The 55,889-nt window shown below is 74.2% G+C and carries 56 protein-coding genes (1 of these 56 running past the window's edge); 18 read left to right on the top strand and 38 right to left on the bottom strand.

The window, feature by feature from the left end; translation table 11 throughout:
- From LQ51_RS14430 to dnaE, 9 genes are all read right to left on the bottom strand, one after another.
- Positions 1-277: the 5' portion of a TetR/AcrR family transcriptional regulator gene (locus LQ51_RS14430; protein WP_046566060.1), read on the bottom strand. The gene continues 332 nt to the left of window position 1, outside the view; the window shows 277 of its 609 coding nt (coding positions 1-277); the start codon lies at positions 275-277; its stop codon lies off the left edge, out of view.
- A gap of 11 nt (positions 278-288) precedes the next feature.
- Entirely contained in the window at positions 289-1,857 is a 1,569-nt protein-coding gene (locus LQ51_RS14425; protein ID WP_046566058.1) for an MFS transporter, read from the bottom strand.
- A gap of 253 nt (positions 1,858-2,110) precedes the next feature.
- Entirely contained in the window at positions 2,111-3,187 is a 1,077-nt protein-coding gene (locus LQ51_RS14420; RefSeq protein ID WP_231605746.1) for a branched-chain amino acid ABC transporter permease, read from the bottom strand.
- A complete protein-coding gene (locus LQ51_RS14415) occupies positions 3,184-4,065 on the bottom strand; it encodes a branched-chain amino acid ABC transporter permease (protein ID WP_046566056.1) in 882 nt (293 codons plus the stop codon). Before LQ51_RS14415 ends, LQ51_RS14420 begins: the two co-directional genes overlap by 4 nt.
- 66 nt (positions 4,066-4,131) lie before the next feature.
- Complete coding sequence (locus LQ51_RS14410) at positions 4,132-5,388, bottom strand: ABC transporter substrate-binding protein (protein WP_046566054.1); 1,257 nt, start codon at positions 5,386-5,388, stop codon at positions 4,132-4,134.
- Positions 5,389-5,428: 40 nt separating this feature from the next.
- On the bottom strand, positions 5,429-6,121 hold the full coding sequence (locus LQ51_RS14405) for an ABC transporter ATP-binding protein (RefSeq protein WP_046566051.1): 693 nt from the start codon (positions 6,119-6,121) through the stop codon (positions 5,429-5,431).
- Positions 6,108-6,869: an ABC transporter ATP-binding protein gene (locus LQ51_RS14400; RefSeq protein ID WP_046566106.1), complete on the bottom strand. Its 762-nt coding sequence runs from the start codon at positions 6,867-6,869 to the stop codon at positions 6,108-6,110. The genes LQ51_RS14405 and LQ51_RS14400 overlap by 14 nt, the downstream gene beginning before the upstream one ends.
- Before the next feature lie 702 nt (positions 6,870-7,571).
- Entirely contained in the window at positions 7,572-8,609 is a 1,038-nt protein-coding gene (locus LQ51_RS14395; RefSeq protein WP_046566049.1) for an aminotransferase class V-fold PLP-dependent enzyme, read from the bottom strand.
- An 85-nt stretch (positions 8,610-8,694) separates the two neighbouring features.
- A complete protein-coding gene (gene dnaE / locus LQ51_RS14390; RefSeq protein ID WP_046566048.1) occupies positions 8,695-12,228 on the bottom strand; it encodes a DNA polymerase III subunit alpha in 3,534 nt (1,177 codons plus the stop codon).
- A gap of 205 nt (positions 12,229-12,433) precedes the next feature.
- Between dnaE and LQ51_RS14385 the strand changes: the two genes are divergently transcribed.
- From LQ51_RS14385 to LQ51_RS14375, 3 genes are all read left to right on the top strand, one after another.
- Entirely contained in the window at positions 12,434-12,775 is a 342-nt protein-coding gene (locus LQ51_RS14385) for a PadR family transcriptional regulator (protein WP_046566046.1), read from the top strand.
- Positions 12,772-13,719, top strand: a complete 948-nt coding sequence (locus tag LQ51_RS14380; RefSeq protein ID WP_046566045.1) for a permease prefix domain 1-containing protein — start codon at positions 12,772-12,774, stop codon at positions 13,717-13,719. The genes LQ51_RS14385 and LQ51_RS14380 overlap by 4 nt, the downstream gene beginning before the upstream one ends.
- Positions 13,720-13,977: 258 nt before the next feature.
- Positions 13,978-14,517, top strand: a complete 540-nt coding sequence (locus LQ51_RS14375; RefSeq protein WP_046566043.1) for an RNA polymerase sigma factor — start codon at positions 13,978-13,980, stop codon at positions 14,515-14,517.
- A 148-nt stretch (positions 14,518-14,665) separates the two neighbouring features.
- Here the strand turns inward: LQ51_RS14375 and LQ51_RS14370 are convergent, their stop codons facing one another.
- Positions 14,666-16,072, bottom strand: a complete 1,407-nt coding sequence (locus tag LQ51_RS14370) for a serine/threonine-protein kinase (protein WP_046566105.1) — start codon at positions 16,070-16,072, stop codon at positions 14,666-14,668.
- 188 nt (positions 16,073-16,260) lie between these two features.
- Between LQ51_RS14370 and LQ51_RS14365 the strand changes: the two genes are divergently transcribed.
- Together LQ51_RS14365 and LQ51_RS14360 are read left to right on the top strand one after the other, a co-directional pair.
- On the top strand, positions 16,261-16,836 hold the full coding sequence (locus LQ51_RS14365; protein WP_046566041.1) for a hypothetical protein: 576 nt from the start codon (positions 16,261-16,263) through the stop codon (positions 16,834-16,836).
- Between the two features lie 105 nt (positions 16,837-16,941).
- Positions 16,942-17,517 carry a hypothetical protein gene (locus tag LQ51_RS14360; RefSeq protein WP_046566040.1) on the top strand — a complete coding sequence of 192 codons (576 nt, stop codon included), beginning with the start codon at positions 16,942-16,944 and terminating at the stop codon, positions 17,515-17,517.
- 67 nt (positions 17,518-17,584) lie between these two features.
- Here LQ51_RS14360 and LQ51_RS14355 read toward each other — a convergent pair whose 3' ends face one another.
- From LQ51_RS14355 to pgsA, 7 genes are all read right to left on the bottom strand, one after another.
- Positions 17,585-18,334 (bottom strand): YebC/PmpR family DNA-binding transcriptional regulator, encoded by a 750-nt coding sequence (locus LQ51_RS14355; RefSeq protein WP_046566038.1) that lies wholly within the window; start codon positions 18,332-18,334, stop codon positions 17,585-17,587.
- Positions 18,335-18,595: 261 nt separating this feature from the next.
- Complete coding sequence (gene pdxT / locus LQ51_RS14350; protein ID WP_046566036.1) at positions 18,596-19,258, bottom strand: pyridoxal 5'-phosphate synthase glutaminase subunit PdxT; 663 nt, start codon at positions 19,256-19,258, stop codon at positions 18,596-18,598.
- 61 nt (positions 19,259-19,319) lie between these two features.
- Positions 19,320-20,237, bottom strand: a complete 918-nt coding sequence (gene pdxS / locus LQ51_RS14345) for a pyridoxal 5'-phosphate synthase lyase subunit PdxS (protein WP_082159420.1) — start codon at positions 20,235-20,237, stop codon at positions 19,320-19,322.
- Positions 20,238-20,365: 128 nt separating this feature from the next.
- A complete protein-coding gene (locus LQ51_RS14340) occupies positions 20,366-20,869 on the bottom strand; it encodes a hypothetical protein (RefSeq protein ID WP_046566035.1) in 504 nt (167 codons plus the stop codon).
- Between the two features lie 82 nt (positions 20,870-20,951).
- Positions 20,952-22,112, bottom strand: coding sequence for a glycosyltransferase family 4 protein (locus LQ51_RS14335; RefSeq protein ID WP_046566033.1), 1,161 nt, complete (start codon positions 22,110-22,112; stop codon positions 20,952-20,954).
- Positions 22,113-22,123: 11 nt separating this feature from the next.
- A complete protein-coding gene (locus LQ51_RS14330; protein WP_046566032.1) occupies positions 22,124-23,056 on the bottom strand; it encodes a phosphatidylinositol mannoside acyltransferase in 933 nt (310 codons plus the stop codon).
- A complete protein-coding gene (pgsA, locus tag LQ51_RS14325) occupies positions 23,053-23,673 on the bottom strand; it encodes a phosphatidylinositol phosphate synthase (protein WP_046566031.1) in 621 nt (206 codons plus the stop codon). The genes LQ51_RS14330 and pgsA overlap by 4 nt, the downstream gene beginning before the upstream one ends.
- Before the next feature lie 251 nt (positions 23,674-23,924).
- On the opposite strand from pgsA, the gene LQ51_RS14320 reads away from it, so the two are divergent.
- Complete coding sequence (locus LQ51_RS14320) at positions 23,925-26,102, top strand: elongation factor G-like protein EF-G2 (protein ID WP_046566029.1); 2,178 nt, start codon at positions 23,925-23,927, stop codon at positions 26,100-26,102.
- A 43-nt stretch (positions 26,103-26,145) separates the two neighbouring features.
- Here the strand turns inward: LQ51_RS14320 and LQ51_RS14315 are convergent, their stop codons facing one another.
- The 4 genes from LQ51_RS14315 to thrS all read right to left on the bottom strand — a co-directional run bounded on the left by LQ51_RS14315 (position 26,146) and on the right by thrS (position 30,737).
- Complete coding sequence (locus LQ51_RS14315; protein WP_046566028.1) at positions 26,146-27,204, bottom strand: aldo/keto reductase; 1,059 nt, start codon at positions 27,202-27,204, stop codon at positions 26,146-26,148.
- A gap of 75 nt (positions 27,205-27,279) precedes the next feature.
- A complete protein-coding gene (locus LQ51_RS14310) occupies positions 27,280-27,906 on the bottom strand; it encodes a CG0192-related protein (protein ID WP_046566027.1) in 627 nt (208 codons plus the stop codon).
- Positions 27,907-28,105: 199 nt separating this feature from the next.
- Complete coding sequence (locus LQ51_RS14305; RefSeq protein WP_046566026.1) at positions 28,106-28,663, bottom strand: HIT family protein; 558 nt, start codon at positions 28,661-28,663, stop codon at positions 28,106-28,108.
- Between the two features lie 61 nt (positions 28,664-28,724).
- Complete coding sequence (gene thrS, locus LQ51_RS14300) at positions 28,725-30,737, bottom strand: threonine--tRNA ligase (RefSeq protein ID WP_046566024.1); 2,013 nt, start codon at positions 30,735-30,737, stop codon at positions 28,725-28,727.
- A 217-nt stretch (positions 30,738-30,954) separates the two neighbouring features.
- Here thrS and LQ51_RS14295 point away from each other — a divergent pair, with 217 nt between their 5' ends.
- Entirely contained in the window at positions 30,955-31,911 is a 957-nt protein-coding gene (locus LQ51_RS14295; protein ID WP_046566022.1) for a DUF1775 domain-containing protein, read from the top strand.
- 426 nt (positions 31,912-32,337) lie between these two features.
- On the opposite strand, the gene LQ51_RS14290 is transcribed toward LQ51_RS14295, so the two are convergent.
- On the bottom strand, positions 32,338-33,264 hold the full coding sequence (locus LQ51_RS14290) for an ADP-ribosylglycohydrolase family protein (RefSeq protein WP_046566103.1): 927 nt from the start codon (positions 33,262-33,264) through the stop codon (positions 32,338-32,340).
- A 73-nt stretch (positions 33,265-33,337) separates the two neighbouring features.
- Here LQ51_RS14290 and LQ51_RS14285 point away from each other — a divergent pair, with 73 nt between their 5' ends.
- The 3 genes from LQ51_RS14285 (at position 33,338) to LQ51_RS14275 (ending at position 35,963) form a co-directional block, all read left to right on the top strand.
- Entirely contained in the window at positions 33,338-34,027 is a 690-nt protein-coding gene (locus LQ51_RS14285) for a response regulator transcription factor (protein ID WP_046566021.1), read from the top strand.
- Positions 34,028-34,398: 371 nt separating this feature from the next.
- On the top strand, positions 34,399-35,448 hold the full coding sequence (locus LQ51_RS14280; protein ID WP_369799856.1) for a HAMP domain-containing sensor histidine kinase: 1,050 nt from the start codon (positions 34,399-34,401) through the stop codon (positions 35,446-35,448).
- Between the two features lie 227 nt (positions 35,449-35,675).
- The gene (locus LQ51_RS14275) at positions 35,676-35,963 is read left to right on the top strand and encodes a hypothetical protein (protein ID WP_156313079.1); all 288 of its coding nucleotides are present in this window, start codon (positions 35,676-35,678) and stop codon (positions 35,961-35,963) included.
- Here LQ51_RS14275 and LQ51_RS14270 read toward each other — a convergent pair.
- Both LQ51_RS14270 and LQ51_RS14265 read right to left on the bottom strand, forming a co-directional pair.
- Positions 35,920-36,945 carry an adenosine deaminase gene (locus LQ51_RS14270; RefSeq protein ID WP_046566018.1) on the bottom strand — a complete coding sequence of 342 codons (1,026 nt, stop codon included), beginning with the start codon at positions 36,943-36,945 and terminating at the stop codon, positions 35,920-35,922. The genes LQ51_RS14275 and LQ51_RS14270 overlap by 44 nt on opposite strands.
- Positions 36,942-37,769: a trans-aconitate 2-methyltransferase gene (locus LQ51_RS14265; protein WP_046566016.1), complete on the bottom strand. Its 828-nt coding sequence runs from the start codon at positions 37,767-37,769 to the stop codon at positions 36,942-36,944. Before LQ51_RS14265 ends, LQ51_RS14270 begins: the two co-directional genes overlap by 4 nt.
- An 84-nt stretch (positions 37,770-37,853) precedes the next feature.
- Here LQ51_RS14265 and LQ51_RS14260 point away from each other — a divergent pair, with 84 nt between their 5' ends.
- Positions 37,854-38,837, top strand: coding sequence for an aldo/keto reductase (locus tag LQ51_RS14260; RefSeq protein ID WP_046566015.1), 984 nt, complete (start codon positions 37,854-37,856; stop codon positions 38,835-38,837).
- Between the two features lie 160 nt (positions 38,838-38,997).
- Entirely contained in the window at positions 38,998-39,195 is a 198-nt protein-coding gene (locus tag LQ51_RS14255) for a hypothetical protein (RefSeq protein WP_046566014.1), read from the top strand.
- A gap of 191 nt (positions 39,196-39,386) precedes the next feature.
- Here LQ51_RS14255 and LQ51_RS14250 read toward each other — a convergent pair whose 3' ends face one another.
- The 7 genes from LQ51_RS14250 to LQ51_RS14220 form a co-directional block, all read right to left on the bottom strand.
- The gene (locus LQ51_RS14250) at positions 39,387-39,590 is read right to left on the bottom strand and encodes a cold-shock protein (protein ID WP_007075740.1); all 204 of its coding nucleotides are present in this window, start codon (positions 39,588-39,590) and stop codon (positions 39,387-39,389) included.
- 289 nt (positions 39,591-39,879) lie between these two features.
- Complete coding sequence (locus LQ51_RS14245; RefSeq protein ID WP_369799855.1) at positions 39,880-40,140, bottom strand: DUF4235 domain-containing protein; 261 nt, start codon at positions 40,138-40,140, stop codon at positions 39,880-39,882.
- An 8-nt stretch (positions 40,141-40,148) separates the two neighbouring features.
- Positions 40,149-40,490, bottom strand: coding sequence for a DUF3618 domain-containing protein (locus LQ51_RS14240; protein WP_046566009.1), 342 nt, complete (start codon positions 40,488-40,490; stop codon positions 40,149-40,151).
- Positions 40,487-40,921 (bottom strand): phage holin family protein, encoded by a 435-nt coding sequence (locus LQ51_RS14235; protein WP_046566004.1) that lies wholly within the window; start codon positions 40,919-40,921, stop codon positions 40,487-40,489. The genes LQ51_RS14240 and LQ51_RS14235 overlap by 4 nt, the downstream gene beginning before the upstream one ends.
- Positions 40,922-41,117: 196 nt before the next feature.
- Entirely contained in the window at positions 41,118-42,314 is a 1,197-nt protein-coding gene (locus LQ51_RS14230; protein WP_046566001.1) for a mechanosensitive ion channel family protein, read from the bottom strand.
- Positions 42,315-42,392: 78 nt separating this feature from the next.
- Positions 42,393-43,214 (bottom strand): DUF1206 domain-containing protein, encoded by an 822-nt coding sequence (locus tag LQ51_RS14225; protein WP_046565999.1) that lies wholly within the window; start codon positions 43,212-43,214, stop codon positions 42,393-42,395.
- A gap of 59 nt (positions 43,215-43,273) precedes the next feature.
- The gene (locus tag LQ51_RS14220) at positions 43,274-43,639 is read right to left on the bottom strand and encodes a hypothetical protein (RefSeq protein WP_046565997.1); all 366 of its coding nucleotides are present in this window, start codon (positions 43,637-43,639) and stop codon (positions 43,274-43,276) included.
- A 191-nt stretch (positions 43,640-43,830) separates the two neighbouring features.
- On the opposite strand from LQ51_RS14220, the gene LQ51_RS14215 reads away from it, so the two are divergent.
- Positions 43,831-44,118, top strand: a complete 288-nt coding sequence (locus LQ51_RS14215; RefSeq protein WP_046565995.1) for a GNAT family N-acetyltransferase — start codon at positions 43,831-43,833, stop codon at positions 44,116-44,118.
- Positions 44,119-44,139: 21 nt separating this feature from the next.
- Here LQ51_RS14215 and LQ51_RS14210 read toward each other — a convergent pair whose 3' ends face one another.
- Positions 44,140-45,639 (bottom strand): glycoside hydrolase family 3 protein, encoded by a 1,500-nt coding sequence (locus LQ51_RS14210; protein WP_046565993.1) that lies wholly within the window; start codon positions 45,637-45,639, stop codon positions 44,140-44,142.
- A gap of 136 nt (positions 45,640-45,775) precedes the next feature.
- Here LQ51_RS14210 and LQ51_RS34260 point away from each other — a divergent pair, with 136 nt between their 5' ends.
- Together LQ51_RS34260 and LQ51_RS14205 are read left to right on the top strand one after the other, a co-directional pair.
- Positions 45,776-45,898, top strand: coding sequence for a hypothetical protein (locus LQ51_RS34260; RefSeq protein ID WP_255352235.1), 123 nt, complete (start codon positions 45,776-45,778; stop codon positions 45,896-45,898).
- Between the two features lie 80 nt (positions 45,899-45,978).
- Positions 45,979-46,929 (top strand): TIGR03557 family F420-dependent LLM class oxidoreductase, encoded by a 951-nt coding sequence (locus tag LQ51_RS14205; RefSeq protein ID WP_046565991.1) that lies wholly within the window; start codon positions 45,979-45,981, stop codon positions 46,927-46,929.
- Positions 46,930-46,938: 9 nt separating this feature from the next.
- On the opposite strand, the gene LQ51_RS14200 is transcribed toward LQ51_RS14205, so the two are convergent.
- Positions 46,939-47,574, bottom strand: a complete 636-nt coding sequence (locus LQ51_RS14200) for a TetR/AcrR family transcriptional regulator (protein WP_052744874.1) — start codon at positions 47,572-47,574, stop codon at positions 46,939-46,941.
- A 70-nt stretch (positions 47,575-47,644) separates the two neighbouring features.
- Positions 47,645-48,484: a class I SAM-dependent methyltransferase gene (locus LQ51_RS14195; protein ID WP_046565989.1), complete on the bottom strand. Its 840-nt coding sequence runs from the start codon at positions 48,482-48,484 to the stop codon at positions 47,645-47,647.
- Between the two features lie 142 nt (positions 48,485-48,626).
- Between LQ51_RS14195 and LQ51_RS14190 the strand changes: the two genes are divergently transcribed.
- The 3 genes from LQ51_RS14190 to LQ51_RS14180 all read left to right on the top strand — a co-directional run bounded on the left by LQ51_RS14190 (position 48,627) and on the right by LQ51_RS14180 (position 52,012).
- Complete coding sequence (locus LQ51_RS14190; RefSeq protein WP_046565987.1) at positions 48,627-50,258, top strand: RecQ family ATP-dependent DNA helicase; 1,632 nt, start codon at positions 48,627-48,629, stop codon at positions 50,256-50,258.
- A gap of 64 nt (positions 50,259-50,322) precedes the next feature.
- The gene (locus LQ51_RS14185; RefSeq protein WP_046565985.1) at positions 50,323-50,826 is read left to right on the top strand and encodes a hypothetical protein; all 504 of its coding nucleotides are present in this window, start codon (positions 50,323-50,325) and stop codon (positions 50,824-50,826) included.
- A 145-nt stretch (positions 50,827-50,971) separates the two neighbouring features.
- Positions 50,972-52,012, top strand: a complete 1,041-nt coding sequence (locus LQ51_RS14180; protein ID WP_046565984.1) for an AraC-like ligand-binding domain-containing protein — start codon at positions 50,972-50,974, stop codon at positions 52,010-52,012.
- 263 nt (positions 52,013-52,275) lie between these two features.
- Here LQ51_RS14180 and LQ51_RS14175 read toward each other — a convergent pair whose 3' ends face one another.
- The 4 genes from LQ51_RS14175 to LQ51_RS14160 all read right to left on the bottom strand — a co-directional run.
- Positions 52,276-53,262 carry a DNA topoisomerase IB gene (locus LQ51_RS14175; protein WP_046565982.1) on the bottom strand — a complete coding sequence of 329 codons (987 nt, stop codon included), beginning with the start codon at positions 53,260-53,262 and terminating at the stop codon, positions 52,276-52,278.
- Positions 53,246-54,214: a glycosyltransferase family 9 protein gene (locus tag LQ51_RS14170; RefSeq protein ID WP_046565981.1), complete on the bottom strand. Its 969-nt coding sequence runs from the start codon at positions 54,212-54,214 to the stop codon at positions 53,246-53,248. The genes LQ51_RS14175 and LQ51_RS14170 overlap by 17 nt, the downstream gene beginning before the upstream one ends.
- Positions 54,211-54,915, bottom strand: coding sequence for an SDR family oxidoreductase (locus LQ51_RS14165; protein ID WP_046565979.1), 705 nt, complete (start codon positions 54,913-54,915; stop codon positions 54,211-54,213). The genes LQ51_RS14170 and LQ51_RS14165 overlap by 4 nt, the downstream gene beginning before the upstream one ends.
- The coding region (locus LQ51_RS14160; protein WP_046565978.1) for a PfkB family carbohydrate kinase at positions 54,912-55,889 on the bottom strand (978 nt) is incomplete at its 5' end. The genes LQ51_RS14165 and LQ51_RS14160, both read right to left, overlap by 4 nt.

The raw sequence follows: 55,889 nt of genomic DNA, 5'->3' as shown, positions 1-55,889 counted from the left end.
GGTCGTCCCGGACGGACTCCCCGGCGGGCTGCGGTGGGACCCCCTTGAGCCGGCCCAGCGCGTCCATCAGCAGCGCGTCCTTGCCCGGCCAGCGACGGTAGATGGTGGCCTTGCCGACGCCGGCGCGGGCGGCGATCGCCTCGATGGAGAGCGCCTCGAGGGTGCTGCCCTCGGCGAGCAGGTCGAGGGTGGCCTCGATGATCGCCTCGTCCGCGCGGACGCTCCGCGGTCGCCCGGGCGACCGCGGAGCATCTGCGGTGGAGTTCATGTCAGACATTGTCGCCGAACCTACGCGGTCCCGGCCAACTCCGGCTCGGTGGCCGGCCGGGCCGCGGCCGGGTCAGCCGCCGGGCGGGCCGGCATCCAGCGCACCGCGATCACGACGCCGAGCAGGGCCACCACCGCGGAGAACCCGGCCGCCCAGTGCATCGCCGCCACGAACGAGTCGTTGGCCGCCGCGATCAGCCGGGGCGCCACCGGTCCGAGCTGGGCCGCGGCCGCGTACGCGCCGGAGATGGACTCCTCGGCGGCGTCCCGGGCCGGGGCGGGCAGACCGCCCAGCGCGGAGGCGATCTCGGACCGGTAGACCGCGGAGAGCACCGAGCCGAGCACCGCGACGCCCAGCGCGCCGGCCACCTGCCGGACCGTGTTGCTGACCGCCGACCCGACGCCGGCCTTCTCCCGGGGCAGCGCGGACATGATCGATTCGGTCGCCGGCGGCATGATGTTCGCCATGCCGACGCCCTGCACGAAGGTCAGGACCAGCACCATCCAGATCGGGGTGACCGCGTCGACGAGGACGAAGCCGCCCAGCGACACCGCGGTCAGCACGAGGCCGACCACCGCGACCGCCCGGCCGCCGAACCGGCGGACCATCGCCGCGCTGCGCGGGGCGAAGAACAGCTGGGCGGCGGCGAAGGGCAGGAAGAGCAGGCCGGTCTCCAGCGGGCTGTAGCCGCGCACCAGCTGCAGGTAGAACGCGTTGAAGAACAGCACGCCCATGGCCGCGAAGAAGACCAGCCCGACCAGCGCAACCGGGGCGGCGAACCGGGGCACCCGGAACAGGCGGACGTCCAGCGACGGGTGGTCGCTGCGCAGCTCGTGGGTGATGAACCAGCCGAGCACGGCGAGCCCACCGGCGATCGCGGCCCAGACCTGCGGCCGGCCGAAGCCGTGCTCGCCGCCGTCGATGATGCCGTAGGTGAGGGCGACCAGGCCGACCACGGAGAGCAGCACACCGAGCAGGTCGACCCGGCCCGGCTTCGGGTCGCGGGACTCCGGGACCAGGGCGGCGACCAGCACCACCCCGAGCAGGACAACCGGCACGTTGATCAGGAAGACCGAGCCCCACCAGTAGTGCTCGAGCAGGGCGCCGCCGAGGACCGGGCCGATCGCCACGGCGAGGCCGACCGCGCCGGCCCAGACGCCGATGGCCCGGCCCCGCTCGCGGGGGTCGAAGACGTTGGAGATGATCGACAGGGTCACCGGCATGATGGCGGCGCCGCCGATGCCCATCAGCGCGCGGGTGACGATGAGCTGGGCCGGGTCCTGGGCGTACGCGGAGAGCAGCGAGGCGAGCCCGAACAGGACCAGACCGATCATGAGGAAGCGCTTGCGGCCGAGGCGGTCGCCGAGGACGCCGAAGGTGAACAGCAGCCCGGCGAAGACCAGGGTGTAGGAGTTGATCGCCCATTCCAGCTCGCCCTGGCTGGCCCCGAGGCCGTGCACCGGGTCGGCGAGGGTGCGCAGGGCGACGTTGAGGATGGTGTTGTCGAGGACGACCACCAGGAGGCTGATCACCAGCACCCCCAGGATCGCCCACCTCCTCGGGTGTCCGGTGTTCCCGGTCAGTTCCACGCGGTTTCTCCCCCCGGTTCACCCGCATCGAAATACGATACGGGGCAGACTCGTAACGCTGACGAGCCTAGGTGAGAAGGTTTCGATACGGAACCGGTTCGTATCGTTTGTGGTCCAGGTCACCCCCTCCGGCCACCGGACCGTCGACCCATGAGACGAACCCCCGGCGGCACGCGGCCGTCGGGGGTTCGTCGGTGCGGTGGCGTCGGCCCGCCACCCGGGCAGGATCAGCGGCGCCGCGGCCCTTGCTGGATCAGCGGCGCCGCAGCCCCTGCCGGCGCAGCGCCCAGTGGGCGACCGTGCCCCAGATGCCGCGCCGGAACAGCAGCACCACCAGGACGAAGATGCCGCCGGTGACCAGGCCGATCGCCTCGAACCCGGAGAACGACAGCCAGTCCTCCAGGCGCACCACCAGGGCCGCGCCGAGCACCCCGCCCCACAGCGTGCCGATGCCGCCGAGCACCACCACGATGACCGCCTTGCCGGAGGTGGTCCAGTGCAGCACGTCCAGCGAGACGAACCGGTGGCCGACCGCGAAGAGCCCGCCGCCCAGCCCGGCCAGGAACCCGGAGAGCACGAAAGCGGTCAGCTTGTAGCGGTGCACCGGATAGCCGAGCGCGCGGGCCCGGGCCGGGTTGTCCCGGATGCCGACCAGCACCCGACCGAACGGCGAGTGCACGATCCGCCAGGCCGCGGCGAGCCCGAGCAGCACGATCGGCAGGACCGCGTAGTAGAAGTAGTAGTCGTCGGTGAGGTCCAGCCCGAAGAACTCCCGGGGCACGCCCTGCAGGCCGTTCTCGCCCTGGGTGACCGACCGCCACTCGTTGGCCACGTAGTAGACCAGCTGCGCGAAGGCCAGCGTGACCATCGCGAAGTAGATCCCGGTCCGCTTGACCGCCAGGTAGCCGATCGGCACCGCGAGCAGCGCCGCCGCCAGCGCCCCGGCCAGCACCGCCAGCGGGAAGGGCAGGCCGGCGTGGATCGCGACGAGGCCGGTCACGTACGCCGAGGTGCCCCAGAACGCGGCGTGCCCGAAGGACATCAGCCCGGTGAAGCCGAGCAGCAGGTCCACCGAGACGGCGAAGAGCGCCCAGCAGAGGATGTCCACGGCCACCGCCGGATAGAGCCCGTTGGGCAGCCACAGCGCCGCCAGCAGACCGGCCGCGAGCAGGGCGTACCGGACCCAGCCGGGAGCCCGGGCCACGGTGAGCAGCCCGGACGGGGGCGCCGGGCGGGCCGCCTGCCCGGCGGGGGTGTCGACGGCGCTGCCCGGCGCCGGACCGGTCGGCGGCTGCGGGGCTCGCAGGCCCGGCTCACTGCTCGTGCTCATGCCGGGGCCTCCTCACGGCCGAACAGGCCGGCCGGGCGCCAGAGCAGCACCGCGGCCATCACCACGAAGACGACGGTCTGCGACACGATCGGGAAGTCCGACAGGTACGCCTCGCCCCAGGCCTGGACCAGGCCGATGCCGAAGCCGGCCGCCACCGAACCGAAGATGGAGCCGAGGCCGCCGATCACCACCACCGCGAACACCACGATGATCAGGTCGGCGCCCATCAGCGGGTTGACCGCGCGCATCGGGGCCGCGAGGACCCCGGCCAGCCCGGCGAGGGCGATGCCGAAGCCGAACACCGGGGTGACCCACCGGCCCACGTCGATGCCGAAGGCCCGGGTCAGCTCCGGCCGCTCGGTGGCCGCCCGGACCACCGTGCCGATCCGGGTCCGCCCCAGCACCCACCACACGGCGACGCAGAGCAGCACCGTGAAACCGAGGATGAAGACCCGGTACGTGGGGAAGTCGAAGAGCCCGAAGTCGACGGTCCCGCTCAGCTCGGCCGGCGTGGCGTACGGGCTGGACTGCACGCCGTACCGGGACTTGACCAGGTCCTGGAGGATCAGCGTCAGACCGAAGGTGAACAGGAAGTTGTAGAGCGGGTCCAGCCGGGCCAGCCGGTGGATCACCGCCCGTTCCAGCGCCATGCCGAGCAGGCCGAGCGCCAGCGGCATGATCACCAGGGCCGCCCAGAACGGCACGCCCGCCTCGGCGAGCAGCACGTACGCCCCGAACGCGCCGAGCATGTAGAAGGCGCCGTGGGCGAAGTTCACCACCCGCAGCATGCCGAAGATGACCGCGAGCCCGAGGGCGAGCAGGGCGTAGAACGCCCCGCCCACCAACCCGTTGAACGTGTTCTGCAGGAAGCCCGACATCCGCCCGTCACCTCGCCGTCGTCGGTCGCGACCGTGCGGCGCGCAGAGCCGGCTCGCTCCGCGCGCTCACAGCTTGCAGTCGGCCGACGGGGCGCGGAACGCCTCGGCCGCCGGGATGGTCTTGAGGATCTTCACGTAGTCCCACGGCTCGCCGACCTCGGCCTGCGGCTTCACCTGGGCCAGGTAGGCGTCGTGGATGACCCGGTGGTCCTCGGCGCGGATCTTGCCGTTGCGCAGGAAGAGGTCGTTGATCTCCTTGCCCTCCAGCCCCTTGACCACGGCGTCCGCGTCGTCGGTGCCGGCGGCCTGCACGGCCTCCAGGTACTGGGTGGCCGCGGAGTAGTTGGCCGCGTGGGCGAACGACGGCCGGGTGCCGGTCTCGGACTGGAACCGGTCCGCCCACGCCCGGTTCTGCTGGTCGAAGTTCCAGTACCAGGCGTCGGTGTAGGTGGTGCCGGCCAGCGCGGCCGGGGTGAGCGAGTGGATGTCGGTGATGAACATCAGGCCGACGGCCAGCCCGACGCCCTTGTCCCGGAGCTTGAACTCGTTGTACTGCTTGACCACGTTGACCAGCTCGGCGCCGGCCTGCATGGTGCCGAGCACCTGCGGCTTCGGGTTCAACGTGGGCGCCTTGAGCAGGAACGACGAGTAGTCGCCGCTGGTGTTCGGGAACGGCGCGCCGTCCTTGCCGACCACCTGGCCGCCGGCCGCGCTGATGGCCGCGGAGAAGCTCTTCTCCATGTCCTGCCCGAAGGCGTAGTTCGGGTAGAGGATGTACCAGTTCTTGCCGACCTGCTCGGTGGTCACCGTGCCGGTGCCGTGCGCCAGCATGTAGGTGTCGTACGCGTAGTGGAACGTGTACTTGTTGCAGCTCTTGCCGGTCAGGTCGGTGGTCGCCGCGCCGATGTTGAAGTAGAGCTTCTTCTTCTCCTTAACCACGTCGGCGACCTTGAGCGCGGCCGAGGAGGTCGGCACGTCCAGGATGGCGTCGACGCCCTTGCGGTCGTACATCTCCTGGGCCTTGCTGTTGGCCACGTCCGGCTTGTTCTGGTGGTCGGCGGTCTCCACGGTGATGTCCTTGGTCACCGCCTTGTCGCCGTACTTGGCCTTGAAGTCGGCGATGGCCAGCTCCACGGCCTTGACCGAGTTCCGCCCGGACAGCTCCGAGTAGGCCCCGGACTGGTCGTTGAGCACGCCCAGCACGATCTTGTCGCCGGTCAGCTTCGAGTCGCCGCCGGACTGCGGACCACCGCCGCCGCAGCCGGCCACCAGCAAGGCCGCCGCCGACGCCGCGGCCACACCCACGCTCCTACGCATGTCCATCCCCTTCGTACCGCGCGGTCCGCGCGGGTCAGCCGTCGTGTCAGATGCCGAGGTACGCCAGCAGCTCGCGCTCCCGCGAGCGCACCTCGGAGTTGTCCATCGCCGCCGCGACGCGTCCCTCGGCCAGCAGGTAGTGCCGGTCGGCGACGCCGGTGGCGAAGTGCAGGTTCTGCTCGACCAGCAGCACGGTCACGCCGTGCCGTTTGGCCTCCCGCAGCAGGTCGCCGACCTGCCGCACGAGCAGCGGCGACAGGCCCTCGGTGGGCTCGTCGCAGAGCAGCAGCCGGGCGCCCATCCGCAGCACCCGGGCCAGGGCGAGCATCTGCTGCTCGCCGCCGGAGAGCAGGGTGGCCGGCGAGTCGCGCCGGGTGTGCAGGGCCGGGAACGCCGCGTAGATCCGGTCGAGGGACCACGGGTCGGGACCCACCCGGGGCGGCAGGGTCAGGTTCTCGGTGACGGTCAGGGTGGCGTACGCGCCCCGGTCGTCGGGCACCCAGCCGAGCCCGGCCCGCGCCCGCTGGTACGCCGGCAGCCGGGTGATGTCCCGACCGTCGAGGGTGACCGTGCCCCGCTGGCCGGAGTGCAGCCCCATCACGCTGCGCAGCAGGGTGGACTTGCCGGCCCCGTTGCGGCCGACCAGGGTGACCACCTCGCCGGCGGCCACCTCCAGGCTCACCTCCCGCAGCACCTGCGCCTCGCCGTACCAGGCGGAGAGGTTCTCAATGCGCAGCATCCGCGGCTCCCAGGTAGGCGGTGATGACCCGCTCGTCGGCGCGGACCTGCTCGTAGGGCCCCTCGACGAGCACCTTGCCGGCCTGCAGGACGGTGACGGTGTCGGCCAGCCGGCCGACGACGCTCATGTTGTGCTCCACCAGGACCACGGTGCGGCCGGCGCGGACCGTGGCGATCAGGTCGACGGTGCGGTCGACGTCCTCCAGTCCCATGCCGGCGGTGGGCTCGTCGAGCAGCAGCACCTTCGGGTCGAGGGCGAGGGCGAGGGCCAGCTCCAGGGCCCGCTTGCGCCCGTACGCGAGGGCCTCGGCGGGGGCCTCGGCCAGCTCGGCGAGGCCGACCATGGCGAGCAGCTCGTCGGCCCGCTCCCGGTAGCGGCGCATCAGCTTCGTCGAGCGCCAGAACCGCCAGCCCAGCCCGGTGCCGGACTGGAGCGCCAGCTCGACGTGCTCGCGGGCGGCGAGCTGCGGGAAGAGACTGGTGATCTGGAACGAGCGGGCCACCCCGAGCCGGGCGACCCGTTCCGGGGGCAGGCCGGTGACGTCCCGTCCGGCCAGCTCTATCCGCCCGCCGCTGGCCGGCAGGAAGCCGGTGAGCAGGTTGAACAGCGTGGTCTTGCCGGCACCGTTCGGCCCCACCAGGGCGTGCACGGACTCCGGCGCCACGTCGAGGTCGACCCCGTCGACGGCCCGGAAGCCCCGGAAGTCCCGGGTCAGCCCGCGGGCCGACAGGATCGCTTGCCCGGCCATCGCCACACCCTCCGCAGGTCCCACCAGGCGGCGGCCAGGTCGGTGACCGGGGTCACAGCGCCGTCGCGTGCAGGAAACCTACGGCGCGTTCACCGGATCGAACCATGTCGACCGGACACACATTCGCCCCCGGGCGGACGGCCTGGCCCGCCATAGTGGGCGGGCCCGGCGGGCGCGCCCGGGTGGCCCGAGCGGCATCGGTCGGCGTCGACATGTGGTGGCCCCACCGGCACGCGGCGCGCTCCGGCCCCGTGCCACCGGAGCGTCCCGCCCGACGACGGCCGGCGGTCCGCGGCACCGGGCGGCGGTAGGGGTCGAGGCGAGGCACGGTCCGGGGTGGACGGCGGGAAACTTGCGCCGCTAGTTTGGGGGTGGCCGCCGCGTCGAGCGGGACCCCTGGGCGTCGCACGTCCGGCGGGGACCCGTCTGCCGACGGTCGAGCGCCGCTCCGCGCGGGCCGGCGCGCCGGCGGGTGGCGGCCCGTTGGCCTGAGCGGGCGCTCCCGCCCGGTCCCGGGGTGGGATCGCCCGCTCAGCTCGTCGCGGGACAACACGCCGCGACGTCGAACTCGGGCGGGCCGGACCAGGCGGGACGCCGCGTCGCGGGACAGCGCGCCGCGGGAAGCCGCGTCGCGGCACGGCGCGGGACGCCGCGTCGCGGGATGGCGCGGGGCAGCCGGTCGGCGCGGGCAGCCGTCGCGGCTCAGCCGGCCAGCGCGGTCAGGGCCAGGTCGACGTCCGCCTCGGTGGTGTAGAGATGGAACGACGCGCGGACCCGGCCGGCCCGCACGGCGGCGCGCACCCCGGCCCGGGCCAGCTTCTGCTGCGCGTCCGGCACCGCCACCGAGACGATCGCACTGTCGCCCGGCGGCCGGCCCAGCCCGGCGAGGAACCGGTTGGCCAGCGCCACGTCGTGCTCGTGCACCGCCGCCAACCCGACCTCGGCGAGCAGTTCGAGGGCGGGAGCCGCGCCGACATAGCAGAACCAGGCCGGCGAGATGTCGAAGCGCCGGGCGTCGTCGGCCAGCCGCAGCGGCAGGCCGTAGAAGGAGTCCTGCGGGTCCTTGCCCGCGTACCAGTTGGCCGCGTCCGGGCGCATCCGCTCCCGCAGCGCCGGGGCCAGGTAGGCGAAGGAGGCGCCGCGCGGCGACATCAACCACTTGTACGCGCCGACCACCACCGCGTCGGCGAGGCTCGCGTCGAAGGGCAGCCAGCCGCAGGCCTGGGTGGCGTCGACCACCACGAACGCGCCGTGCGCCCGGGCCGCCGCGACGATCTCCCGGTACGGCGCGACGCTGCCGTCGGCGGACTGCACCAGGCTGAACGCGACCACGTCGGTGCCCGCGTCGATGGCCTCGACCAGGCCGGCCAGCGGGACCGTCCGCACCCGTACCCCCCGGTCCTCCTGCACCAGCCAGGGGAAGAGCAGCGAGGTGAACTCCACCTCGGGCACCACCACGGTCGCACCGGGCGGCAGCGCGGCGGCCACCGGGGCGAGCAGCTGCGAGGCGGTGCTGCCGACGGTCACGTCCTCGGCGGGTACGCCGACCAGGCCGGCGAAGGCCGCCCGGGAGCGGCCGACGGCCTGGTCCCAGCCCTCGAAGGAGACCCGCCCGCCCCGCCAGTCGGCGAGCACCTCCTGTACCGCCTCCCAGGCGGGGTCGGGCGGCAGCCCGTAGGTGGCGGTGTTCAGCCACCCGGGCTCCGGTTGCCACAGCTTCTGCGCCTGCGCGAGGTCCATGCCTCGACGCTAGCGATCGCCCCCGGGCCACCGGGACAACCAATCCACGGCCAGCGGCCCTCGCCGCGTTCCGGTGGTGCGGGGCTCAGCTGACGTTGGCGGGGCCGAGCACGCTCTTCAGGTCGCCCATCAGCGCCGTGGTGGCGGCCACCCGGAACGGCCCGAGCCGCAGCGTGGTGACCTTGCCGCCGTTGAGCAGCTTGACGTGCACCTCGGTGTCGCCGGGGTGCAGCACCAGGGTCTCCTTGAGCTTCTCCACCAGCGGCGGCGTGCACCGGTGCACCGGGATGGTCAGGGTGACCGGCTTGTTCGCCGGGTTGCTGCTGACGTCCGGCATGGACATGTCCATCGCCATGATCCGCGGCGTGTCGTCGCGCCGGTCGACCCGCCCCTTGACCACCACGATCGCGTCCTCGGCGATGTACTGGCCGATCACCTCGTAGGTGTTCGGGAAGAACAGCGTCTCCACCCCGCCGGCGAGGTCCTCCAGGGTGGCCGAGGCCCAGGCCCGCCCCTGCTTGGTCACCCGGCGCTGCACGCCGGAGAGGATGCCGGCCAGGGTGACCACCGCGCCGTCGGGCACCGCGCCCTCCTCGTTGAGCGCGGCGATGGTGGTGTCCGCGGCGGCGTTGAGGACGTGCTCCAGGCCGAACAGCGGGTGGTCCGAGACGTACAGGCCGAGCATCTCGCGTTCGAAGGCGAGCTTGTCCCGCTTGTCCCACTCCCCCGCGCCGATGGTCGGCATGACCGTGGTGCTGCCGCCGGTGTCCGCGTCGCCGAAGCCGGCGCCGAAGAGGTCGTACTGGCCGACGGCCTCCTTGCGCTTCACGTCGGCGTACGCGTCGATCGCGTCCGCGTGCACGGCGAGCAGGCCCTTGCGCGGGTGGCCGAGGGAGTCGAACGCGCCGGCCTTGATCAGCGATTCGATGGTCTTCTTGTTGCAGACCACGGCGTCCACCTTGGACAGGAAGTCGTAGAAGTCGGTGTAGCCGCCCTTCTCCTCCCGGCACCGCATGATCGAGGCGACCACGTTCGCGCCGACGTTGCGGATGGCGGCCAGGCCGAAGCGGATGTCCTTTCCGACCGGGGTGAACGGCCCGGCCGAGGTGTTGACGTCCGGCGGCAGCACCTGGATGCCCATCCGGCGGCACTCCGACAGGTAGAGCGCCATCTTGTCCTTGTCGTCGCCGACGGAGGTGAGCAGCCCCGCCATGTACTCGGCCGGGTAGTTGGCCTTGAGGTAGCCGGTCCAGTACGACACCAGCCCGTAGCCGGCGGTGTGCGCCTTGTTGAACGCGTAGTCGGCGAACGGGACCAGGATGTCCCAGAGGGTCTGGATGGCCTCGTCGGAGTAGCCGTTGCCGCGCATGCCGTCGCGGAACGGCACGAACTCCTTGTCGAGGACCTCCTTCTTCTTCTTGCCCATCGCCCGGCGCAACAGGTCGGCCTGGCCGAGGCTGTAGCCGGCGAGTTTCTGCGCGGCGCGCTGCACCTGCTCCTGGTAGACGATCAGGCCGTAGGTGGGGCCGAGGATCTCCTCCAGCGGCTCGGCCAGCTCCGGATGGATCGGGGTGATCTCCTGCAGGCCGTTCTTGCGCAGCGCGTAGTTGGTGTGCGAGTTGGCGCCCATCGGGCCGGGCCGGTAGAGCGCCAGGACGGCGGAGATGTCCTCGAAGTTGTCCGGCTTCATCAGCCGCAGCAGCGAGCGCATCGGGCCGCCGTCGAGCTGGAACACGCCGAGCGTGTCGCCGCGGGCCAGCAGCTCGTACGTCGGCTTGTCGTCGAGCGGGAGCTGGAGCAGGTCGACCTTGCGGCCGTGGTTGCTCTCGATGTTCTTCAGCGCGTCGTCGATGATGGTCAGGTTGCGCAGGCCGAGGAAGTCCATCTTCAACAGCCCGAGCGACTCGCACGTCGGGTAGTCGAACTGGGTGATGATGGCCCCGTCGGCGTCCCGACGCATCAGCGGGATGTGCTCGATGATCGGCTCGGCGGACATGATGACGCCGGCGGCGTGCACGCCGGTCTGCCGGATCAGCCCCTCGATGCCGCGTGCGGTGTCGATGACCTTCTTGACGTCCGGGTCGGACTCGTAGAGGCCGCGGATCTCGCCGGCCTCGGCGTAGCGCGGGTGCTTCGGGTCGAAGATGCCGGTGAGCGGGATGTCCTTGCCCATCACGGCCGGGGGCATGGCCTTGGTGATCCGGTCGCCGACCGCGTACGGGTAGCCGAGCACCCGGGCCGAGTCCTTGATCGCGGCCTTCGCCTTGATCGTGCCGAAGGTGGCGATCTGCGCGACCTTGTCCTCGCCCCACTTCTCGGTGACGTACTTGATCACCTCACCGCGCCGGCGCTCGTCGAAGTCGATGTCGACATCCGGCATCGAGACCCGCTCGGGGTTGAGGAACCGCTCGAAGATCAGCCCGTGCGGCAGCGGGTCCAGGTCGGTGATGCCCAGGGCGTACGCGACGAGCGAGCCGGCGGCCGAACCGCGGCCCGGTCCGACCGCGATGCCCTGGCCCTTGGCCCACTGGATGAAGTCGGCGACCACGAGGAAGTACGACGGGAAGCCCATCTGGATGATGACGCCCAGCTCGTACTCGGCCTGCTTGACGTGGGTCTCGGGAACCCCGCCAGGGAACCGGCGGGCCAGCCCCGCGAACGTCTCCCGGCGGAACCAGGACTCCTCGGTCTCCCCCTCGGGGATCGGGAAGCGCGGCATCAGGTTACGGAACTCGAACATCCCGGCGGGGTCGACCTTCTCGGCGATCAGCAGGGTGTTGCGGCACCCCTCCAGCCAGAGCTCGGAGGTGTTCACCGCGCGCATCTGGTCGGCCGACTTGATGTAGTAGCCGCCGCCCTCGAGGCGGAACCGGTTGGGGTCGTCGATGTTGCTGGCGGTCTGCACGCAGAGCAGGACGTCGTGCGCCTCGGCCTGCGACTCGGTGGTGTAGTGCGAGTCGTTGGTGACCACCGGCGGGATGTTGAGCTTGCGGCCGATCTCGGTCAGCCCTTCCCGGACCCGCTTCTCGATGTCCAGGCCGTGGTCCATCAACTCCAGGAAGTAGTTCTCCTTGCCGAAGATGTCCTGGTACGCCCCGGCGACCTTGACCGCCTCGTCGAACTGCCCGAGCCGCAGCCGGGTCTGCACCGCACCGGACGGACAGCCGGTGGTGGCCATGATCCCTTCCGCGTACTCGGCGATCAGCTCCATGTCCATCCGGGGCCACTTGATGTAGTGGCCCTCCATGGAGGCGCGCGAGTTGAGTTTGAACAGGTTGTGCAGCCCGGTCCGGTTCTGCGCCCACATGGTCATGTGGGTGATCGCGCCGTTGCCGGAGACGTCGTCGCTCTTCTGCTCCGGCCGGCCCCACTTGACCCGTTGCTTGTGGAAGCGCGACTCCGGCGCCACGTACGCCTCGACGCCGAGGATCGGGGTGACCCCGGCCGCCATCGCCTGCTTGTAGAAGTCGTTCGCGCCGTGCATGTTGCCGTGGTCGGTCATCGCCACCGCCGGCATTCCCTGCCGGCCGACCTCGGCGAAGAGGTCCTTGAGGCGGGCCGCCCCGTCGAGCATCGAGTACTCGGTGTGTACGTGCAGATGCGCGAACGAATCGCCCATGCGAGGCGCCCCCCAGCTGTGGATCTTGGCGGTCGGAGCCGACCGGGAACCACCCTACCGAGGTCAACTCGGCGGCTCCACCGTCCGCGCCGAGGGTGGTCGGCGTCTCCTTCCGGCCCCGCCGCGCGGCCTCTTCACAGCATTGTGCGAGGCACGCTGATATCGGGCTAGACATTAGTGTGTGGCACACAGTATGGTGTGACACATGGTCAGCGACGAGGTCCTCCGGACCCACCTCCAGGAGCTACGTCGGGGCACGGTCGTGGTGGCGAGCCTGGTCGCCCTGCGCCTCCCCGACTACGGCTACGCACTGCTGCAACGGCTCACCGGCCACGGCTTCCCGGTGGACGCCAACACCCTCTACCCGCTGCTGCGCCGCCTCGAGGAACAAGGGCTGCTGACCAGCGAGTGGAACACCGAGGAAAGCCGGCCGCGCAAGTTCTACCGGACCAGCGAGGAGGGCGAGCGCGTGCTCCAGCGTCTCCTCGGCGACCTGGCCGCCGTACAGACCTCTCTCACCGACCTGATCGAAGGAGCACAGCGATGAGCTCGCTGACCGACCGTTATCTCGCCGCCACCCTGCGGTCCGTGCCGGCCGGCCGCCGCGCGGAGATCGAGACCGAGCTGCGCGGCTCGATCGAGGACATGATCGACGGCCGCCGCGCCGACGGCCGCGACACCGAGGCCGCCGAGCGCGAGGTGCTCAACGAGCTGGGCGACCCCGCGCAGCTCGCGGCCCGCTACGCCGACCGGCGGCTCCAGCTCATCGGCCCGGCCTACTACCTGGCCTGGGAGCGGCTGATGAAGCTGCTGCTCAGCTTCATCCCGGCGCTCGTCGGGGTCGTCGTCGGCCTGGTGGAGGCCTCCGACGGGAACGGGGGTGGCGCGATCGGCGAGGGGATCAGCGCGGCGATCCAGACCGCGGTCCAGATCGCCTTCTGGGTCACCCTGGTCTTCGCGGTGCTGGAGCGCACCAACACCGCGCTCCACCTGCCCGCCTGGACCGTCGACCAACTCCGGGAGGACCACGTCAACCGGCAGATCACCCCGGTCGACACGGTCGCCGCCATCGGGTTCCTGGTGCTGGTCATCGCGTACCTGCCGATCCAGCAGTTCCGCTCGTTCGTGCCCGGCGACGGCCACGGCAACCTGCCGATCCTCGACCCCGCGCTGTGGAGCTTCTGGCTGCCGTTCCTGATCGCCGTGCTGGTCGCGACCATCGGCCTGGAGGTCGCCAAGTTCCGCGCCGGCCGCTGGACCTGGCCGCTGGTCGGGGTCAACGCCGTGCTGGACCTCGCCTTCGCCGTCCCGGTGATCTGGCTGATCTCGACCGACCGGCTGCTCAACCCGGACTTCGTGCACCGGTGGGAGTGGCTCTCCCAGGCGGACAACCTGCACAACGTCGCCACCTTCGTCGCCGTCGGCACCGCCCTGATCACCGCCTGGGACATCATCGACAGCGCGATCAAGGCGTACCGCAATCGGCACTGACCCGCTCGACCCCGCTACGGCCCGGCACCCCCAGAGGTGCCGGGCCGCGGCGCGTGCCGGGCCGGCCCAGCCCCGGCGGCAGGTCGGGGGCGAGCATCCCAGCAGGGTACGGGCGGCCCGGCCGGGCGCCCGGCCGCGTGTCCGGCGAGCCGGTCAGGCAGGAGTCCGGGTTGCGTCGGCTGCCGGACTCGGCCGACCCAGCCGGGCGGCGGCCGCCCTAGCCTGAAGGTGGCCCACCGGCGAGCATTGGACGAGCGGATGCCCCTCCCGGACGGTACCGAGGAACTGGCCCGCGCGGCCGCGCGCGGCGAGCCGGGCGCGCTCGACGCACTGCTGGTCGCGGTGCGGCCGGAGGTGCTGCGGCTCTGCGGCCGGCTGCTGCCGCACCGCGAGGACGCCGAGGAGGCCTGCCAGGACGCGCTGCTCGCACTGGCCCGCGGGATCGGCCGGTTCGAGCAGCGGTCGTCCTTCCACACCTGGCTGTACCGGCTCACCGCCAACCGGGCGCGCTCCACCTACCGGGCGCTGCGCCGGCGCTGGCGGGTGGAGACGAGCGGCGTACCGCTGCCGGAACCGCCCGACCCCCGGCGGACCAGCGTCGTCGCCGGCACCCGGCTGGACCTGCTCGACGCGCTCGACGCAATCCGCGCCGACCTGGCCGAGGCGGTGACGCTGCGGGACGTGCTCGGGCTGAGCTACCGCGAGATCGCCAACCTGCTCGGCCTGCCGGAAGGGACCGTGAAGTCGCGGATCCACGAGGCCCGCCGGCAGGTCCGCGGACGGTTGTCGGATGGTTGAGCCGAGCCGTCGAGGTGGCCTCGGCGCTGCCCAGCGGGCCGGCCAGGGCCGTCCCGGCTGGACCGCCGGGACAACCGTCCACGCCGTACCGGCCCGGGTCGCGGCGGGCGGCGACCGGCCGGTCCCCCCGTGGTCTGACCCCGCCGGCCTAGCCGACCCGCACCCCGGCGAGCAGCGCGTCGACGAACTCGGGCCCACCGGCCGGCGGCGGGGTGAGCTGCACGTAGAGCAGGCCGGCGGGACCGGCGTCGAGCCCGGCCGCCTCGATGATCACCGGCCGCCCCTGCGGGCAGGCGTATGCGGCGACCAGCCAGTCGACGCCGCCCTGCCGGGTGCGCCGCACCGGCGCCGCGGCGCAGTCCGCGTGCGGGCGCTCGGCGAGGAACCCCTCCGGGGTGGTGCGGCGGGCCGTGCCCGCGGAGAGGCCGACGAAGGCGCCGGGCACCTGCGGGTCCGCCGCCCAACGGCCCGGCTCCGGGGACACCACCAGCGCCGGTTCCAGCTCGCCGTCGTCACCGTACTGCCCGGCCCAGCCGGTGCCGTCCGCCCGCCAGCCGGCCGGCAGGACCACGGTGAGCGGCCCGCGGCGCGCCATGGCGGGGGCCGGGGTGCGGCCGGCGGCATCGCCCGCCGTGGCCCCCAGGGCGACGACCAGCACCGCGAGCGCCGCCGAGGCGATCCGTCGGCGGCGGGGGCGCCGCGGGTCGGCGCCACCGGCAGACCCGGCGCCGGCCGGCAGGGGCGGCCCGGCGGGGGCCGTCGCGGCGTGCCGGAGGGCGGTCCGGAACGCGGCGGCGTCCGGGTAGCGGTCGGCTGGGCGGGCGGCGGTCGCCCTGCCGAGCACCGCGGCCACCCCGGGCGGCACGCCGGCCCGCAGCCGCGGCAGCACGCGGCCGGCCCGCCGGTCCACCCGCACGCCGGCCGACGCCGGGGCGTCGGCGAGCAGCCGGAGACCGAGGCGGCCCAACCCGAACACGTCCGCCCGGGTGTCGACGAGCGCCAGCGGGTCGTCCTGCTCCGGCGCCATGTAGCCGGGCGTCCCCGCCCGGGCGGTCAACCCGGAGGCGGCGGCGAGCGCCTTGGCCAGCCCCAGGTCGGCGATGAGCACCCGCTCCGGGCCCGACCCCGACCGGAAGAGGATGTTGCCGGGCGTCAGGTCCCGGTGCACCACCCCGTGCCGGTGCAGCACCGCGACCCCGGCGGCGATCTCGTCCAGCAGCGTCACGGCCGCGTCCGCCGGCAGCGGGCCCCGGGCCAGCCGGTCCCGCAGGCTGCCGCCGTCCGCCCAGGCCAGCACGGCGTACGGGCGCCCGTCGGGCAGCTCGCCCACGGCGTGCACCCGGATCAGGCGATCGTGGTCCAGCCGGCGCAGCAGCCGTGCCTCGTCCAGGAAGCGTTCCCGCACCCGCAGGTCGTGGCTCCAGTTCTCGGCCAGCACCTTGATCGCCACCCGGCCGTCCAGCACCGGGTCGTACGCGAGCCAGACCGTGGCGAAGGAACCCGCGCCGAGCAGCCGCTCCACCCGGTAGGCCCCGATCCGCGTCGGCGCGGTCACCGCATCACCTCCGCCGGTCGCCACCCCCGGCCGCCGTTCCCCCGACGGTAGCCGCCGCACCCGGCCGGTGGCGGACCCCACGGCGTCGCCTCGCGATGGTGCGGCGGGACGGTCGGCAACCCGACGAACCGAACCGACCCGGCCGGCGACCAACCGGACAGGAGAAGCCCCCGGAAGGAGTCCCCGCCATGACCCGCCCCTCGTCCATCATCCACACCGGACGCCGGTCCGCCGGTGCGCCGCCCCGCCGGGGCCACCGGCGCGCCGCCACCGTGGCCGCGCTGGCCGTCCTGGTCGGGGTGCCGGCCTGCGCCGACCGCCCGGTCACGCCGCTGCCGGTCCGGCCGCCGACCCCACCGGTCAGCACCCCAGCCGCGCCGCCGGCCACCGCCACGACAGCCGCCCCGCAGGCGTCGGCCGCCGGCCCGCCGAGCCGGCGCCCCGTACCGCCCGGGCCGACCCGGAGCCGGACGGCCCGGCCCACCGCGTCGACGCCGCCGAGCGCGTGCCTCGGCGCGGTCCGCTACGACCTGGTCCTCGCCGAGACCGAACTGGCCCTGGTGAAGTCGCTCTGTTTCGCCGCCGGCGCGGTGCTGCAGATCCGCGGCATCGGGCCGGGCCTGGTCACGGTGGACCGGATGGACCTGGTCTCCCGCAGCTACGAGGCCGGCGTGGTGAGCATCCGGTTCGTCCGGACCGGCACCGTCGTGGTGACCATCCCGAAGGACGGCCGGACGTACCCGATCACGGTGGTGGTGGTCTGACCGGGCGGCCAGCGCCGTCCCGACCGGACCGGTCGGAACCGACGAACCGAACCCGCCGGGCCGGAGACCAACAGGGCAGGAGAAGCACACGGAAGGAGACCCACCATGTACCGACTCTGGCCCACCATCCTCACCGGGCTGCTGGCCCTGACCATCGTCGCCCCGGTGAGCACCCCGGCCTCGGCCGCGGCACCGGTCGCCCGGGCGACCGCCGATCACCCGCCGGCGACCGCCCCGGCGGTCGAGGTGCTCAGTGTCCGTGGCGCCGGCCCGTACCGAATCGGTGCCCGGCTGGACCGGCTCTCGGCGGCCGGCCTGATCGACTGGACGGCACCCGGCTGCGCCGGCGTGGTGGCCGCCGGCGCCACCGGGGCCTGGGCCGGGGTGATCATGCTGGCCTTCCGCAACGGCCGGTTGGTGTCGGTGGGCACCGCCACCGTCCCGCCCCGCTCTCCGGCCGGCGCGTCGGTCGGCATGTCCTTCGCGGAGCTGGAGCGCATCTACGGGCGGCGCGGCGCGCTGATCCGCAACGACGCCGGGGACGCCGAGGCGTACCTGGTCCGGTTCGGTTCCCGGGTCGAGCTCTACACCGGGCACCCGATCCGCCCCGGGGTCGGCTGGTACGAGGCCGGGCTGGCCTCCCACGTCGAGCGCGCCTTCCGCCGGGGACCGTCCTGCTGAGCGGGCCGGAGACGACGCCGCGCCGGGCGACCAGGTCGCCCGGCGCGGAGCGCGCTCGCGGTCCAGGTCAGCCGACGGCCGCCATCACCTCGTCGCTGACGTCGAAGTTCGCGTAGACGTTCTGCACGTCGTCGCAGTCCTCCAGCACGTCGATCAGCTTGAAGATCTTGCGAGCGCCGTCCTCGTCGAGCGGGACGTTGACGCTCGGGATCAGCGACGACTCGGCCGATTCGTACTCGATGCCGGCGTCCTGCAGGGCGGTGCGCACCGCGATCAGGTCGGTCGGCTCGGAGACCACCTCGAACGCCTCGTCGAGGTCGTTGACCTCCTCCGCGCCGGCGTCCAGGACCGCCATCATCACGTCGTCCTCGGTGGTGCCCGCCTTCGGGACGATCACCACGCCCTTGCGGGAGAACATGTACGACACCGAGCCGGCGTCGGCGAACGAGCCGCCGTTGCGGGTCAGCGCCGTACGCACCTCGGTGGCCGCCCGGTTGCGGTTGTCGGTCAGGCACTCGATGAGCAGCGCGACGCCGTTCGGGCCGTAGCCCTCGTACATGATCGTCTGGTAGTCGGCGCCACCGGCCTCCAGACCGGAGCCGCGCTTGACCGCGCGATCGATGTTGTCGTTCGGGACGGAGTTCTTCTTCGCCTTCTGGATGGCGTCGTAGAGGGTCGGGTTGCCGGCCGGGTCACCGCCGCCGGTCCGGGCCGCCACCTCGACGTTCTTGATCAGCTTGGCGAACATCTTGCCGCGCTTGGCGTCGATGACGGCCTTCTTGTGCTTGGTGGTCGCCCACTTTGAGTGGCCGGACATCTCATACCTCCGTCTGTTGACTCACGCCTGCGTCGACTGTCCGCGCCCGCGCCGGACCGGGACCGCCGGGCGGTCGGCTGGGGGGCGGCGGCGGGCGGTGAGCCCTGCCGAACCAGCGGCAATCCTACCGAGGTGGGGGCCCCGCATGTCACACCCGGCACCCCTGGCGGGCCCGGCGATACGCCGACGGGCGCCGCCGGCGGAGCCCGGCACCGGGCCCCGGAACCGGCCGGCGGACGCCCCGACCGGGGCCGGCCGGGCTCAGCCGGCGGCCCGGACCAGGTCCACGAAGTAGCGGTGCAGCCGCAGGTCACCGGTGAGTTCCGGGTGGAACGAGGTGGCCAGCAGGTGGCCCTGCCGGACCGCGACGATCCGGTCCGCGGCCGGGCCGGACGACGACTCCAGCTCGGCGCGTCGGACGCCACGCGGCGACGACCTGGAGTCGTCGTCGGTAACCCGGCCGAGCACCTCGACGCCGTCGCCGACCCGTTCCACCCAGGGGGCCCGGATGAAGACGGCGTGGAACGGCCCACCCGCCACCCCGGCGAGCCGCACCGGCGCCTCGAACGAGTCGACCTGCCGGCCGAACGCGTTGCGCCGCACGGTCATCTCGATGCCGGCGAAGCCACGCTGGTCGGCCCGGCCGTCCAGCACCTCGGTGGCCAGCATGATCATCCCGGCGCAGGAGCCGTAGACCGGCATCCCGCCGGCGATCCGCTTGTCGATCGGCTCCCGCAGCTCGAAGATGTCGACGAGCTTGCTCATGGTGGTGGACTCGCCGCCGGGGACGACCAGCCCGTCGACCGCGTCCAGCTCGGCCGGGCGGCGCACCGGGCGGGCGTCCGCACCGGCGCCGGCCAGGGCCGCGAGGTGCTCACGCACGTCGCCCTGCAGGGCGAGCACACCGATCTGGGGCACGGTCACCGGTCGTTCCTCTCCACGGGTCGTCGGGCGGGGGCATGCGTCAGGCGATAGCCCCGCCCGCTCACCAGCCCCGCTCGGCCAGGCGGTGCGGCTGCGGGATCTCGTCGACGTTGATGCCGACCATCGCCTCGCCGAGGCCACGGGAGACCTTGGCCAGCACGTCCGGGTCGTCGTGGAAGGTGGTGGCCTTGACGATCGCGGCGGCGCGCTGGGCCGGGTTACCCGACTTGAAGATGCCCGAGCCGACGAAGACGCCCTCGGCGCCGAGCTGCATCATCATGGCCGCGTCGGCCGGGGTGGCGATGCCGCCCGCGGTGAACAGCACCACCGGCAGCTTGCCCGCCACGGCGACCTCCTTGACCAGCTCGTACGGCGCCTGGAGCTCCTTGGCGGCGACGTACAGCTCGTCGTCGGGCAGCGACTGGAGCCGGCGGATCTCCTGCCGGATCCTGCGCATGTGGGTGGTGGCGTTGGAGACGTCACCGGTGCCGGCCTCGCCCTTGGAGCGGATCATCGCGGCGCCCTCGGTGATCCGGCGCAGCGCCTCGCCCAGGTTGGTCGCGCCGCAGACGAAGGGGACGGTGAACGCCCACTTGTCGATGTGGTTCGCGTAGTCGGCCGGGGTCAGCACCTCGGACTCGTCGACGTAGTCCACGCCGAGCGCCTGCAGGATCCGCGCCTCGACGAAGTGGCCGATCCGGGCCTTGGCCATCACCGGGATCGAAACGGCGTTGATGATGCCGTCGATCATGTCCGGGTCGCTCATCCGGGACACCCCGCCCTGGGCGCGGATGTCGGCGGGCACCCGCTCCAGCGCCATGACGGCGACGGCGCCGGCATCCTCGGCGATCTTGGCCTGCTCGGGGGTGACCACGTCCATGATCACGCCGCCCTTGAGCATCTCGGCCATGCCCCGCTTCACGCGGGCGGTGCCGACCAGGGCGGCGGAGTCGGTGTTCGGGGAGGTGGATTCGGACACGGGTCATCGCTCCTCGGACGTACGCGGGGGGTGGCTGCCGTTGATGCTACGACCGGCCCAACGCCGTTCCGACAGCCAATCAAACCCCCGGTGGCCTGCTCTGTGGCCGGCATCACCGGCCCGCCGCCTCAGCCCGTGGGGACGTCCGCCCGCGGCACCAGGGTGGGATCGTCGATGTCGAAGTAGCGGGGCCAGTCGCGGCCCCGCCCCATCCGGAACAGCCGCACCACCGGACGGCCCCGCGCCGTCCGGGCGTCCCGGACCAGGTCGGTGTGCACCTGCCGGGCCAGGGCGAGGCGCCGGCTCGCGGCGATCACCGCCTCGCAGGCCGGATCGTCCGGATCCAGCTCGATCCCGCGCAGCTGCCGGGTCAGGTCGTTCTCGGCGGCCTCGCGCTCCTCCGGGACGGCGTCCAGGGCGATCCGGGCGGCCGCGTACAGCTCCACCCCGTACCGCCGCTCGGCCAACACAGCCGCGGCCGCCGCGCGGCGCAACAGGTGGGCGTCGAGCGCCCGGGCGGCCGACTCCGCCCGGGTCTGCAGCCGCTGGACCCGGCCGGCCGTCCAGATCAGGTACGCCGCGCCGAGGCCGACGACCAGGATCGTGCCCACCACCCACCACATGCCCGGCATCGTAGTGCTGCTCCTCCTCCCGCCCGGCCCGCACGGTTCCCGGCCCCAGCGCGCTCCACCCGGGCCCCACCGGCCACGGGAGTCAGCCCAGCTCCGCCCACTCCTGGTCGATGACCCGGCCGTCGGTGGCCTCGATCGCCGCTGCGTATACCTCGACAACCCGGCGGGCAACCACGGGCCAGTCGAAATTCGCCACCACCTGGTCGCCGCAGGCGGTCAGCCGGGCCCGCTCGTCCGGGTCGTCGAGCAACTCGCCCAGGGCGGCCCGCAGCGCCACCGCGTCCCCGTTCGGATAGAGCCGCCCGGCCCGACCGCCGTCGAGGACCCGGCGGAAGGCGTCCAGGTCGCTGGCCACCACGGTGGTGCCGGCGGCCAACGCCTCGGTGAGGATCATCCCGAACGACTCCCCGCCGGTGTTCGGCGCCACGTAGAGGTGCGCGCTGCGCAACATGCGAGGTTTGTCCGCCTCGGAGACCATGCCGAGGAAGCTGACCCGGTCCCGCAGCGCGGCCGGGAACTGCCCGTACAGGTCGTCCGCGTCGCCCGGCCCGGCCACCAGCAGGCGCAGCCCCGGACGCTGCGGGGCCAGCGCGACGAAGGCGTCCCGCAGGATCGGGAAGCCCTTGCGCGGCTCGGTGAACCGGCCCAGGAAGCCGAGCGTCCCGCCGCTGCCCGGCCCGCACTCCCCCGGCCAGCCCGGCAGCGGCTCGACGCCGGCGAACTTCGCCACCGCCACCCCGTTGGGGATCTCCACCGCCCCGCCGTCCATGTGCTCGACCTGCACCTTGCGGGCCAGCGCGCTCACCGCGATCCGGGCGGTGATCCGTTCGAGGACGATCTGCAGCACCCCCTGCGCGGCCGACAGCACCCGGGACCGGGTCATCGCGGTGTGGAAGGTGGCCACCACCGGCCCCCGCGCGCAGAGCACCGCCAGCATCGACAGGCTCGGGGTGAGCGGCTCGTGCACGTGCAGCACGTCGAACTCGCCCCGGGTGATCCAGCGCCGCACCCGCGCGGTGGAGACCGGCCCGAACGCGATCCGGGCCACCGAACCGTTGTACGGCAGCGGCACCGCCCGGCCCGCCGACACCACGTACGGCGGCAGCGTCGAGTCCTCGTCCGCCGGCGCCAGCACGCTCACCTCGTGGCCCAGCCCGAGCAGCGCCTCGGCCAGGTCCATGACGTGGTTCTGCACCCCGCCCGGGACGTCGAAGGAGTACGGGCACACGATGCCGATGCGCATTGCGCCCCCTCCTAGACCGTCCCAGTGGTGGCCGGTGGCTGCGCCGGCGAGGACGTCCCGCCCGGACCCTGGTCGAGCCACATCCGTTGCAACATGTGCCAGTCTTGCGGATGCCGGGCGATGCCCGCCGCCAGACCGTCGGCAATCCGCTGCGTCACCGCGCGCACCCGCGCGTCCAGCGGGGCGCTGTCCGGATCCGGCAGCGGCAGCGGGCCCTCGATCGACGCGCAGGCGGCGTCCGGCTCATACCACATCGAGGCCACGTAGAGCGGGGCGCCGGTGCGGATCGCCAGCAGCGCCGGGCCGGCCGGCATGCGGGTGCGGCCGCCGAAGAAGTCGACCTCCACGCCCCGGGCGGAGAGGTCCCGGTCGGCGAGCAGCGGCACCACCGCACCGGCCCGCAGCCGGTCCACCAGCACGTCGAACGGGGGGCGAGGGCCGCCGTGGCTGGGCAGGATCTCCATGCCCAGTGCCTCCCGGAACGCGACGAACCGCTCGAAGACGCCGTCCGGCAGCCGCTCCGCCACCGTGGTGATCGGCCAGCCGGTCGCCGCCACCCAGGCGCCGGCCGCGTCCCAGTTGCCGGCGTGCGGCAGCGCCACCACGGCGCCCCGCCCGGCGGCCACGTCCGCGGCGAGGATCTCCGCGCCGTCCAGGCGGAACCCGGCGAGGATCTCCCGGCGGCTCAGGCCCGGCAGCCGGAACGCCTCCAGCCAGTACCGGGCGTAGGAGCGCATGCCGTCGCGGACCAGCGCCTCCAGCTCCGCCTCGGGCAGCTCCGGACCGACCACGCGGCGCAGGTTGGCGCGCAGCCGGCGGGTACCCCCGCCGTCCTTGCGGTGGGCGCGGTCGGCGCCCGCCCGGAAGGCCGCGGCCGCGACGGGCCGGGGCAGCGCCCGGACCAGGCGCCAGCCCGCGACGAAGCCCGCCTCGGTGAGGTTCACTCCGCGCCGACCCGCTGGGCCTGCCGGTACACGTGGGCCATCCGCTGCCCGACGGTGAAGATCGAGACCGCGGCGAGCAGCCAGAGCGCGATCTCCAGGGCCGGATCGAGGCCGAGACCGGTGAGCAGGCCGCCCACCCCGACGATCAGCAGCCGCTCGGTGCGCTCGGCGATGCCCACGTTGCAGGTCATGCCCAGGCCCTCGGCGCGGGCCTTGACGTAGGAGACCAGCCCGCCGGCGGCGAGACAGAGCAGCGCCGCCGCCACCCCGGAGTAAGCGTGCTCGGTGGCCAGCCAGTACGCCACCGCGCCGAAGACGGCGCTGTCGGCGATCCGGTCCATGCTCGAGTCGAGGAAGGCACCGAACCGGGTCGAGCCGCCGCTCATCCGGGCCATCGTGCCGTCGAGCAGGTCGGTCAGCGCGAAGACCGTGACGATCAGCGCGCCGGCGACCAGGTGGCCGCGGGCACCGAAGCCGAGCGCGCCGACGAGCACGCCGACGGTCCCGGTCACGGTGACCGCGTTGGGGGACACACCGGCGCGGAGCAGTCCGCGCGCGATCGGCTCCACGACGCGGGTCATGCCCGCGCGGGCCGTCACTTGGAAGATCTTCGCCATGGCGGTCCCACGATAACGGCCGGCGGCGGCCGGGGACACAGCCGGTCGTCCCGACCCGCCTGACGTACTTGTGCCGGCCCGGTCACGGGTGTGAGATCGAGCGTGGGAGGTGAGCCAGTTCACCGGGACACCGGTCCGCGTTGCCGTCCCGGAGGAGATCACCGGAAGATATCGCCGCGGAACCCGCCCGGGGCCGCTTCCCCGTCGCGCGCGGCGGTCGCCACCACACCGGCTGAGGGAGGTGCGCCGCGATGGCGCAGAGGAATGCCGCATCGGCGAAGAACGAGAAGGGTGTCACCGGCGGCGCGCCGGTGGTGACCGAACCCGGCAGGGTTCGCAACGTGGTGCTCGTCGGGCACTCCGGGGCGGGCAAGACCACCCTGGTCGAGGCGCTGCTCGCGGCCAGCGGCACGATCGGCCGGGCCGGCAGCGTCACCGACGGCACCACGGTCTGCGACCACGATCCGGCCGCCGTGCGCCAGCAGCGCTCGGTGAGCCTGTCCTGCGCCCCGCTGCTGCACCGCGACGTCAAGGTCAACCTCCTGGACACCCCCGGGTACGGCGACTTCGTCGGCGAGCTGCGCGCCGGGCTGCGGGCCGCCGACGCCGCGCTGTTCGTGGTCTCCGCCGTCGACGGGATGGACGCCGCCACCGCCGCCCTCTGGGAGGAGTGCGCCGCGGTGGACATGCCGCGGGCCGTGGCGGTCTCCCGGCTGGACCACCCGCGCGCCGACTTCGACGAGGCGGTCGCGCTCTGCCAGCGGGTCTTCGGCGACAACGTGCTCCCGCTCTACCTGCCGATGCTGGGCGACGACGGGGAGAGCGTGGCCGGGCTGATGGGGCTGATCACCCGGCGGGTCTTCGACTACTCCGGCGGGCTGCCGGCCGCGGTCCGCGAACCCGACCCGGAGCACCTGCCCGCCATCCAGGAGGCGCGCAACGAACTCATCGAGGGAGTCATCGCCGAGAGCGAGGACGAGACCCTGATGGACCGCTACCTGGGCGGCGAGGAGATCGACACCGAGGTGCTCATCACCGATCTGGAGAAGGCGGTCGCCCGGGGCCACTTCTACCCGGTGGTGCCGGTCTGCGCGGAGACCGGCGTCGGCCTGGACGCGCTGCTCGACGGCCTGGTGGCGGCGTTCCCGTCCCCGTTGGAGCACGAGCTGCCGGCGGTCACCGGGGTGGACGGCTCGCCCCGGCCGCCGCTGGCCTGCGACCCGGACGGGCCGCTGGTCGCCGAGGTGGTCAAGACCACCGTCGACCGGCACGTCGGGCGGGTCTCCCTGGTCCGGGTCTTCTCCGGCACGCTCCGCCCCGACCAGGTGATCCACGTGTCCGGGCACGGCATGGCCGAGCGCGGCCACCCGGACCACGACGCCGACGAGCGGGTCGGCCACGTCTACAGCCCGCTCGGCGCGACGCTGCGCGAGGTGGCCACCGCGGTGGCCGGCGACATCTGCGCCATCACCAAGTCGGGCAGCGCGGAGACCGGCGACACCATCTCGGCCAAGGACGACCCGCTGCTCATCGCCCCGTGGGAGATGCCCGAGCCGCTGCTGCCGGTGGCCATCGTGGCGAAGAGCCGGGCCGACGAGGACGCGCTGGCCCGCAACCTGGGCCGGCTGGTGGCCGGTGACCCGACGCTGCGGCTGGAGCGCAACCCGGAGACCCACCAGCTGGTGCTCTGGTGCATGGGCGAGGCGCACGCCGACGTGGTGCTCGACCGGCTCCGCGCCGGTGGCGTCGAGCTGGAGACCGAGCCGGTCCGGGTGGCGCTGCGGGAGACCCTGACCAGCGGCGCCCGCGGGCACGGCCGGCACGTCAAGCAGTCCGGCGGCCACGGCCAGTACGCGGTCTGCGACATCGAGGTGTCGCCGTTGCCGCGCGGCGCCGGCTTCGAGTTCGTGGACAAGGTCGTCGGCGGCGCGGTGCCGCACAACTACATCCCGTCCGTGGAGAAGGGCGTGCGGGCGCAGATGGAGCGCGGCCTGGTCGCCGGGTACCCGGTGGTGGACCTGCGGGTGACCCTCTTCGACGGCAAGGCGCACAGTGTGGACTCCTCCGACGCGGCGTTCCAGACCGCGGGCGCCCTGGCGCTGCGCGACGCCGCCGAGCAGGGGCAGCCGGCCCTGCTGGAGCCGGTGGACGAGGTGACCATCCGGGTGCCCGACTCCTCGGTCGGCGCGGTGATGGGTGACCTCTCCGGCCGGCGCGGCCGGGTGCTCGGCACCGAGCCGGATCCGGACGCCGAGGGCCGCACCCTGGTACGCGCCGAGGTCCCGGCCACCGAGCTGCTCCGGTACGCGGTCGAGCTGCGCTCGATGACGGCCGGCACCGGCACCTTCCGCCGCGAGTTCGCCCGCTACGAGCCGATGCCCGCCCACCTCGCCGACCAGGTCCGCAAGGAAGCCGCCGCCCACCCCTGACCCGCCCCGCCCCTGCCTCTCCCCTGCCTGCCCGTCGGTGCGGTCAGGGGCGGGCGGCGGGGACGGGGGGCATCGGCCAGTGGGGGCGGTCGGCGTCGCGCAGGGCGGCCGCGCGCAGCGCGGCGAGCCGGCGTTCCACCTCGGCGAACTGGTCGGCGGCGAGCGGGCCCCGGGCCAGCGCGGCGGCGTTCTCCTCGACCTGTGCCACCGTCCGCGCCCCCGGGATCGGCACGGTGCGGTCGCTGCGCGCCCAGATCCAGCCGAGGGCCCCCTGGGCCAGGGTCCGGCCGTCGGCGGTCAGCGCGTCCCGCACCGCGGCGACCCGGCGCAGCCACTCCGGGGCGGGCCGGCCGCCGCGGAACCACTCCAGCCAGGTCGGCGCGCTGCCCCGCACGTCGTCGCGGGGCAGCGTGGACTCCGGGGTGTACTTGCCGGTCAGCAGGCCCATCCCGAGCGGCCCCCGGGCGATGCTGGCCAGGTCGTGCTTGTCGCAGACCGCGAGCATGGCGGGGGCGTCGCGGAGCACCGACAGGCCGTGCTGCACGGCGGTGGCGGCCCGGGCCACCTGGGCGAAGCCGCCGGCCCGGTCGGCCCGGTCGGTGCTCCAGCCGTACGCCCGGACCAGACCGTCGGCCACCAACTCCTCCAGGGTGCCGACCAGCGCCTCGGCGCGCGGCGCCGGCAGGTCACCGAGGTGCAACTGGTACAGGTCGATCCGGTCGGTGCCCAGCCGGCGCAGCGAGTCGACCACCGCCCGGCGCAGGTAGTCGGGGGACGCGTCCTCCCCGGTGGCCTGCCGGCTCCGCTCGTCGAAGGTGTACCCCCACTTGGTGGCGATCACCGCCTCGTCGCGGCGGCCGGCGAGGGCCCGGCCGAGGATCCGCTCGCCGTGCCCCGCCCCGTACGTGTCGGCGGTGTCGAAGAGGGTGACGCCCAGGTCGAGCGCGCGCCGCACGGCCCGGACCGACTCCGCGTCGTCGACGACGCCCCAGCCCAGCGGCCGGGTCCCCTCGGCCCACGGTCCGGCGATCGCCCAGCACCCCATGCCGAGGGCGCTGACCTCGATGCCGCTGCGGCCCAGCGGCCGCGTGCTGACTGCCATCGCCGCATCCTGTCACCTCGAGCACGGTCGAGGGGAAGAACGTCACCCGGGGTGGCCGGACGGCGACGGGCTAGCTCAGCGCGGCGTCGAGTACGCCAGCACGACCGGCTCGGTCAGCTCCGGCCAGGCGCCGGTCAGGCCGCCCTCGGCCGGGCCGGTGCCGGGGCGGCGGACCAGGGCCAGCTCCACCCGCTCGGTCACCAGGCGGGTGGGTTCGCCGTCGACCACCTCGCGGACCGCGCCGATCCCGGCGGCGTCGACGCCGGCCAGCCGGCCGCCCCGCACCGTCATGCTCGCCGCGCGCACCTCCCGCCGGCCGTCCACCTCGAAGTACTCCTCGGCCTGTCCCGCCCCGTCCAGGACGGCGGCGGCCAGCGCGGCCTGGTAGACCGGGTCGCCGGCCGCGTCGTACACCCAGCGGCGGCCCAGCACGGAGTGCTCGATGGTGCCGACCAGCCAGCGGTCGGCGCCGGCCAGCGGCGCGCCCCGGTAGGTCAGCGGAACCTGGAGGACCGGCCCGTCCCCGGCCCGGACCAGGATGGTCTCGATGCCGACCTCACCGGCCGGGTCGTCGAAGCGGTACGCGGCGACCCGGGTGACGTCCGCGCCGGCGGTGCCGGCGAACCAGGGGCGGCCGGGCAGCCAGGCGGTGAGCAGGTCGAGCTTCGAGGGGCGCAGTTCGGCGTGATGCAGCAGGGCCATGGGCAAGATCATACTGTCGGGCGAGGCCGTCGTTGATCCCCGCCCCCGGCGCCGCGAAGCGGCCAGGCCGGGCCGGTCAGGCCGGGGTCAGGCCGGGCCGACCAGGCCGGTCATGCCAGTCAGGCCGGGGTCAGGCCAGGCCGATCAGGCCAGGCCGATCAGGCCAGGCCGATCAGGCCAGGCCCGGGGTCAGGCGGGGTCAGGCCGGCCAGGCCTTGGCGAACAGGTCCCGGGTGTCGGCGAGCAGTTGCGGCAGCACCTTCGTCCGCCCGATCACCGGCATGAAGTTGGCGTCCCCGCCCCAGCGCGGCACCACGTGCTGGTGCAGGTGGGCGGCGATGCCGGCGCCGGCCACCCCGCCCTGGTTCATGCCCAGGTTGAACCCGTGCGCGCTGGAGACCCGGCGGACCACCCGCATGGCGTCCTTGGTGAAGGCGGCCAGCTCAGCGGTCTCCGGGGCGTCCAGGTCGGTGTAGTCGGCCACGTGCCGGTACGGGCAGACCAGCAGGTGCCCCGGGTTGTACGGGTAGAGGTTGAGCACCGCGAAGACGTGCTCGCCGCGGGCCACGATCAGGCTCTCCTCCGGCGGCAGGCCGGGGGCGCGGCAGAACGGGCAGCCGGCGGGCTTCTCGTAGCCGCCCTCGGGCCGGTCCTCGCCGGAGATGTAGGTCATCCGGTGCGGCGTCCAGAGTCGTTCCAGCCCGTCCGCCAGCGCGCCGTCGGTGCCGTGCTCCGTGTGCCGTTCCGCCCCTGTCACAGCAGCGATCCTACGGGCGGCAGGGGCCCGTCCGCCGCGCGGCAGGGCCCCTGCGTACGCCTCAGCCCTCGGCGGACGGGCCGGAGTTGGTCCGGGAGGTGACCACGTCGACCACGTGGGCGACCGCCTCGGCGATCGGCACGCCGTTGCGCTGCGAGCCGTCCCGGTAGCGGAACGACACGGTGCCGGCGGCCACGTCGTCGTCCCCGGCGATCACCATGAACGGGATCTTCTGCTGCTGGGCGTTGCGGATCTTCTTCTGCATCCGGTCGTCACCGGCGTCCACGTCGGCGCGGATGCCCTGCTTGCGCAGCGTGGTGACGAAGTCCTGGAGGTAGTCGGTGTGGTCCTCGCGGATCGGGATGCCGACCACCTGCACCGGGGCGAGCCAGGCCGGGAACGCGCCGGCGTAGTGCTCGGTGAGCACGCCGATGAACCGCTCGATCGAGCCGAACTTCGCGCAGTGGATCATGACCGGCTGCTGCCGGGTGCCGTCGGCCGCCTGGTACTCCAGCCCGAAGCCCTTCGGCTGGTTGAAGTCGTACTGGATGGTCGACAGCTGCCAGGTGCGGCCGATGGCGTCCTTGGCCTGCACGGAGATCTTCGGCCCGTAGAAGGCCGCGCCACCCGGGTCCGGCACCAGGTCGAGCCCGGTCTCCATCGCGCACTGCTCCAGCACCGCGGTGGCCGTCGCCCAGTCCTCGTCGGACCCGACGAACTTGTCCAGCCGGGCCTCGTCGCGGGTCGACAGCTCCAGGTAGAAGTCGTCGATGCCGAAGTCCTTCAGCAGGCTCAGCACGAAGTTGAGCAGGTGCTTGATCTCGGCCGGCGCCTGCTCCCGGGTGCAGTAGGAGTGCGAGTCGTCCTGGGTCAGGCCGCGTACCCGGGTCAGCCCGTGCACCACGCCGGACTTCTCGTACCGGTAGACCGAGCCGAACTCGAACAGCCGCATCGGCAGCTCACGGTAGGACCGCCCGCGCGACCGGTAGATCAGGTTGTGCATCGGGCAGTTCATCGCCTTGAGGTAGTAGTCCGCGCCCTCGAGCTCCATCGGCGGGTACATGCCGTCGGCGTAGTACGGCAGGTGGCCCGAGGTGTGGAAGAGGCCCTCCTTGGAGATGTGCGGGGTGCCGACGTACTGGAAGCCCTCCTCGATGTGGCGGGTCCGGACGTAGTCCTCCATCACCCGCTTGAGCACCCCGCCCTTGGGGTGGAAGACCGCCAGGCCGGAGCCGATCTCGTCGGGGAAGCTGAACAGGTCCAGGTCCGCACCGAGCTTGCGGTGGTCGCGCCGGGCCGCCTCCTCCAACAGCCGCAGGTACGCCTTCAGCTCGTCCCGGGTCGGCCACGCGGTGCCGTAGACCCGCTGCAGCTGCGGGTTCTTCTCCGAGCCCCGCCAGTACGCGGCGGCGGAGCGCATCAGCTTGAACGCGCCGATCAGCCGGGTGTTCGGCAGGTGCGGGCCCCGGCACAGGTCCGACCAGCAGACCTTGTCCTCGTTCGCGGCGAGGTTGTCGTAGATGGTCAGCTCGCCGCCGCCCACCTCCATCACCTCGGAGGAGTCCAGCCCTTCCCCCTTGACCTCGATGAGTTCCATCTTGAACGGCTCGGCGGCCAGCTCGCCCCGCGCCTCGTCCAGGTTGGTGAAGCGGCGCCGGCGGAACCGCTGGCCGGACTTGATGATCTCCTGCATCCGCTTCTCGAGCTTCGCCAGGTCGTCCGGCTGGAACGGCTTGTCGACCTGGAAGTCGTAGTAGAAGCCGTTCTCGATCGGCGGGCCGATGCCGAGCTTCGCCTCGGGGAAGACGTCCTGCACGGCCTGGGCGAGCACGTGCGCGGTGGAGTGGCGCAGCACGTTCAGCCCGTCCGGCGAGTCCAGCGCGACCGGCTCGACGGTGGTCTCCTCGGCCGGCTTCCAGTCCAGGTCGCGCAGCACGCCCTGCGGGTCGCGGACCACCACGACGGCCTTCGGGCCGGTCGTCGGCAGTCCGGCCGCGGCCACCGCGTCGGCCGCCGTCGTCCCGGCGGCGACGACGACGGGGTCGGCCACGGCGGGGGTACGGGGTGCGGACACGGTGACTCCTGTCGTAGACGGTTCGATGGGTGGCGCCGCCCGGCGGCGCCCCTGCGATGCTATCGGTCGCCCGTCGCGGCCCGTCGGTCGCGGCGCAACGTCCCGGCCGGTGGCGTCGCCGAATTCGCCCCGGCGTTGAACCTTTCCGTCCCCGGGGCCGAACTACCGGGTGTGGCCGGAGCCGGAGCCGGCCGCGCCGAGACGGATGGGGACGAGCATGACGATGACCCGTCGGGTCCGCCTGCGGGCGGCCACGCTGCTGGCCGCCGTGGCGGCGGGAACGCTGGGCTGGCCGGGTGCGGCGAGCGCCGCCGAGGTGGCCGTCACGACCTCGCCCGCCCAGGTGCACCAGGGCGACGCGATCGAGCTGGCGGTGGTGCTGCCCGAGGAGCGCAGCGGCAGCCGGACCACCCGCATCGAGCTGAAGATGCCGGCGGACGCCCCGATCGGCGAGGTCTACCCGCTGTCCGTGCCGGACTGGGCGCCGACCATCACCACCCGCCGCCTCGACCAGCCGGTCGCCGGCATCCACGCCGCCGAGCTGGACCAGGTGACCGACGCGGTGACCTGGATCCGGATGCCCGGCACCCGGGGCGCGGCGGCGCGCCTGTCACTCGGCATGGGCCCGATGCCGGCCACCGACCGGCTCACCTTCGAGGTGATCCAGACGTACGCCGACGGGACCGTGGTCCGCTGGGTCGACCCGCCGGGCGGGGCGCACCCGGCCCCCACGGTGACCCTGCTGCCGCCACCACCCGGCACCACCACGCACGGCGGCGACGCCGCCCCGGCCGGCGCGGCCCACGGCGGGCACGGCGCCGCCGGTGGCGACCCGGCCGGCGCGGCGCCGGGCGGGTCCGGCGTCGGGCTCCCGGCGGCCGGGGCGACCGGCGACGGGCCGAGCGCCGACCTGCTGCTCGGCGGCGGTCTGCTCGCCGGCTTGGCCGGCGGGGCCGCGATCGGCTGGCTGTTCAGCCGCCGCCGGCGCGACACCATGACGCTGCCGTCCGACACCGCCGACTCCCCCACCCCGCCCACCGACCCCAGCGCCGTCCCGGACTCCGACGCCGCCGCTGACCCTGACACCGCCCCGGACCCCGACGCCACCGCTGACCCTGACACCGCCCCGCACCCCGACGCCAACACGCCCGCCATCGCCAGTACCCGCCGCTAAACCGCACAACCTCCATACCAAGGCGCAAGATCGCCCATTGAACGGAATCCGCCTCTCAACAAGTAGGAACGTCGGAGATCTTGGAAGGAAAGTGCCCCCAGAGGGGCCGTTCCGTACCAAGATCTCGGATTCCTGCGCTGGCGAGACGAGGCGCGGCGCGACATCGGGAAGCGGGGTGAAGGTTCAGGTCGGTGGGTGTGTTTCGGGGGCCGCGGTCGCTTCTCCGGCTGCGGGTGGTGGGCGCGGCCAGGGGACGGCGCCGCAGGCCAGGGGACGGCGCCGCAGGCCAGGGGGCGGCGCCGCAGGCCAGGGACGGCGCCGCAGGCCAGGCGGAGGCGGTGAGCCGGGGTAGGCGCTCGCAGGCTGCGCCAGCCCTCCGGTCTGCGCTACGGCTGCTGGACGCTGGCTCGAGGGACGGCGCGGTGGTCAGGCGGCGGTGGTGAGCCAGGCGGGTAGGGGCTCGCGGGCGGCCAGCCAGCCCTCCGGCACGCCGCCCGGGGTGCCCACCCCGGTGTACGCGGCGACCACGCCGCCGGCGATCGCCGCGGTGGTGTCGACGTCGCCGCCGGCCTCGACGCAGGCGCGGATCGCGGCCGGGTAGTCGTGCAGCAGGGTGGCCGCGACCCAGAGGGTGAACGGGACGGTGTCCTGCGCGGTGATCCGCGAGCCGTTGCCCACCGCCGCGGCCACCTCGACCGCCGGGCGGCCGAGCAGCGCGGTGGCCCGCCGGATGCCCCGGTGCACCTCGCCGGCCGGATCCAGCGCGCCGGCCACCGCGGCGAGCAGCCGGGCCGGCTCGGGCCGGTCGCCGTCGAGCCGGGCTCGGGCGGCCAGCGAGGCGGCCGCCGCCACGGCCACCGCCCCGGCGATCCCCTCCGGGTGGGCGTGGGTGACCTCGGCCGAGGCGCGGGCCTGGTCGGCGGCGCGCCGGACGGAGTCGGCGTGCCAGGCGCCGAGCGGGGCCACGCGCATGGCCGCGCCGTTGCCGTAGGAGCCCTGCCCGTCGAATGCCGCCGCGGCGGCGACCGGCCAGGGCGTGCCGGCGCGGATGAGTTCCAGCAGCTCGACCGCGCCGGCACCGTAGCGGCGGGCCGGGTCGTAGTGCGCGGCGAGGGCGAGCGCGAGCGCGTCGGGTTCCATCCGACCGTGCGCGGCGAGCACCCCGAGCACGGAACACGCCATCTCCGTGTCGTCGCTCCACGGCCACGGGCCCGGCGGCAACGCGTCGGGCCAGGGGGCGACCGCCCCGCCGGGGACGAAGAACCGGGAGCCGAGCGCGTCCCCCACCGACAGGCCGGTCAGCGCCTCGCGGGCGAGCGTGAGGCGGGCGTCCGGGAACAGGGTGAACGTCATCGCCATCCCAGCTTGCCCGCTTCCCGGGAACGCCGCAACGCGATCAACTTGCCACGACGAGTACGGTGCTGACGTGGCCACCGTGCTCCTGGTCGAAGACGATCACGTCGTACGCGGCGCGATGCTGCGGTCCCTCGCCGACCGGGGGCATGCCGTGCACGCCGTCGGCACGGCGCTGGACGCGCTGCGCCGGGTGGCCGCCGAGACCCCGGACCTGGTGGTGCTCGACCTCGGCCTGCCCGACCTGGACGGCTCGGACGCGCTGCGGATGCTGCGGGGCATCACCGACGTACCGATCATCATCGCCACCGCCCGCGACGACGAGCAGTCGGTGGTCCGGCTGCTGCGGGCGGGCGCCGACGACTACATGGTCAAGCCGTTCACCGGCGCCCACCTGGACGCCCGGATCACCACGGTGCTACGCCGGGCGGGCCGGGCCAGCCGGTCCGTGCAGCCGGCCGTCCACACCGTGGGTGGCCTGCGGGTGGACGTCGGCGAGCGCAGCGCGGTGCTGGACGGGGAGCCGCTGGCGCTGACCCGCAAGGAATTCGACCTGCTGGCCTATCTCGCGGCACGTCCCGGCCGGGTAGTGTCCCGGCGGGAACTCTTGGAGGAGGTATGGCGGCAGCCGTCGGTCGGCGAGGACCAGACCATCGACGTTCACCTGTACTGGCTGCGCCGCAAAATGGGCGAGTCCGCGGCGAAGCCGCGCTACCTGCGCACCGTGCGGGGGGTCGGCTTCCGGCTGGTGGCGCCGGACTGAGACTGACGCTGGCCTGGCTCACGGCCGGCATGTGCAGCCTCGTCGCGCTCGCCTTCCTCGTCCCGCTCGGCATCACCCTGCGCGAGCAGGCCCGGGACGAACAGCTCGCCGACGCGGCCCGCCGTGGTGCCCTGGTCACCGGCGCGCTGGCCACCAGCACCGACCCGGCGGTGGTGGCACGGGCGGTCGCGGCCAGCGGTGACGATCCGGCGTCCCGCCCGGTCGTGCACGGCATCGGCGCCGACGAGTCGGGCGGCCGGGCCGACCAGGCCGCGCTCGCCCGGGCCGCCGCCCAGCGGCAGTCGGTGGTCACCGACGTGCCCGGCGGGGTGCTCCGGCTGGACCCGGTGGTGCTCGGCGACCGGGTCGCCGTGGTGGAGGTCTTCGTCCCCGACAAGGCGCTCGACGCGGGCGGCGGCGGGCGGTGGCTGCTGCTGCTCGCGGTGGCGTTGGCGCTGATCGGGGCCGCGGTGATCGTGGTCGACCGGGTCGCCGCCCGGGTCGTGGACGCCACCGGCGACCTGGTCACGGCGGCCACCGCGATCGGCGACGGCGACCTCGGGGTACGGGTCGAGCCGACCGGGCCGCGGGAGCTGACCGCGGCCGGGCACGCCTTCAACCGGATGGCGGAGCGACTGGTGGCGCTGCGCGCCGACGAGCGGGAGCTGGTGGCCGACCTCTCGCACCGGCTGCGTACCCCACTGACCGCGCTGCGGCTGGACGCGGAGGCGCTGGAGTCCGACGACACCAGCATCGGCACGTTCAGCGAGGCGGAGCTGGACCGCCGCCGTGGCATCCGGCGGATCCGCCAGGCCATCGTCACGCTGGAGGGCGAGGTCGACCAGCTGATCAAGACCACCCGCAAGGCCGTCGGTCAGGAGCCCGCCCCGGCCCGGTGCGACGTCAGCGAGGTGGTCCGGGACCGGATGGTGTTCTGGTCGGCCCTGGCCGGCGACCAGAACCGCCCGCACCGGGTGGTCGGCGCGCAGCTGCGCATCCCCGCCCCGGTGCCCCGGGCGGAGCTGGCCGCCGCGCTCGACGCCGTGATCGGCAACGTGTTCCGCTACACCCCGCAGGGCACCGCGTTCGAGGTGGCGGTGAGCCGGCGCGACGGCTGGGTGGCGATCCGGATCGACGACGCCGGGCCGGGCATCCCCGACCCGGACCGGGCGTTGCGCCGGGGCGCCAGCGACCAGGGCTCCACCGGGCTGGGGCTGGACATCGCCAAGCGGGTCGCCCTGCAGGCCAACGGGTCGGTGAGCATCGACCGGGCGCGGCTGGGCGGGGCAAGTGTGGTGATGCTGCTGGCCGATCCGGAGGCCACGCCCCGGCAGGTCAACCGGTTCGGGCTGGTCGGCCGGATGGCCCGGGACGCCCGGGAGCCGCGCGATCGCGCGCGGCGCTGGCCGCGGCCGCGCTGACCGCCGGCTGTGGGCCGCCGCAAGTCTTCCTTAGATGTGGGTTAACGGCGGCCCTGCCGGCCCGCGGAGCTGTCAGCATCAAGGACGAACCCATCAGTTCCGTCGGCCGGGACGCCCCGCAATACTCCGGCCGGCGGAGCCGAGCGCGCGGCGGGAGTTCGGTCCCCCCACACCTCGCTCCCGCCGCGCGCCACTCCCCCGTCGAGCCCGGGCGTGAGGTGACCGTGATGACGCCGACCGTCAGCCGGCTGCTCCGCTGGGCCGCCGTGATCGGGCTGGGTATCGCCCTCACCCTCGCCGTCTGGCAGGACCCGGTGCTCGCGTACGGCCCGGGTCGCGCCGGCGTCGGGCCGCGACCGGGTCTGGTCGCGCTGGCGGCGTCGGCCGGGGTGCTGGCCGGGTTCGGACTGGTCCTCGCCGGACGGTACCGGCCGGCGCAGGTGCGGCGCCGGCCGGTGCCGTCGGGTCCGGTCAGCGCGGCGCGGCCGCCAGGTAGGCGTCGATCTCGCCGCTGAGCCGGGCCTGCTCGGCCGGCTCCAGGAACGACGCGGTCACCGCGTTGCGGGCCAGCGCGGCGATCCCTTCCGGGCCGGCGTCGAGCAGCCGGGCCGCGACCGCGTACTCGTTGTCGAGGGTGGTGCCGAACATCGGCGGGTCGTCGGAGTTGATGGTGACCAGCACGCCGGCCTGGACGAGCTGCGGCAGCGGGTGCTCCTCGATGCGCGACACGGCCCGGGTACGGACGTTGGAGGTGGGGCAGACCTCCAGCGGGATCTGCCGTTCGGCCAGGTGGGCCAGGAGCTCGGGGTCGAGCGCGGCGGAGATGCCGTGCCCGATCCGTTCGGCGCCCAGCTCGCGCAGCGCGTCCCAGATGGTTTCCGGGCCGGTGGTCTCGCCGGCGTGCGGCACCGAGCGCAGCCCGGCCGCGCGGGCCTGGTCGAAGTACGGCTTGAACTGGGGCCGGGGCACGCCGATCTCGGGGCCGCCGAGCCCGAAGCTGATCAGCCCGTCGGGCCGCTGCTCCAGGGCGATCCGCAGGGTCTGCTCGGCGGCCGGCAGCCCGGCCTCGCCGGGGATGTCGAAGCACCACCGCAGGGCGATGCCGAAGTCGGCCTCGGCGCGCTTACGGGCGTCCTCGATGGCCTCGCAGAACGCCGGCGCGGGAATCCCCCGGTGCACGTGGGAGTACGGGGTGACGGTCAGCTCGGCGTAGCGCACCTGCTGCCGGGCCAGTTCCCGGGCCACCTCGTGGGTGAGCAGCCAGACGTCGTCGGCGTCCCGGATCAGGTCGACCACGCTGAGGTAGACCTCGACGAAGTGGGCGAAGTCGCGGAACGCGAAGTAGTCGGTGAGCGCCTCCGGGTCGGCCGGCACCGGGCTGCGTCCCTCGTGCCGGGCGGCCAGCTCGGCGACGATCCGGGGCGAGGCGGAGCCGACGTGGTGCACGTGCAGCTCCGCCTTGGGCAGGCCGGCGATGAAGGTGGACAGGTCGGTCACGGGTTCTCCTCTGCGTGCGCGCCGGTGCGGGCCACCACGAAGATCCGGCGGAACGGGAAGTACACCTGACCCTGCCGGACCGGGTACGCCTCGGCGAGCCGTACCCCCAGTTCGGCCCGGAAGTCGGCCCAGCCGGCGGCGTCCAGCGCGGCCCGGACCGGGCGCAGCGCGGTGCCCTCCATCCAGGTCAGCACGGGGTGGTCCGCGGCGGCGGCCGGGAGCAGGTGCACGTAGGTAGTTTCCCAGGCGTCGACCGCGCAGCCGGCACCGGCCAGCAGCGTGGCGTAGCCGACCGGGTCGTCGACGGGGGCCTCGCGCAGCAGCGGGGTGAGGGTGTCGCGCCACCGGTCCCGCCCGGCGACCTCGCGCAGCGCCCGGTGCGACGGCGCGTCGAAGTTGCCCGGCACCTGCACGGCGAGCCAGGCGCCGGTGGGCAGCTCGGCGACCCAGCGGGTGAGCAGCTCCCGGTGGCCGGGCACCCACTGGAGCACGGCGTTGCAGACCACCACGTCGACGTCCGGCTCCGGGTGCCAGGACCGGACGTCACCGACGGCGAAGCTGACCGGCTCGGCCCCGACGCGGCCCGACGCCATATCGCGCACGCGTGCCTTGGCGCTGGCCTGCGCGATCATCTCGGCGGAGGAGTCCAGGCCGGCGACGCGGCTGCCCGGCCAGCGCCCGGGGAGGGTGGCGGTCAGGTTGCCCGGGCCGCAGCCGAGGTCGACGACCGCCCGGGGCCGCTCCGCGCCGACCCGGGCGAGCAGGTCGTGAAAGGGTCGGGAGCGCTCGTCGCCGTAGCGCAGATAGGTGCTCGGGTCCCACATGGCGGCCTCCAAACCGTACGTACGTCTTGTTGGACGGTACGGGTCGGCGCGCGGCCGGGCAAGGGGATCACTAGGCTCGCAGTCGTGGAACAGCGCAGCTTCGACCGGCTCGGCCGGCACGTCGGCATCGTCGGACTCGGCGCCTGGCAGCTCGGCGCCGACTGGGGTGAGGTCAGCGAGGGCGCGGCCCTGGACGTACTGGCCGCCGCCGTGGCCGCCGGGGTCACCTTCCTGGACACCGCCGACGTGTACGGCGACGGCCGCAGCGAGCAGCTGATCGGCCGGTTCCTGCGCGAGCACCCGGGGCACGGGCTGACCGTGGCCACCAAGATGGGCCGGCGGGTGCCGCAGACGCCCGAGGCGTACACGCTGGACAACTTCCGGTCCTGGACCGACCGGTCCCGGGCCAACCTCGGGGTGGACACCCTCGACCTGGTGCAGATGCACTGCCCGCCCAGCGCCGTCTTCGCCGACGACCGGGTCTTCGACGCCCTGGACACCCTGGTCGCCGAGGAACGCGTCGCCGGGTACGGGGTCAGCGTGGAGACCTGCGACCAGGCGCTCACCGCGATCGCCCGGCCGGGCGTGGCCAGCGTGCAGATCATCCTCAACGCGGTCCGGCTCAAGCCGCTGGAGCGGGTGCTGCCCGCCGCCGCGGCGGCCGGGGTCGGCATCATCGCCCGGGTGCCGCTCGCCAGCGGCCTGCTCTCCGGCCGGTACGACGAGCACACCACCTTCCCGGCCGACGACCACCGGACCTTCAACCGGCACGGCGAGTCGTTCGACGTCGGGGAGACCTTCTCCGGGGTCGACTACGACCTGGGCCTGGCCGCCGTGCGCCGGCTCGCCCCGCTGGTCGGCGCGGACCGCACGATGGCGCAGTTCGCGCTCCGCTGGATCCTCGACCAGCCCGGCGTCACCGTGGTCATCCCCGGCGCCCGCAACGCCGAGCAGGCCCGGCGCAACGCGGCCGCCGCCGACCTGCCGCCGCTGACCGAGGTGGAGCTGACCGCCGTCCGCGCCACCTACGACGAGCTGATCCGCCCGCAGGTGCACGACCGGTGGTGACCGGCCCGCCCGACGCGGCGCCCGCCAGGACCGGTTCCGTCCGGCCGCACGAGGCGGCGCCCGCCAGGACCCGTGCCGCCCGGCCGGACGGCGCGGCGCCCGCGCTGAGCGGCGCCGCCCGGCATGCTGGGGCGGGGCGGGCGTCGAGCGAGGGGGAACGATGAGGGGCTGGTTCCGGCTCACCGTGGGGCTGCTGGCCGTGGTGCTCGGCGCCCTCTGGACCGTGCAGGGGCTGGGCTACGTGGGCGACAGCGTGCTGACCGACCAGCGGCCCGCCGCGGCCGTCGGCCCGGTGGTCGTCCTGATCGGACTCGTCGCGCTCTGGTGGGGCATGCGGGCCCGCCGCTCCCGCGGCTGAGCCGGCCGCCCGGATACGCCGCCCCCGCAGCTGGGCCCCGGGGCCGTCGCAAAGCCACCCCGCGGCCGGGCCCCGGTCCGTCGCGAAGCCGCCCCGCGGCCGGGCCCCGGGTCCGTCGCAAATGGAAAGCCCCGCCTCCCGGAACGGGACGCGGGGCTTTCGCCGCCGGCGGACGCGCCGGGCGGCGTAGCTCAGATGGGGCGGACCTGCTCGGCCTGCGGACCCTTCTGACCCTGGGCGATCTCGAACTCCACCCGCTGGTTCTCCTCCAGCGTGCGGTAGCCGCTGGTCTGGATTGCCGAGAAGTGGACGAACACGTCAGCACCCCCGCCGTCGACGGTGATGAAGCCGAAGCCCTTGTCAGCGTTGAACCACTTCACGGTTCCCTGCGCCATGTGTATCTCCTTCTAAAACTGGCGGCCGAGCACGCCGTGCGGCCGATTGGCCGTTTTCGAGCAGCGGCGCCTGAGGCGGCCCCCGGTGAAGGAGACTTCTCTCAACCCACGCGTCTCTCAACAGCGTGAGACAGCAAACCACGTACGCAAAAACTCTGCACAGCCTAACCGACGAAATTCTCCGACATGTGACCTGACGGCTGCGGCAGATCCACTGGGCGGCCCGTCCGGACCATGCGAAAGGCCCCTGTCCAACCCAGTGGCAGGGGCCTTTCGGGACAGCTGCGGATCAGTCGGGCCAGCGGCCGGTGAGCCGGCGTACGCCGACCGCTCCGCCCCGGTCCACGGCGGCGCGGACGACCGCGAAGATCGCCCCCTGCAACGCCGCGGCGGCGAGGATCTCGCCCCAGCGGCGGTCCTCGTCGGTGGCGCTGGGCGCCTCGCCGTCGCCGGCGGTGAGCTTCCAGACCTGCCGGAAGATGACGCCGGCGACGGTGCCGGCGGCGAGGCCCATCAGCACCCCGACCGGCTTGTAGACGACCCTGCCCATGCCCTTGCTCACCTGCGCCTCCCCCGGACGATCAGCAGCAGCACCGCGGTGGCCACGGCGCCGGCCGCGACCGCCGCCCACGGCACCGGGCTACGCCCGACCGAGCCGCCCTTCTCGTACGCCTGCGCCCGGACCACCCGGACCTTCTCCGCAGCCTGCCCGCGGACCCGCGCCACGGTCAACGCCGCCTGCTCCCGCATCCGCACCTTTGCCTGCTCGGCGGAGTGCCGTACCAGCGCCTTGACGTCGGCCCTGGCCGCCAGCAACTCCATCGTCTCGCCCAGTTCCACCCGGGTACGGCGGATCTCCTGGCGGAGCGCCTCCACGTCCCCGGTCCCGTTGCCGGTCATGCCCGCCTCCCGTCCTTCACCGCGGCGGTGACGGTGTCCACGTCCGCCCGGACGCTGCGGACCGTCGCCTCCGGCACCGGCGGGACAGCACGGCTGACCTGCTTCTTGCCGACGAGCGCCAGGATCCCGGCGAGCAGGAAGAGCGCCACCGCCACGATCAGGGCGGCCAGCCAGGCCGGCATCACCAGGTCCAGCAGCAGGATGACGGTGACGATCAGGGCACCCGCGCCCCAGAAGGCCATCACCCCGCCGCCGCCGAACAGACCGATCCCGATCCCGGCGTGCTTGCCCTTCTGGGTCAGCTCCGCCCGGGCCAGCGCCAGTTCGTCCCGGACGAGGCGGGAGACCTGCTCGGTGGCCCGCTGCACCAGTTCGGCGGTGGACGGCTCGTTCCCGGTCCGGGACGCGCTGCGACTCGCGACGTCAGCCATGCTGTCCTCCTTTCGTCATCACCGCGCTGTATGCCCGGAGTCGCCGCCCGTCAATCCTGCGCGGCACGGCCGGTCGGCCCGACCGCGCGCCACCGGACGCCGGCCGCCGGGCGGCGACCGGTGTCGGGGCGTGGCCAGCAGGTCCCCCTAATCCGCCGGAACAAACCCGACCGGCCCGATATGGCGCGATGTCGGGTCAGCGGCGGCTGTCGGCGTGCTCGTCGCGGCCGACGAAGACCTCGCTGCGGGCCTCGCCGTCGTCGCTGCCGCCGAAGACCCGGGCGTCGTCGGGGACCTCGGTGTCGGGCAGCCGCCGGGCCGGGTGGCGCGGCCGCACGGCCGGCCAGGGCGGCGTGCCGCCGGTCCCGCCGACCTCGGCGCGCAGCCGGGGCAGCGCGCCCGGCCGGTGGTCGCGGACCCAGCCGGCCAGGTGCTCGCGGACCAGGCAGCGCAGGTCCCACAGGCTGCCCGCGTCCGCGGCGCTGACCAACGCGCGCACCTTGATCATGCCGCCGGTGGCGTCGGTGACCTGGAGTACGCAGACCCGCCCGTCCCACAGCTCGGTGCTCTCGCAGAGCCGGCGCAGCTCCTCCCGCATGGCCTGCACGGGTACCGCCCAGTCCAGGTCGAACTCGGCGGTGCCGAGCACCGCGGCCTCGGTCCGCGTCCAGTTCTGGAACGGGGTGCTGGTGAAGTAGGAGGTGGGCAGGATCAGCCGCCGGTCGTCCCAGATCTGCACCACCACGTAGCTGAGGGTCAGCTCCTCGATCCGGCCCCACTCCCCCTCCACCACGACCACGTCGTCGAGGCGTACCGCGTCGCTGAAGGCGAGCTGGAGTCCGGCGAGGACGTTGCCCAGCAGGCTCTGCGCGGCGAGCGCGGCGACCACACCGACCACACCGGCGCTGGTGAGCACGCCGGCGCCGATGCCCCGGACGGCGGGGAAGGTCATCAGCGTCACGCCGACGGTGAGCACCACGATCACCGCGATGGTCAGCCGGCGCAGCAGCACCACCTGGGTGCGTACCCGCCGGGCGTGCCGGTTGTTCGGCACGTCCACCCGGAACCGGGCCAGCGCGGTGTCCTCCGCCACCACCAGCAGCGAGGCGACCAGCCAGGCGGTCGTGGCGATCATGGCGAGCACCAGGGCGTGCAGCACGAGCTTGCGCCACGGGCTGCCCACCGCGTAGCCGGTGCTGAACCGGACCGCGAGCTGCACGGCGAGCACGGTGGCGGCCACCTGGAACGCGCGGTGCGAGTGCTCGGCCAGCTCGGTCATCAGCAGCGCGCGCCGGCCCAGCCGTCGGGCCAGCCGGTGCACCACCTCGACCAGCACCAACGCGACCGCCGCCGCACTGAGCGCGGCGGCGGTCGTGACGAGGTAACTCTGCACGAAATCTCTCTCCCTCTCGCCGGCCGGGAACCGGGCAAAGGCCCAATGGTGCCCGGCCCCGCCCGGTATCGACCAGGCTCAGACCCGGCGGTAGCGGGACTGGAAGAAGCAGTAGACGCCGAACGCGGCGATGCCGAGCGCCATCAGCGCCAGCAGCACCGGCCCGTACGACTGGTCGCGCAGGGTACGCAGGGCGGCGTCCAGGCCGCGTGCCTTCTCCGGGTCGTAGTTGACGGCGGCGACCACGATCAGCCCGCCGGCGATGGCGAAGACGGCGCCCCGGGCGGCGTACCCGGCCATGCCGAGCCGGCGGGTCAGCCGGTGCGTCTTGGGGCTCATCTCGCCGGTCTTCAGGTTGCGTTCGAACTTCTTCTTCAGGCCGTAGATGACCATGCCGATGCCGACCGCGGCGAGCACCAGGCCGGCGAGCCCGACCAGCCACCGGCCACCGTCGGAGGCCATCAGCTTCTCGGTGAACTGCTGCTGCTGGTCAGCGGCGTTGCTGCTGGCGTCCTGGACCACCTTGATCGCGGTCCAACCCAGCCAGACGAAGACGATCACGCGGACGACGGAGGCGATCCGCTCGAAGAGCTTCTCCCGGCCGCGCCGGGACTGGTGGCCGATGACCGCCTCGAACGCCTGCCAGATGGCCATGGCGAAGAGGCCGACCGCGATGGCGACCAGGAGGAACTTCCCGAGCGGCTGGGCACCGAGGGTACGCAGCGCGCCGTTCTGGTTGCCCTCCTCGCCGGACTTGCCGAACGCGATCTGCACGGCGAGCCAGGCGAAGAGGAGGTGCACGATCCCGTAGCCGATGAAACCGGCCCGGGTCAACAGTTCCAGCCACCTGCTGTTCGCCGTCCGGGCGGCGGTGGCTTCGGCGTTCCGGGTGAGTGACATGGCGGCACAATCACCGAAAGCGAAGATTTCCAAACGTGGACCGCCCCGCCGGGCGGTGGTCAGCCGTTCGGGTTGCGCGCCACCCGGAGCACCGCCTGCTGGTCGGTGAGGCTGTCCAGGCTGACCTGGAAGCCACCGACCTCGGTGGCCTGCTGGCCGACGGTGAGCGTGAGCTGCTCGCCGGCGACCTCGACGGTCACCTGGTCGCCCTGGGCGCTGACCAGCTTCGCCTCCACCCCGAGGATGCGGGCGTTGGCCTCGACGCCCCGGTCGAAGGTGACGGTGCAGGCGTCCAGACCGCAGTCGGTGGAGGCACCCTCCGCGCTGCACCCGACGAGCAGCGCGGCGCCCAGGGTCAGCCCGGCCAGCAGGCCGGCGATGCGACGGACGGGGGTCGGCGAGGGGGAAACGCGTCGGTTCGTCACCCGGACAAGGGTACGGGGCGGCAACCACCCCCGACCGGGCGCGCGCCGCCCGCCGGGGCGGCCGGCCGGCGCACCCGCCGCGGACCGGACGCGTTGAGCAGGGCGCTTCCCGGCCGTCCTGCCGTCGACGAGGTGGACCGGTTGCTGGCCGAACTGGACCACCACGCCGGTGCCGGGGAGAGAATGGTCCGGTGAGCTTCCTGGTCGTGGAGAACCCCGCCGAGCGCCGCTTCGAGATCCTGGTCGACGACGCGCTGGCCGGGTTCGCCGCCTACGAGCCCCGTGGTGAGGTGCTGGTCTTCACGCACACCGAGGTGGACGAACGGTTCCAGAACATGGGCGTGGGCGCGGCGCTGGTGCGCGGTGCCCTGGACCAGGTCCGCGAGCGGGGCGGCCGGCTGGTGCCCCGATGTTCGTTCCTGGCCGCGTTCATCGAACGCCACCCCGAGTACGCCGACCTGGTCGTTCCGGACGCCTGAGGCCGGGCGCGGGCCGGCGGTTCAGCGACCGCCGGCCAGCAGCTCGGCGGCGGCGTACGCGGTGGCCCGGGTGGCGCCGTGGGTGGCCAGGTGCACCGCGCCGGCGACCAGGGCGGGTACGCCCAGCTCCACCACCACGGCGTCCGGCCGGGCGGCCAGGGCGCGGTCCACCGCCGACCGCATCCAGTCGTGCCGGTGCAGGTCCCGCACGACCAGCACCAGGGGGCGGCCGGCCGATCCGGCCGCCGGGTCGGCCGGGACCTCGCCCTCGGCGTACCGGGCGGTGGTGGTGCCGGGGACGAGTTCGGTCAGCGGCCCGGCGATCCCCCACGGCGTCTCCGCGCCGATGGCGATGTTGTGCGGCGGGGCGAACTCCACCACGTGCGCCGGGCCGGCCAGCGGCAGCGACCCGGCCGGACCGCTGGTCACCCGCAGTGCCCGGCGGGCGGCGGCCAGCCCGATCGGCGGCCCGTCGCCGCGCGGCGCGGCCGGCCGGTCGGCCCGGGCCGCGACGGTCCAGGCGGCGAGCTGGCCGACCCGCTTGGCCGCCTCGGCCAGCCGCTCCTCGGGCAGTTCCCCGGCCAGCACGGCGGCGACGATGGCGTCGCGCAGCTCGACCGCGTCGGCCTCGGTGGCCCGCCCTCCGCCCACGCAGATCGCGTCGGCCCCGGCGGCGAGCGCGCGTACCGCGGCGCCGGTGAAGCCGTACCGGTCGGCGACGGCGCGCATCTCCACGGCGTCCGTGACCACCACGCCCTGGAAGCCCAGCTCGTCGCGGAGCAGCCCGCCGAGGATGCGCGGGCTGAGGGTGGCCGGCAGCTCCGGGTCGAGGGCGGGCACCAGCAGGTGCCCGGTCATCACGGCCTGCGCCCCGGCGGTCACCGCGGCCCGGAACGGGGCCAGCTCGACGGCGTCCAACCGGGCCCGGTCGGCACCGATGCGGGGCAGGTCGTGGTGGGAGTCGACCCGGGTGTCCCCGTGGCCCGGGAAGTGCTTGGCGCAGGCGGCGACCCCGCCGGACTGGAGCCCCCGGATCCAGGCTGCGGTGTGCCGGGCCACCAGGGCCGGGTCCGCGCCGAAGGAGCGCACGCCGATCACCGGGTTGGCCGGGTTGGAGTTGACGTCGGCGTCCGGCGCGTAGTTGAGGGTCACGCCCACCGCGGCCAGCTCGACGCCGAGGTCCCGGGCCACCTCCTCGGTCAGCGCCTCGTCGTCGACCGCGCCGAGGGCGAAGTTGCCGGGCCGGGTGCTGCCCCGGACCGACTCGATCCGGGTGACGTCGCCGGCCTCCTCGTCGATCGCCACGATCACGTCGGGACGCTCGGCGCGCAGGGTGGCGGTGAGGGCGGCCACCTGGTCGTGGTCGACGACGTTGCGGGCGAACAGGACGACCGCGCCGAGCCCTTCGCCGAGCCACCGGCACACCCACGGCGGCGGGGTGGTGCCGACGAAGCCGGGTTGCAGGACGGTCGCGGCGAGCGCCGCCAGGTCCCCGGTCGATCCCGCGATCCGCTCGCTCATGCGCTGTCGTACCCCCGTCTCCCCACGGTCCGCCGCCCCGGCGGTGCTGACATGGTCACACCTGGCTCCCTAAATAGTCAACAATCCTTACTGTTAGCGCCTGGCGCACCGGCACCGCCCGTGCGAGAGTGCGACCATGCACCCCGCGCTGCTCGCCGACGCCACCACCGCCGCGGACATCCCCGGCGTACGCCTGCTCGGCCTGGTCGTGGGCGGGCTGTTCCTGCTGATCGCCATCCGGGCGATGTTCCGGCGCTGAGCGTTCGGGCCGCCGCCTCCCCGGGTACCGCTCTCCTCGTCCGGACACGCACCCGGCACCGGACGCGGCGAGGGGGAACCATGAAGATCGGCTACTTTCTGTCCAGCGAGGAGTACACCCCGGCGGAGCTGCTCGCGCAGGCGCGCGGCGCCGAACAGGCCGGCTTCCAGGCACTGTGGATCTCCGACCACTACCACCCGTGGGTCGACGCCCAGGGCCAGAGCCCGTTCGTCTGGTCCACCATCGGGGCGCTCAGTCAGGTCTGCCGACTGCCGGTGACCACCGCGGTCACCTGCCCCACCGTCCGGATCCACCCGGCGGTGATCGCCCAGGCCGCGGCGACCAGCGCGGTGCTGCACGACGGCCGGTTCGTGCTCGGGGTGGGCACCGGCGAGGCGTTGAACGAGCACATCTTCGGTGACCCGTGGCCGCAGGCCGACGTCCGGCTGGAGATGCTGGAGGAGTCCATCGAGGTGATCCGCAAGCTGTGGACCGGTGAGTTCGTCAACCACCACGGCCGGCACTACACGGTCGAGCACGCCCGGATCTACACGCTGCCCGACACGCCCCCGCCGATCTACGTCTCCGGCTTCGGCGCGAAGTCGATCGACCTGGCCGCCCGGATCGGCGACGGCTACGTCAGCACCATGCCCGACGCCGACATGGTGCGCCGGTTCCGCGACAACGGCGGCGGCGACAAGCCCTGCCAGGCCGGCTTCAAGGCGGCGTACGCCGACAGCGAGGACGAGGGCGTGCGGATCGCGTACGAGCGCTGGCCGAACGCCGGCGTGCCGGGCGAGCTGTCCCAGGTGCTCCCCTCCCCGCGCCACTTCGAGCAGGCCGCGCAGCTGGTCAAGCCGGAGACGATGAAGGAGTCGTTCGTCTGCGGCAACAGCGTCGACGCGCACCTGGAGATGATCGACAAGTACGCCAAGGCCGGCTTCGACGAGATCTACGTGGCCAACACCGGCCCGAACTGGTCGGGTCTGTTCGATCTCTACCAGCGGGAGGTGCTGCCCCGGCTGAGCTGACCGGCCGGGTCAGCCCGCCCCGGATGGCAGCACCCCGTGCAGGAGCGTCCCCACCAGGGCGTCGATCAGGGCCGGGGCGGGCTGCGGCGGAGGGCTGGACGGGTCGAGCAGCCGGCCCAGCACCAGGTCGTGGCAGACCCCGACGAGCAGGGTGGCGACCGCCTCCGGGGAGGCGTCCGGGGCCACCCGGCCGAGCCGCTGCTCCGCCCGGACGTACCCGGCGAGTTCCGTCCGCAGGTCGGGCCCGCCGGCCGGGCCGGCCAGCGCGCCCAGGCGGGCCAGCAGCTTCGGCTGGGTGGCGAGCCCGGCGAGGGCGGGCAGGATCGCCGCGTGGAGCGCCAGCCCCCGGTCCAGGTACGCCCGCAGGTTGGCCTCGACGGTCCCGTCCCCCGGTCGCGGGGCCGTCCCGTGTTGCGCCGCCTCGACCGTCCGCGCGTGCGCGTGCACGGCGTGCGCGAGCAACTCCTCCTTGTCGGCGAAGTGGTTGTAGAGCACCCCGTCGGCCACCCCCGCCTCGCGGGCGATGTCGCGGACCGTCAGCCCCACGGTGCCCCGGCGGGCCACCAGCCGCTCGGCGGCGGCGATCAGGTGCTCCCGCAGGCTCTGCTCGCCACCGCGCAGTGCGGCGGCTCTTCTGGGTGCCATCACCGGGATCCTAGGCGTTTGCGGGCCCGGCTCCCCCGTGCGAGCCGGGCCCGGCTCCCGCTCGTCGGGCTCAGTTCGGTCGCCGCGCGGTGACCAGCCAGGCCGCGATGCGCAGCCGGACCCCGCCCGGTCCCTCGTACGGCCGCATCGCCTCGACCAGCGCGGAGCGGACGCGGTCACCGACGGCCGGGTCGAGCGGGGCGAGCCGGTGCCGCACCGGCCCCCAACCGGCCAGGAACCCGCCGGCGTCGGCGGCGTCGCGCCCCCAGATCCCGGGCTCCTGCCGGGGCGCGCAGCTGACGTCGGTGAAGCCGGCCTCGTCGAGCACGGCGCGGATCACGGCCGGGTCGGCGAGGGAGAGCGGCTCGCCGGTGGCGGTGCCGTCGGTGTCGGCCGGCGGCAGGTGCGTGGCCAGCGGCGCGAAGACCGCGCCGAGGTCACCCTGGCGGGCGTCGTCGAGGCAGACGAAGGCGAGCCGGCCACCGGGGCGCAACGCCCGGCGCACGTTGGCGAACGCGGCGACCGGGTCGGCGAAGAACATCACCCCGAACCGGCTCAGCGCCGCGTCGAACCCGCCGGGCGGGAAGGGGTGGACCTGGGCGTCGGCGCGGATGAACTCGGCGTTGCGCACGCCCTCGTCGGTCGCGGCGGTACGGGCCCGGTCCAGCATCGGGGCGGACAGATCGACGCCGACCGCCTGGCCGGTCCCGGCGCGCCGGGCGGCGAGCCGGGTGAGCTGGCCGTTGCCGCAGCCGAGGTCGAGCACCCGGTCGCCAGGGCGGACGGCGGCCAGCAGGGCCTCGTTGAAGCCGCTGTTGATGGCGTCGTAGCGGGCCTGGTGGGTGGCCCAGTGCCGTCCCTCGTAGCCGTTCCAGGCCTGTTCCTGGTGCTCGTTCCGGATGATTTCCATGCCGCCTCCGTCTGAACATGCGTTCATGAACGCTTGTTCATAATGATGGTCGTCGGCCGTGACGTCAATCCCGCCCGGCGCTTCCCGAGCGGTGCACCGCGGCGGTTTCACCGGTGATCGCCGGGGGTACCAGCGGCCCTTGATGAAACTGTCCAGGCACTCGACGACGTTGCGTCGCGCCGCCCGTAGCCTCTTCGGCTGGACCGCGCTGCGACCCAATCAACTGGCCGCCATGCGCGCGGTGATGAAGCGACGCGACGCCCTGGTGGTGCTGCCCACCGGCGCCGGCAAGTCGGCGATCTACCAGATCCCGGCCAGCCTGATCCCCGGGCCCACCGTGGTCGTCTCCCCGCTGCTCGCCCTCCAGCAGGACCAGATCGCGGCGCTCAACGAGCGGCAGCGACCCGAGCTGCGGGCGGTGCGGATCAGCTCGGACGAGAACGCGGCCCAGCAGGCCGCCGCGATCGAGGACGTGCGCGAAGGGCGGGCCGAGTTCCTCTTCATCACCCCGGAGGCGCTGAGCAACCCGGACCGGCTGGCCGAGGTACGCGGGCTGCGGCCCGCGCTGGTGGCGATCGACGAGGCGCACTGCATCTCGGCCTGGGGGCACGACTTCCGGCCGGACTACCTGGCGCTCGGGCACCTGATCGAGGGCATCGGCCGGCCGCCGGTGGTGGCGTTGACCGCCACCGCCTCCCCGCCGGTCCGCGACGACATCATCGCCCGGCTGCGGTTGCGCGACCCGGAGGTGGTGATCTCCGGGCTGGACCGGCCGAACCTCTTCCTCGAGGTGGCGCACTGCCCGACCGAGGACTACCGGTGGCGACGGCTGCTCACCCTGCTCCGCGACGACACCCGACCCGGCATCATCTACGTGCCGACCCGGCGCTCGGCCGAGGAACTGGCCCAGCGGCTCACCGACGCCGACTTCCCGGCCCAGTACTACCACGGCGGCATGCCCACGGCCGCCCGCCACGAGCTGCACGAGGCGTTCCTCGCCGACCAGGTGCCGATCATGGTGGCCACCTCCGCCTTCGGCATGGGCATCGACAAGCCGAACATCGCCTGGGTGGTGCACATGGCGCTGCCCGACTCCCCGGACAGCTACTTCCAGGAGATCGGCCGGGCCGGCCGCGACGGCGAACCCGCGCGGGTGCTGCTGCTCTGGCGCGCCGAGGACGTCGGCCTGCAGCGCTACTTCAGCGGCGGCCTGCCCGACCTCGATGAGCTGCGGGACCTTGCCGCGCTGCTGCGCAAGGAGCCGCGCGGCAAGAAGGAACTGCGCGAGCTGACCGGGCTCGGCCCGCGCAAGCTCGGCCAGTACCTCTCCCTGCTGGAGCAGGTCGGCGCCGCCGAGCCCCGGCCCCGGCAACGGATCGGCGCCCCCCGGTACGCGCCGGCCGCCGCCGAGTCCGCCCAGGCGGCGCTCGCCGAGGCCGAACGGCAGCAGACCGTGACCCGGTCCCGGACCGACATGATGCGCGCCTTCGCGGAGACCACCGGCTGCCGGGGGCAGGCGCTGCTGGCGTACTTCGGCGAGCAGATGCGTGAGGTCTGCGGGCACTGCGACAACTGCCACGCCGGCACCAGCGTCGCCGACGACCGGGCGGTCGGGCCGTTTCCGGTGCACAGCCAGGTGCGCCACCCGGAGTGGGGCGCCGGCCTGGTGCTGAGCTACGAGGAGGACCGGATGACGGTGCTCTTCGACGAGGTGGGCTACAAGACGCTGTCCGTGCGCGTGGTGTCCGAACAGGGCCTGCTGACGCTGGACTAGCCTGACCCGGGCACCGTGGTGGTGCCCGTCGAACGACGACGACCACGGCGAAAGGGGCCTGATCGTGATCGAGCAGCCGGCGTACACCGGGTTCGGTTTCTCCGACGAGGAGTGGGGGCTGCTGGTCGGTCTGCCGCAGGCGGTCCTCACCGCCGCGAGCGCCGCCGAGTCCGACGGCACGAAGCGCACCATGGCCGAGAACGCCGCCGGGCTGGACACCATCTCGGCCGGGCGGGAGTCGGCCAGCCCGCTGGTGGCGGCCGTCGCCGGTGAGATCGTGGCCCGGGTGGGCGACCCGGAGGCGGGCGCCGAGTTGCCGGCGATCGAGCCGGCCGACCCGGCGGCGATGATCGACGACGTGCTGGCCCGGGCCGGCCAGGCGACCACCCTGCTGGCCGCCAAGGTGGACGAGGGGCAGGCCGGGGCGTACCGGCACTGGCTGGTGGAGATCGCCGAGCAGGTGGTCGGCGCCGCATCCAGCGGCGGCATCCTGGGCCTCGGCGGCGACGTGGTGAGCGACTCGGAGCGGCGCTTCCGGGACCGCCTCGCCCACGTGCTCAACGACTGACCGGCCACCCCGGCGCCGCCGCCCGCGGCGCCGGCGGGATGATGGCCGTCGAAGACGGATGCCGGACGCCCCGGGAGGTCGTCGCGCGGACCGCCCGGGGTGTCCGCCACGTGTGCTGCCGGCCGACCCGGGGGGAGGGCCGTTGATGGACGCCAGGTTGCAGCCGCACATCCTCGACACCGAGCAGGTGCCCGCGCCGGACCGCTTCGGCCTCTGGCTGGACATGGTCTCGGACTCGCCCACCCCGCTGCGGGTGCGCAGCGACCACGCCGAGGACTTCGTGGCGCGGGCGGAGTTCCTCGAGCTGGGGCCGGTGCGCCTGGCCCGCTACCGCTACCCGTCGCTGGAGTGCTTCCGCACCCACCGGTTCATCCAGCGCTCCGACCCCGACTACTACCTGCTCGCGCTGACCCTGACCGGGGGCAGCGCCGCCGCCCAGGAGGGCCGGCAGAGCACCCTGGGGCCCGGCGACTTCACCTTCTACGACTGCTCGCGCCCGCACGAGGTACGCCACCACGGCGACCAGGGCCGCGCGGACGCCAGTTCGGTGGTCGCCTTCATCCCGTACGAGGCGCTGCCGCTGCCGTACGCCCGGCTGGCCCCGCTGTTCGCCGGCCGGATCTCCGGCAGCGAGGGCATCGGCGCCCTGCTCGCCGACTACCTGGTCCGGCTCAGCAGCCACCCGGAGCAGTACCAGGCGGCGGACGCCGAGCGGCTGGCCGGCGTCGGACTGGACCTGGTCGCCACGATGCTCGGCCGGCACCTGGTCACCGAGGACGCGATCCCGACCGACGTGCGCCGGCGCGCCCTGCTCGCCCAGATCCAGGCGCACATCCGCCGGCATCTCGGCGAGCCCGGGCTCGGCCCACGGCTCATCGCCGACGCGCACCACATCTCGCTCCGTTCGCTGCACCGGCTCTTCGAGGACGAGCAGACCACGGTGGCCGCGTACATCCGGGACCAGCGGCTGGCGCGGTGCCGGCGGGACCTCGCCGAGCCGGCGCTGCGGGACCTGCCGATCCAGGCCATCGCCGCGCGCTGGGGCTTCCGCGACAAGGCCCACTTCAGCCGGGTGTTCCGGTCGGCCCACCAGGAGTCCCCGCAGGTGTACCGGGCCCGCCACGTCGACCCGGCACGCAACGTCAACGCTCCGGCGTTCCCGGTCAACTCCCGGCCGACATACTGATCCCCGGGCCGGTCGGGCAACCGGGTGGCCCACTGGTAACGGGGGGCCGCGGCGAGGCGCCCGCGACGGACCGTCGCGGGCGGCCGCCCGGTGCCGTCCGGCCGTCACCCGGCCGGAGCGCTGCGGCGCGGCCCCAGGACCGATCGGCCGTCACCCGGCCCGGCGCGTCGCCACCCAGCGGCGGTGGCCGACCGACCGGCGTAGACGCCGCCCCCGACTCCGGCCCCGTCGCAACTTCCCCCCAGGACACCCGACGGGGCCGGTCAGGTCTCCTCCTCCAGCAGCACCAGGACGGCCTTCTCCACCGCCTCGCGGGGCATCTCCGGGTCCACCGGCGCCAGCACGCCGTCGTGGTAGAGGTCCACCACCCGGGGGTCCACGTAGGACGTCCGGGCCACCGTGGGGGTGTTGCCGAGCAGCTCCGCGACCGACCGCATGACCGCCGCGACCGCCCGCCTGCGCGCGGTCACCGAGCGCTGGGGGCCGGCCGTGGCCAGCTCGGTGGCGGCCAGCACGGTGGCGTGCCAGGTCCGGAAGTCCTTGGCCGTCATCTCCCCGCCGCTGGCGTCGCGCAGGTAGTCGTTCACCTCGTCGCTGCGCACGTCCCGCCAGGCCTGGCCGTCCCAGTAGCCGAAGAGGCGCTCCTGGGTCCGCCGTCGGCGGCGCAGGTTGGTCAGCACCTGGCACAGCTGCGGATCCTCGATCCGGCGTACCTGCTCGATGCCGCCCTTGGCGGGGAACTCGAAGACCACGCAGCCGCGCCGGGAGCGGGCGTGCTCGGGGCGGAGGGTGGCCACGCCGAAGGTGGGATCCTCGCCGGTGGCGTACTGGTCGCTGCCGACCCGGAACGCGCCCATGTCCAGCAGCCGGGTGACGGTGGCCAGGACCCGCTCCCGGCGCAGCCCGCGCAGGGTCAGGTCGTGCTCGACCCGGTCGCGCAGCACCGGCAGCCGGTGGGCCACCTCCAGCACGTGGTCGAACTTGGCCTCGTCCCGCTTCTGCCGCCACGCCGGGTGGTAGAGGTACTGCTTGCGGCCGGCCGCGTCCACCCCGGTCGCCTGGATGTGACCGTTGGGGTAGGTCGAGATCCACACGTCCTGCCAGGCCGGCGGGATGACCAGGTCACGCAGCCGGGCCAGCTCGCCGGGGTCGCGCACCGGCTCGCCCTTCGGGTCGACGAAGAGCCACCCCTTGCCGCGCCGCCGGCGTCCGTAGCCCGGCCGGCCCGGATCGCTACGCCGCAGTCGCACCGGAGACCCGCACCGCCTGTTCCGCCTCGTCCACGGCGGCCAGCACCTCGTCGACGCCGACGGCCGCCAATGTCGGGTGGATTCCTACCCCACCGGCCGCGGCCCAATCCCGGTCGGCCCCGGGGTGGCGCGTGACGCCGAGCACCCGGTGCCGGGGCCGGTCCGGCGGCGGGCCCCAGTGCGCCGGCGGCACCGGGCCGAAGAGCACCACCGAGGCGGTGCCGTAGCCGGTGGCCAGGTGGGCGATGCCGGTGTCGCCGCTGACCACCAGGCGGGCGTCGGCGACCAGCGCGGCCAGCTCGGCCAGCCCGGTGCGGCCGGCGAGCACCGCGTCGGCGGGCAGCCCGGCGTCCCGGGCCACCCGTCCGGCCAGGTCCCGTTCCTCGGCGGAGCCGGTGAGCACCACCCGGTGTCCCCGGCCGGTCAGCTCGCCGGCCAGCGCGGCGAAGCGCTCCGCCGGCCAGCGCTTGGCGGGGATCTTGCTGCCGGGGTGCACCAGGGTGGCGCCGGCCGGATGCCCGGATCCGGCCGGGCGGCGCAGCGCCAGGTCCGCCGGGTCGGCCGGCAGGCCGTGGGCATGCAGCAGCCGGCACCAGCGCCGCACCTCGTGCTCGTCGCCGTCCCAGACCGGTCCCCCGGGATGCCCGGCCGCGACGTTGCGGTAGGCGAGCAGCCGGTGCGGCCGGGTGGCGGCCAGCGCCCGGTGCGACTGCGGGCCCCGGCCGTGCAGGTTGACCGCCACCTCCGGCGGCGGCCCCGCCCAGGCCAGGCGGTGCGGGCCGGCGGTGGGGAGCACCCGGTCGACCGCGCCGGTCAGCTCGGCCAGCGGGGCCAGCCAGGCCGGCGCGGCCAGCACCAGCTCCCGGCCGGGCAGGCCGGCCCGCAGGCCGCGCAGCGCCGGCACCGCCGTGGCGAGGTCACCGACCCCGAGCGCCCGGAGCACCAGGATCACGGGTACGACGACTCCTGCGCGGCGCATACCACCAGCTCCCGCACCGCGCAGCCGGGCGGCTGGGAGAGGGCGAACATGACGGCGGCGGCGGTGTCGGCGGGCTCGTTGAGCACGGCGTCCGGCCCGGGCCGGTACTGCGCGTCCCGCTCGTCGAAGAACGCGGTCCGCATGCCACCGGGGATGAGCAGGGTGACCCCGACCGCGCCGGCCAGCTCGGCGGCGAGCGCCCGGGTGAAGCCGACCACCCCGAACTTCGCCGCGCAGTAGGCGGTGGCGTCGCTGACCGCCTTGACGCCGAGGGTCGAGGCGACGGTGACGATGGTGCCCCGGGACTCCTGCAGGAACGGCAGCGCCGCCCGGATCACCGCCGCCGTGGCGAGCAGGTCCACCGTGACGATCCGCTCCCAGGTCTCGGCCGGGACGTCGGCCAGCTTGCCGGGCACGTCCATGCCGGCGGCGGTGACCACCGCGTCCAGGCCGCCGGAGCGTTCCGCCAGCGTGCGGGTGGCCGCCTCGGCGGCCCGGGTGTCGGCCAGGTCGCACTCGACCCACGGCACGCCGTCGGCCGGTGCCCGCCGGTCGAGCACGAGGGGACGGCCACCGGCCCGGGCCACCGCGGTCACCACCGCGGCGCCCAGCCCGCTCGACCCCCCGGTGACCAGGACGCTGGGGCCGGCCCCGGGGGACGGACTGCTGCTCATCGTGCTCCCTCCGCCGTGGACCGGGCGACCGCCGTCCGGCGTGCCCCGCCCTCGGGAATCGGTGCCGTGGGCCAGCCCCGGCCGGCGCGGGCCGCGGCGATCATGTCGGTGGTGGAGCGGCCGTCCAGGTACGGCACGACCACCGACTGCCCGCCCCAGCGGGCCAGGATCTCCGCCTCGGGCAGGGTCTGCTCGCCGCCGCCGGAGGCGTAGTCGCCGCCCTTGACCCAGATGTCCGGGCGCAGCCAGGACAGCGCCGCGTGCGGGGTCGGCTCGTCGAAGATCATCACAGCGTCCACGCAGCTCAGCGCGGCCAGCAGCCGGCTGCGGTCGCCCTGCGGCACGACCGGGCGTTCCGGGCCCTTCAGCCCGGCCACGCTGGCGTCGGAGTTCAGGCAGACCACCAGGCAGTCGCCGAGCTGCCGGGCGGCCTGCAGGGTCGCCACGTGCCCGGCGTGCAGCAGGTCGAAGCAGCCGCCGGTGGCGACGACCGTGCCACCGGCCGCGCGGACCTGGGCGATGACCGCGCCGGCCGCGGCCGCGCCGATCCGGTCCCCGCCGCTGACCACCAGCGGGGCGGCGGTCCGCACCGGCGCCGGCAGCGCGGTGGCCACGCCCCCGCCCGCGACGTACGCCGAAGCCTCGGCGACCGCCGCCTGCACGGCCTCGGAGACCAGCGCGCCCCGGGCCAGCGCCAGGGTCGCGGCGGTGGCGAACCGGTCCCCCGCGCCGCAGGTGTCCCCCTCGGCCGGCGCGGCGGGCACCACCAGCGGGGTGGAGCCGGCGTGGCAGAGCAGCGCGCCGTCTCCGCCGAGGGTCACCGCGACCGCGCCGGCCCGCCAGCGCCGGCGCAGCTCCTGCGCCCCCCGGGACGCGGTGACCAGGCGGGACGCGCCCGGAGCGGCCTTGGCCAGCTCGCGGGCCTCGGACTCGTTCGGGGTGACCAGGTGCACGCCGGGCACCGCCGCCGGGCC

It is taken from the genome of Micromonospora sp. HK10 (assembly GCF_000982955.1).
GTDB lineage: Bacteria > Actinomycetota > Actinomycetes > Mycobacteriales > Micromonosporaceae > Micromonospora.
This window is presented reverse-complemented; position numbering and strand designations above follow the sequence as displayed.

Coding starts and splice junctions, on each gene's coding strand:
- LQ51_RS14420 (WP_231605746.1), bottom strand. CDS start 3,187: ATGAGCACGAGCAGTGAGCCGGGCCTGCGAGCCCCGCAGCCGCCGACC.
- LQ51_RS14415 (WP_046566056.1), bottom strand. CDS start 4,065: ATGTCGGGCTTCCTGCAGAACACGTTCAACGGGTTGGTGGGCGGGGCG.
- LQ51_RS14410 (WP_046566054.1), bottom strand. CDS start 5,388: ATGGACATGCGTAGGAGCGTGGGTGTGGCCGCGGCGTCGGCGGCGGCC.
- LQ51_RS14405 (WP_046566051.1), bottom strand. CDS start 6,121: ATGCTGCGCATTGAGAACCTCTCCGCCTGGTACGGCGAGGCGCAGGTG.
- LQ51_RS14400 (WP_046566106.1), bottom strand. CDS start 6,869: ATGGCCGGGCAAGCGATCCTGTCGGCCCGCGGGCTGACCCGGGACTTC.
- LQ51_RS14395 (WP_046566049.1), bottom strand. CDS start 8,609: ATGGACCTCGCGCAGGCGCAGAAGCTGTGGCAACCGGAGCCCGGGTGG.
- dnaE (WP_046566048.1), bottom strand. CDS start 12,228: ATGGGCGATTCGTTCGCGCATCTGCACGTACACACCGAGTACTCGATG.
- LQ51_RS14385 (WP_046566046.1), top strand. CDS start 12,434: ATGGTCAGCGACGAGGTCCTCCGGACCCACCTCCAGGAGCTACGTCGG.
- LQ51_RS14380 (WP_046566045.1), top strand. CDS start 12,772: ATGAGCTCGCTGACCGACCGTTATCTCGCCGCCACCCTGCGGTCCGTG.
- LQ51_RS14375 (WP_046566043.1), top strand. CDS start 13,978: ATGCCCCTCCCGGACGGTACCGAGGAACTGGCCCGCGCGGCCGCGCGC.
- LQ51_RS14365 (WP_046566041.1), top strand. CDS start 16,261: ATGACCCGCCCCTCGTCCATCATCCACACCGGACGCCGGTCCGCCGGT.
- LQ51_RS14360 (WP_046566040.1), top strand. CDS start 16,942: ATGTACCGACTCTGGCCCACCATCCTCACCGGGCTGCTGGCCCTGACC.
- LQ51_RS14355 (WP_046566038.1), bottom strand. CDS start 18,334: ATGTCCGGCCACTCAAAGTGGGCGACCACCAAGCACAAGAAGGCCGTC.
- LQ51_RS14340 (WP_046566035.1), bottom strand. CDS start 20,869: ATGCCGGGCATGTGGTGGGTGGTGGGCACGATCCTGGTCGTCGGCCTC.
- LQ51_RS14335 (WP_046566033.1), bottom strand. CDS start 22,112: ATGCGCATCGGCATCGTGTGCCCGTACTCCTTCGACGTCCCGGGCGGG.
- pgsA (WP_046566031.1), bottom strand. CDS start 23,673: ATGGCGAAGATCTTCCAAGTGACGGCCCGCGCGGGCATGACCCGCGTC.
- LQ51_RS14320 (WP_046566029.1), top strand. CDS start 23,925: ATGGCGCAGAGGAATGCCGCATCGGCGAAGAACGAGAAGGGTGTCACC.
- LQ51_RS14315 (WP_046566028.1), bottom strand. CDS start 27,204: ATGGCAGTCAGCACGCGGCCGCTGGGCCGCAGCGGCATCGAGGTCAGC.
- LQ51_RS14310 (WP_046566027.1), bottom strand. CDS start 27,906: ATGGCCCTGCTGCATCACGCCGAACTGCGCCCCTCGAAGCTCGACCTG.
- LQ51_RS14295 (WP_046566022.1), top strand. CDS start 30,955: ATGACGATGACCCGTCGGGTCCGCCTGCGGGCGGCCACGCTGCTGGCC.
- LQ51_RS14290 (WP_046566103.1), bottom strand. CDS start 33,264: ATGACGTTCACCCTGTTCCCGGACGCCCGCCTCACGCTCGCCCGCGAG.
- LQ51_RS14275 (WP_156313079.1), top strand. CDS start 35,676: ATGACGCCGACCGTCAGCCGGCTGCTCCGCTGGGCCGCCGTGATCGGG.
- LQ51_RS14265 (WP_046566016.1), bottom strand. CDS start 37,769: ATGTGGGACCCGAGCACCTATCTGCGCTACGGCGACGAGCGCTCCCGA.
- LQ51_RS14255 (WP_046566014.1), top strand. CDS start 38,998: ATGAGGGGCTGGTTCCGGCTCACCGTGGGGCTGCTGGCCGTGGTGCTC.
- LQ51_RS14250 (WP_007075740.1), bottom strand. CDS start 39,590: ATGGCGCAGGGAACCGTGAAGTGGTTCAACGCTGACAAGGGCTTCGGC.
- LQ51_RS14245 (WP_369799855.1), bottom strand. CDS start 40,140: ATGGGCAGGGTCGTCTACAAGCCGGTCGGGGTGCTGATGGGCCTCGCC.
- LQ51_RS14240 (WP_046566009.1), bottom strand. CDS start 40,490: ATGACCGGCAACGGGACCGGGGACGTGGAGGCGCTCCGCCAGGAGATC.
- LQ51_RS14235 (WP_046566004.1), bottom strand. CDS start 40,921: ATGGCTGACGTCGCGAGTCGCAGCGCGTCCCGGACCGGGAACGAGCCG.
- LQ51_RS14225 (WP_046565999.1), bottom strand. CDS start 43,214: ATGTCACTCACCCGGAACGCCGAAGCCACCGCCGCCCGGACGGCGAAC.
- LQ51_RS14210 (WP_046565993.1), bottom strand. CDS start 45,639: ATGAGCGAGCGGATCGCGGGATCGACCGGGGACCTGGCGGCGCTCGCC.
- LQ51_RS34260 (WP_255352235.1), top strand. CDS start 45,776: ATGCACCCCGCGCTGCTCGCCGACGCCACCACCGCCGCGGACATCCCC.
- LQ51_RS14205 (WP_046565991.1), top strand. CDS start 45,979: ATGAAGATCGGCTACTTTCTGTCCAGCGAGGAGTACACCCCGGCGGAG.
- LQ51_RS14200 (WP_052744874.1), bottom strand. CDS start 47,574: ATGGCACCCAGAAGAGCCGCCGCACTGCGCGGTGGCGAGCAGAGCCTG.
- LQ51_RS14195 (WP_046565989.1), bottom strand. CDS start 48,484: ATGGAAATCATCCGGAACGAGCACCAGGAACAGGCCTGGAACGGCTAC.
- LQ51_RS14190 (WP_046565987.1), top strand. CDS start 48,627: ATGAAACTGTCCAGGCACTCGACGACGTTGCGTCGCGCCGCCCGTAGC.
- LQ51_RS14180 (WP_046565984.1), top strand. CDS start 50,972: ATGGACGCCAGGTTGCAGCCGCACATCCTCGACACCGAGCAGGTGCCC.
- LQ51_RS14165 (WP_046565979.1), bottom strand. CDS start 54,915: ATGAGCAGCAGTCCGTCCCCCGGGGCCGGCCCCAGCGTCCTGGTCACC.